This is a genomic window from Thermus sp. (assembly GCF_037444525.1).
GTDB lineage: Bacteria > Deinococcota > Deinococci > Deinococcales > Thermaceae > Thermus.
In genome coordinates, this window is the sequence record NZ_JBBIMD010000006.1 from 1 (window position 1) to 52,140 (window position 52,140).

55 protein-coding genes and 2 tRNA genes are annotated in these 52,140 nt (G+C 68.2%); 17 read left to right on the forward strand and 40 right to left on the reverse strand.

The annotated features are described in order from the left end of the window. Positions 1-207: 207 nt before the first annotated feature. Positions 208-561, forward strand: a complete 354-nt coding sequence (locus WKI94_RS01490; RefSeq protein WP_337844005.1) for a hypothetical protein — start codon at positions 208-210, stop codon at positions 559-561. Positions 562-575: 14 nt separating this feature from the next. On the opposite strand, the gene merA is transcribed toward WKI94_RS01490, so the two are convergent. After that, complete coding sequence (gene merA, locus WKI94_RS01495) at positions 576-1,946, reverse strand: mercury(II) reductase (RefSeq protein ID WP_337844006.1); 1,371 nt, start codon at positions 1,944-1,946, stop codon at positions 576-578. 9 nt (positions 1,947-1,955) lie between these two features. Then, the gene (locus WKI94_RS01500; protein WP_337844007.1) at positions 1,956-2,381 is read right to left on the reverse strand and encodes a heavy metal-responsive transcriptional regulator; all 426 of its coding nucleotides are present in this window, start codon (positions 2,379-2,381) and stop codon (positions 1,956-1,958) included. A gap of 27 nt (positions 2,382-2,408) precedes the next feature. Between WKI94_RS01500 and uvrC the strand changes: the two genes are divergently transcribed. Continuing rightward, positions 2,409-4,187 (forward strand): excinuclease ABC subunit UvrC, encoded by a 1,779-nt coding sequence (gene uvrC, locus WKI94_RS01505; RefSeq protein WP_337844008.1) that lies wholly within the window; start codon positions 2,409-2,411, stop codon positions 4,185-4,187. Here uvrC and WKI94_RS01510 read toward each other — a convergent pair. Further along, the gene (locus WKI94_RS01510; protein ID WP_337844009.1) at positions 4,159-5,193 is read right to left on the reverse strand and encodes a chromosome condensation regulator RCC1; all 1,035 of its coding nucleotides are present in this window, start codon (positions 5,191-5,193) and stop codon (positions 4,159-4,161) included. The two genes, uvrC and WKI94_RS01510, sit on opposite strands and share 29 nt — an antisense overlap. 53 nt (positions 5,194-5,246) lie before the next feature. On the opposite strand from WKI94_RS01510, the gene WKI94_RS01515 reads away from it, so the two are divergent. The 5 genes from WKI94_RS01515 to murE are packed head-to-tail and all read left to right on the forward strand — an operon-like array spanning position 5,247 to position 10,744. Beyond that, positions 5,247-7,025, forward strand: coding sequence for an arginine--tRNA ligase (locus tag WKI94_RS01515; protein WP_337844061.1), 1,779 nt, complete (start codon positions 5,247-5,249; stop codon positions 7,023-7,025). Positions 7,026-7,033: 8 nt separating this feature from the next. Continuing rightward, a complete protein-coding gene (locus WKI94_RS01520) occupies positions 7,034-8,080 on the forward strand; it encodes a S1C family serine protease (RefSeq protein WP_337844010.1) in 1,047 nt (348 codons plus the stop codon). A gap of 3 nt (positions 8,081-8,083) precedes the next feature. After that, a complete protein-coding gene (locus tag WKI94_RS01525) occupies positions 8,084-8,677 on the forward strand; it encodes a deoxynucleoside kinase (RefSeq protein WP_337844011.1) in 594 nt (197 codons plus the stop codon). A gap of 10 nt (positions 8,678-8,687) precedes the next feature. After that, entirely contained in the window at positions 8,688-9,287 is a 600-nt protein-coding gene (locus WKI94_RS01530) for a deoxynucleoside kinase (RefSeq protein ID WP_337844013.1), read from the forward strand. Beyond that, entirely contained in the window at positions 9,284-10,744 is a 1,461-nt protein-coding gene (murE, locus tag WKI94_RS01535) for a UDP-N-acetylmuramyl-tripeptide synthetase (protein WP_337844014.1), read from the forward strand. The genes WKI94_RS01530 and murE overlap by 4 nt, the downstream gene beginning before the upstream one ends. Here murE and WKI94_RS01540 read toward each other — a convergent pair. The 4 genes from WKI94_RS01540 to WKI94_RS01555 are packed head-to-tail and all read right to left on the reverse strand — an operon-like array spanning position 10,706 to position 14,413. After that, the gene (locus tag WKI94_RS01540; RefSeq protein WP_337844015.1) at positions 10,706-11,302 is read right to left on the reverse strand and encodes a helix-turn-helix domain-containing protein; all 597 of its coding nucleotides are present in this window, start codon (positions 11,300-11,302) and stop codon (positions 10,706-10,708) included. The genes murE and WKI94_RS01540 overlap by 39 nt on opposite strands. 25 nt (positions 11,303-11,327) lie before the next feature. Then, positions 11,328-11,822, reverse strand: coding sequence for a hypothetical protein (locus WKI94_RS01545; RefSeq protein ID WP_337844016.1), 495 nt, complete (start codon positions 11,820-11,822; stop codon positions 11,328-11,330). A 10-nt stretch (positions 11,823-11,832) separates the two neighbouring features. Beyond that, positions 11,833-13,548, reverse strand: coding sequence for an FAD-dependent oxidoreductase (locus WKI94_RS01550; protein ID WP_337844017.1), 1,716 nt, complete (start codon positions 13,546-13,548; stop codon positions 11,833-11,835). 10 nt (positions 13,549-13,558) lie between these two features. After that, positions 13,559-14,413 (reverse strand): nitronate monooxygenase, encoded by an 855-nt coding sequence (locus WKI94_RS01555; protein WP_337844018.1) that lies wholly within the window; start codon positions 14,411-14,413, stop codon positions 13,559-13,561. A 36-nt stretch (positions 14,414-14,449) separates the two neighbouring features. On the opposite strand from WKI94_RS01555, the gene WKI94_RS01560 reads away from it, so the two are divergent. Next, entirely contained in the window at positions 14,450-15,619 is a 1,170-nt protein-coding gene (locus tag WKI94_RS01560) for an MFS transporter (protein WP_337844019.1), read from the forward strand. On the opposite strand, the gene WKI94_RS01565 is transcribed toward WKI94_RS01560, so the two are convergent. From WKI94_RS01565 to WKI94_RS01575, 3 genes are read right to left on the reverse strand one after another with little or no spacing between them, the layout of a single operon-like run. Then, a complete protein-coding gene (locus WKI94_RS01565) occupies positions 15,581-17,008 on the reverse strand; it encodes a glycosyltransferase (RefSeq protein ID WP_337844020.1) in 1,428 nt (475 codons plus the stop codon). The two genes, WKI94_RS01560 and WKI94_RS01565, sit on opposite strands and share 39 nt — an antisense overlap. Beyond that, a complete protein-coding gene (locus tag WKI94_RS01570; protein WP_337844021.1) occupies positions 16,996-18,141 on the reverse strand; it encodes a HEAT repeat domain-containing protein in 1,146 nt (381 codons plus the stop codon). Before WKI94_RS01570 ends, WKI94_RS01565 begins: the two co-directional genes overlap by 13 nt. Then, positions 18,125-18,487 carry a response regulator transcription factor gene (locus WKI94_RS01575; protein ID WP_337844022.1) on the reverse strand — a complete coding sequence of 121 codons (363 nt, stop codon included), beginning with the start codon at positions 18,485-18,487 and terminating at the stop codon, positions 18,125-18,127. The genes WKI94_RS01570 and WKI94_RS01575 overlap by 17 nt, the downstream gene beginning before the upstream one ends. Before the next feature lie 150 nt (positions 18,488-18,637). Here WKI94_RS01575 and WKI94_RS01580 point away from each other — a divergent pair, with 150 nt between their 5' ends. Continuing rightward, a complete protein-coding gene (locus tag WKI94_RS01580) occupies positions 18,638-20,923 on the forward strand; it encodes a tetratricopeptide repeat protein (protein ID WP_337844023.1) in 2,286 nt (761 codons plus the stop codon). On the opposite strand, the gene WKI94_RS01585 is transcribed toward WKI94_RS01580, so the two are convergent. Next, positions 20,895-23,060 (reverse strand): ATP-binding protein, encoded by a 2,166-nt coding sequence (locus WKI94_RS01585; RefSeq protein ID WP_337844024.1) that lies wholly within the window; start codon positions 23,058-23,060, stop codon positions 20,895-20,897. The two genes, WKI94_RS01580 and WKI94_RS01585, sit on opposite strands and share 29 nt — an antisense overlap. A 45-nt stretch (positions 23,061-23,105) precedes the next feature. Then, entirely contained in the window at positions 23,106-23,423 is a 318-nt protein-coding gene (locus WKI94_RS01590) for a cupin domain-containing protein (RefSeq protein WP_337844025.1), read from the reverse strand. Positions 23,424-23,478: 55 nt separating this feature from the next. Between WKI94_RS01590 and WKI94_RS01595 the strand changes: the two genes are divergently transcribed. Both WKI94_RS01595 and WKI94_RS01600 read left to right on the forward strand, forming a co-directional pair. Further along, positions 23,479-23,555, forward strand: a tRNA-Pro gene (locus tag WKI94_RS01595). Between the two features lie 18 nt (positions 23,556-23,573). Next, complete coding sequence (locus tag WKI94_RS01600; protein WP_337844026.1) at positions 23,574-24,110, forward strand: aquaporin; 537 nt, start codon at positions 23,574-23,576, stop codon at positions 24,108-24,110. On the opposite strand, the gene fba is transcribed toward WKI94_RS01600, so the two are convergent. Genes fba through glpX form a run of 7 tightly spaced genes read right to left on the reverse strand, consistent with a single transcriptional unit; the run spans position 24,050 to position 30,392 of the window. Next, positions 24,050-24,973: a class II fructose-1,6-bisphosphate aldolase gene (gene fba / locus WKI94_RS01605; protein ID WP_337844027.1), complete on the reverse strand. Its 924-nt coding sequence runs from the start codon at positions 24,971-24,973 to the stop codon at positions 24,050-24,052. The two genes, WKI94_RS01600 and fba, sit on opposite strands and share 61 nt — an antisense overlap. After that, positions 24,954-25,622 carry a ribulose-phosphate 3-epimerase gene (rpe, locus tag WKI94_RS01610; RefSeq protein WP_337844028.1) on the reverse strand — a complete coding sequence of 223 codons (669 nt, stop codon included), beginning with the start codon at positions 25,620-25,622 and terminating at the stop codon, positions 24,954-24,956. The genes fba and rpe overlap by 20 nt, the downstream gene beginning before the upstream one ends. A 9-nt stretch (positions 25,623-25,631) precedes the next feature. Then, entirely contained in the window at positions 25,632-26,597 is a 966-nt protein-coding gene (locus WKI94_RS01615) for a phosphoribulokinase (RefSeq protein ID WP_337844029.1), read from the reverse strand. Further along, complete coding sequence (locus WKI94_RS01620) at positions 26,587-27,468, reverse strand: AAA family ATPase (protein ID WP_337844030.1); 882 nt, start codon at positions 27,466-27,468, stop codon at positions 26,587-26,589. The genes WKI94_RS01615 and WKI94_RS01620 overlap by 11 nt, the downstream gene beginning before the upstream one ends. A 58-nt stretch (positions 27,469-27,526) precedes the next feature. Then, on the reverse strand, positions 27,527-27,955 hold the full coding sequence (locus tag WKI94_RS01625) for a ribulose bisphosphate carboxylase small subunit (RefSeq protein ID WP_337844031.1): 429 nt from the start codon (positions 27,953-27,955) through the stop codon (positions 27,527-27,529). Positions 27,956-27,967: 12 nt separating this feature from the next. Next, positions 27,968-29,404 carry a form I ribulose bisphosphate carboxylase large subunit gene (locus WKI94_RS01630; protein ID WP_337844032.1) on the reverse strand — a complete coding sequence of 479 codons (1,437 nt, stop codon included), beginning with the start codon at positions 29,402-29,404 and terminating at the stop codon, positions 27,968-27,970. 13 nt (positions 29,405-29,417) lie between these two features. Then, on the reverse strand, positions 29,418-30,392 hold the full coding sequence (glpX, locus tag WKI94_RS01635) for a class II fructose-bisphosphatase (RefSeq protein WP_337844033.1): 975 nt from the start codon (positions 30,390-30,392) through the stop codon (positions 29,418-29,420). A 70-nt stretch (positions 30,393-30,462) separates the two neighbouring features. Between glpX and WKI94_RS01640 the strand changes: the two genes are divergently transcribed. After that, complete coding sequence (locus tag WKI94_RS01640; protein ID WP_337844034.1) at positions 30,463-31,368, forward strand: LysR family transcriptional regulator; 906 nt, start codon at positions 30,463-30,465, stop codon at positions 31,366-31,368. Here WKI94_RS01640 and WKI94_RS01645 read toward each other — a convergent pair. Genes WKI94_RS01645 through tkt form a run of 8 tightly spaced genes read right to left on the reverse strand, consistent with a single transcriptional unit; the run spans position 31,346 to position 36,813 of the window. Then, positions 31,346-31,786 carry a phosphate-starvation-inducible PsiE family protein gene (locus WKI94_RS01645; RefSeq protein ID WP_337844035.1) on the reverse strand — a complete coding sequence of 147 codons (441 nt, stop codon included), beginning with the start codon at positions 31,784-31,786 and terminating at the stop codon, positions 31,346-31,348. The genes WKI94_RS01640 and WKI94_RS01645 overlap by 23 nt on opposite strands. 4 nt (positions 31,787-31,790) lie before the next feature. Further along, positions 31,791-32,060, reverse strand: coding sequence for a hypothetical protein (locus WKI94_RS01650; protein WP_337844036.1), 270 nt, complete (start codon positions 32,058-32,060; stop codon positions 31,791-31,793). Positions 32,061-32,069: 9 nt separating this feature from the next. Further along, complete coding sequence (locus tag WKI94_RS01655; RefSeq protein ID WP_337844037.1) at positions 32,070-32,342, reverse strand: annexin VII; 273 nt, start codon at positions 32,340-32,342, stop codon at positions 32,070-32,072. Continuing rightward, positions 32,330-32,635 carry a Dabb family protein gene (locus tag WKI94_RS01660; protein WP_337844038.1) on the reverse strand — a complete coding sequence of 102 codons (306 nt, stop codon included), beginning with the start codon at positions 32,633-32,635 and terminating at the stop codon, positions 32,330-32,332. Before WKI94_RS01660 ends, WKI94_RS01655 begins: the two co-directional genes overlap by 13 nt. Beyond that, complete coding sequence (locus WKI94_RS01665; RefSeq protein WP_337844039.1) at positions 32,620-33,372, reverse strand: HAD-IA family hydrolase; 753 nt, start codon at positions 33,370-33,372, stop codon at positions 32,620-32,622. The genes WKI94_RS01660 and WKI94_RS01665 overlap by 16 nt, the downstream gene beginning before the upstream one ends. After that, complete coding sequence (locus tag WKI94_RS01670; protein WP_337844040.1) at positions 33,360-34,169, reverse strand: class II fructose-bisphosphate aldolase; 810 nt, start codon at positions 34,167-34,169, stop codon at positions 33,360-33,362. The genes WKI94_RS01665 and WKI94_RS01670 overlap by 13 nt, the downstream gene beginning before the upstream one ends. Further along, entirely contained in the window at positions 34,169-34,861 is a 693-nt protein-coding gene (locus tag WKI94_RS01675; RefSeq protein ID WP_337844041.1) for a 2-phosphosulfolactate phosphatase, read from the reverse strand. The genes WKI94_RS01670 and WKI94_RS01675 overlap by 1 nt, the downstream gene beginning before the upstream one ends. Continuing rightward, on the reverse strand, positions 34,858-36,813 hold the full coding sequence (gene tkt, locus WKI94_RS01680) for a transketolase (RefSeq protein WP_337844042.1): 1,956 nt from the start codon (positions 36,811-36,813) through the stop codon (positions 34,858-34,860). Before tkt ends, WKI94_RS01675 begins: the two co-directional genes overlap by 4 nt. A 153-nt stretch (positions 36,814-36,966) precedes the next feature. On the opposite strand from tkt, the gene WKI94_RS01685 reads away from it, so the two are divergent. Beyond that, positions 36,967-37,043 (forward strand) — tRNA-Arg (locus tag WKI94_RS01685). 34 nt (positions 37,044-37,077) lie between these two features. Here WKI94_RS01685 and WKI94_RS01690 read toward each other — a convergent pair. The 5 genes from WKI94_RS01690 to proS all read right to left on the reverse strand — a co-directional run bounded on the left by WKI94_RS01690 (position 37,078) and on the right by proS (position 43,304). Continuing rightward, complete coding sequence (locus WKI94_RS01690) at positions 37,078-38,610, reverse strand: DEAD/DEAH box helicase (protein ID WP_337844043.1); 1,533 nt, start codon at positions 38,608-38,610, stop codon at positions 37,078-37,080. A gap of 83 nt (positions 38,611-38,693) precedes the next feature. Beyond that, positions 38,694-39,908, reverse strand: coding sequence for a gephyrin-like molybdotransferase Glp (gene glp / locus WKI94_RS01695; protein WP_337844044.1), 1,215 nt, complete (start codon positions 39,906-39,908; stop codon positions 38,694-38,696). A 10-nt stretch (positions 39,909-39,918) separates the two neighbouring features. Further along, on the reverse strand, positions 39,919-41,022 hold the full coding sequence (locus WKI94_RS01700) for an MFS transporter (protein ID WP_337844045.1): 1,104 nt from the start codon (positions 41,020-41,022) through the stop codon (positions 39,919-39,921). Further along, positions 41,019-41,672, reverse strand: coding sequence for an endonuclease III (nth, locus tag WKI94_RS01705; RefSeq protein WP_337844046.1), 654 nt, complete (start codon positions 41,670-41,672; stop codon positions 41,019-41,021). Before nth ends, WKI94_RS01700 begins: the two co-directional genes overlap by 4 nt. A gap of 198 nt (positions 41,673-41,870) precedes the next feature. After that, positions 41,871-43,304 carry a proline--tRNA ligase gene (proS, locus tag WKI94_RS01710; protein WP_337844047.1) on the reverse strand — a complete coding sequence of 478 codons (1,434 nt, stop codon included), beginning with the start codon at positions 43,302-43,304 and terminating at the stop codon, positions 41,871-41,873. Between the two features lie 53 nt (positions 43,305-43,357). Between proS and WKI94_RS01715 the strand changes: the two genes are divergently transcribed. From WKI94_RS01715 to WKI94_RS01730, 4 genes are all read left to right on the forward strand, one after another. After that, positions 43,358-44,881 carry a S8 family serine peptidase gene (locus WKI94_RS01715; protein ID WP_337844048.1) on the forward strand — a complete coding sequence of 508 codons (1,524 nt, stop codon included), beginning with the start codon at positions 43,358-43,360 and terminating at the stop codon, positions 44,879-44,881. Between the two features lie 52 nt (positions 44,882-44,933). Then, a complete protein-coding gene (locus tag WKI94_RS01720; protein WP_337844049.1) occupies positions 44,934-46,154 on the forward strand; it encodes a 2,3-bisphosphoglycerate-independent phosphoglycerate mutase in 1,221 nt (406 codons plus the stop codon). A gap of 9 nt (positions 46,155-46,163) precedes the next feature. After that, positions 46,164-46,307, forward strand: coding sequence for a hypothetical protein (locus WKI94_RS01725; RefSeq protein ID WP_337844050.1), 144 nt, complete (start codon positions 46,164-46,166; stop codon positions 46,305-46,307). Between the two features lie 63 nt (positions 46,308-46,370). Then, complete coding sequence (locus WKI94_RS01730; protein WP_337844051.1) at positions 46,371-46,625, forward strand: hypothetical protein; 255 nt, start codon at positions 46,371-46,373, stop codon at positions 46,623-46,625. Here the strand turns inward: WKI94_RS01730 and WKI94_RS01735 are convergent. The 8 genes from WKI94_RS01735 to WKI94_RS01770 form a co-directional block, all read right to left on the reverse strand. Beyond that, entirely contained in the window at positions 46,603-47,541 is a 939-nt protein-coding gene (locus WKI94_RS01735) for a bifunctional oligoribonuclease/PAP phosphatase NrnA (RefSeq protein ID WP_337844062.1), read from the reverse strand. The genes WKI94_RS01730 and WKI94_RS01735 overlap by 23 nt on opposite strands. Positions 47,542-47,582: 41 nt before the next feature. After that, complete coding sequence (locus WKI94_RS01740; protein WP_337844052.1) at positions 47,583-47,903, reverse strand: hypothetical protein; 321 nt, start codon at positions 47,901-47,903, stop codon at positions 47,583-47,585. Between the two features lie 185 nt (positions 47,904-48,088). Then, positions 48,089-48,793 (reverse strand): bifunctional dihydropteridine reductase/dihydrofolate reductase TmpR, encoded by a 705-nt coding sequence (gene tmpR, locus WKI94_RS01745; protein WP_337844054.1) that lies wholly within the window; start codon positions 48,791-48,793, stop codon positions 48,089-48,091. Further along, a complete protein-coding gene (locus tag WKI94_RS01750) occupies positions 48,790-49,200 on the reverse strand; it encodes an NUDIX domain-containing protein (protein ID WP_337844055.1) in 411 nt (136 codons plus the stop codon). Before WKI94_RS01750 ends, tmpR begins: the two co-directional genes overlap by 4 nt. Then, positions 49,164-49,937 carry a CDP-alcohol phosphatidyltransferase family protein gene (locus tag WKI94_RS01755; protein ID WP_337844057.1) on the reverse strand — a complete coding sequence of 258 codons (774 nt, stop codon included), beginning with the start codon at positions 49,935-49,937 and terminating at the stop codon, positions 49,164-49,166. The genes WKI94_RS01750 and WKI94_RS01755 overlap by 37 nt, the downstream gene beginning before the upstream one ends. 49 nt (positions 49,938-49,986) lie before the next feature. Continuing rightward, positions 49,987-50,613 (reverse strand): (d)CMP kinase, encoded by a 627-nt coding sequence (gene cmk / locus WKI94_RS01760; RefSeq protein WP_337844058.1) that lies wholly within the window; start codon positions 50,611-50,613, stop codon positions 49,987-49,989. Beyond that, complete coding sequence (aroA, locus tag WKI94_RS01765; RefSeq protein WP_337844059.1) at positions 50,598-51,887, reverse strand: 3-phosphoshikimate 1-carboxyvinyltransferase; 1,290 nt, start codon at positions 51,885-51,887, stop codon at positions 50,598-50,600. Before aroA ends, cmk begins: the two co-directional genes overlap by 16 nt. A 21-nt stretch (positions 51,888-51,908) precedes the next feature. Further along, positions 51,909-52,140, reverse strand: a 232-nt coding sequence (locus WKI94_RS01770) for an aminotransferase class V-fold PLP-dependent enzyme (RefSeq protein ID WP_337844060.1), incomplete at its 5' end; no start/stop codon positions are given.

Here is a 52,140-nt window from a genome sequence, read left to right on the forward strand (position 1 = left end):
CACCCCCGCCATGACCTCCGGGTCCAGGCGGCGGGTCCAGCCCGCCTCGGGCAGGAAGAAGGGCATGGGGCTACCGCCTCGAGGCCTCCCCCAGGGAGGGCGCAAAAGGGCCCGCAACCAGTCCATGTCCTTTCAGTCTAACCGGTGTTAAGGGCTTTACAGCCCCCCAGGGGGACCGCCCTTACCCTGGCAGGTGGAGGTGTGAAGATGAAGGTAGCGGTCTTGGTTCTGGCGGGCACAGAAACCCACGAAGGCCTGGGTCGGCTGGTCAACGCCCTGATGCTGGCCCAGGAGCTCAAGGGTGCGGGCGACGAGGTGCGCCTGGTCTTTGACGGGGCGGGGACGGAGGGCCTGGCCGCCCTCGCCGACCCCAGCCACAAGGCCCACGCCCTCTTCCTGGCCACACGGGACCGGATCCAAGGGGCTTGCGCCTACTGCGCCCGTGCTTTTGGGGTCAAGGAAAAGCTTGAAAGCGCAGGAATCCCCTTCCTGGCAGACTACAAGGACCACCCTAGCCTGCGGGGGCTTCTGGCGGAAGGGTATACCCTGGTCACGTTCTGAGGGGGGTTTCCGCCCTAGGCGCAGCACGAAAGCCTCCCCACGTCCGTGTCCAGGGCCTGAGCCACCAGCCTCACCCCCTCGGCCAGGGTGAGATAGGGGTGGAAGGTGTCCACCAGATCCCGGTAGGAGAGGCCATACTTCACCGCCAGAATCCCCTCCTGCAAGGCATCCCCGGCTTCGGGGGCCAGGATGTGGAGGCCGAGCACCCTTCCCTCCCCGTCCACCACGATCTTGAAAGCCCCCCGGGTGTCCTGGGCCACCAGGGCCTTGGGCACCGCCCTAAGGGGCAGGGTGGCCGCCCGAACCCCCTGGCCGTACCCCTTGCGGGCCTCCTCCTCCTTGAGCCCCACCGCGGCCAGGGCGGGGTCGGTGAAGGTCACCCGGGGCAGGGCAAAGAGGTCCAGGGGTGTGGGGTGGCCTAGGGCGTTCCGGGCGGCGATGCGGCCCGAGAGGGCGGCCACGTAGACGAACTGGGGCAGGCCGGCCGCGTCGCCGGCGGCGAAGACCCGGGGGTTGGTGGTCTTAAGATGCTCGTCCACCCGGATGAACCCCTTTTCGTCCCGCCCCACCTGGGCTCTTTCCAAGGAAAGCCCCTCGGTGCGCGCCTTTCGGCCTGTAGCCACCAGAAGCCTTTCGGCCATGAAGGCGCCTTGGTCCGTCTCCACCCGGTAGCCCTCCCCGCGCTCCACCTTAAGCACCCGCACCCCGGTGCGGATCTCCAGGCCTTCGGCCTCGAGGTAGCCCCTAAGGAGACGACTAAGCTCCGGCTCCTCCTGGGGTAGGATCTCCGGCAAGGCCTCCAGCACGGTTACCTCTGTCCCCAGGCGGGCGTAGGCCTGGGCGAGCTCAAGCCCTATAGGCCCGCCGCCGAGGACCAGGAGGCTTTTGGGGTGGACGCCTGGGGAGAGGGCCTCGAGGTAGGTCCAGGGCCGGCTCTCAGCCAGGCCGGGGATGGGGGGCAAGGCGGGCTGGGCCCCGGTGGCGAGGAGGTAGCGGCCCGCCCTCAGGGGCCTTCCCCCCACCTCCAGGGTCTCCTCGTCCAGGAAGCGGGCCTCGCCCTTAAGGACCGGAACCCCCACCCCCTCTAGGACCTCCTGGTACTTCTCCCGGCGTAGGGCCTCCACCAGGGCGTCCTTCTGGCGGATGACCGCCTTAAGGTCCACCCCCAGGGCCTGGGTTGCGATCCCCACGAAGCCGTGGTGGCCCGCCCGGTGGTAGGCCTCCGCCGCCCGGAGGAGGGCCTTGGAGGGGACGCAGCCCACATTGACACAGGTCCCTCCCAAAACCCCCTTCTCCACCACGGCCACCTTAGCCCCAAGGCTGGCGGCCTCCAACGCCGCGGCCACCCCCGCAGAACCCGAGCCCACAATGAGGAGGTCGTACATGCCCCCACCCTAAACCCTGGAGCTTGCTCCAGGGTCAAGGGGGTCCAGGTAGACGCAGCGGTCCCGACCGTCGCACGCCACGTCGGGATGGGCCTCGGCCCACGCCAGCCGGGAGGCCAAGGCCTGGCGCAGGGCAGTAAGCTCGGCGATGCGCCGGTCCAGGAGGGCCACCTTTTCCTTGAGGACCTGGCGCACCTCGGCGCAAGGGGGGTGGCCCTCCTCCATGGCCTCCACCAGGGCCCGGATCTCCTTGAGGCTCAGGCCTAGGGCCTGGGCCTGGCGGATAAAGCGGAGGCGGTCCAGGGCCTCTTCCCCATAGAGGCGGTAGCCCCCCGGGCTCCGGGCCAAAGGCCTTAGGAGGCCCAGGCGCTCGTAGTAGCGGACCCCGTCCGGGGAAAGCCCCGCTGCCTTCGCCAACACCCCCACGGTGCGCATGCCTCCATTCTCCTACAATCGGGGAGGATGAGGCCGGAAGCGCTCCCCTCTCTTCCCGAAACCCCCGGGGTCTACCTCTGGAAACGGGGGGAGGAGGTCCTCTATGTGGGGAAGGCCAAGAACCTAAAGGCGCGGGTGCGGAGCTACTTCCACGCGGAGGGCAAGGCCCGGCGCATCGCCGAGGAGGCCACGGACCTAGAGCTCATCGCCACCCGGGACGAGGTGGAGGCGCTCCTCCTCGAGGCCAACCTTATCAAGGCCCACCGCCCCCCCTTCAACGTCCTCCTCAAAGACGACAAGCACTACCCCTTCCTGAAACTCACCCAGGAGCCCTTCCCCACCCTGCTCGTGGTGCGGCGGGTGGAGCCCGATGGGGCCAAGTACTTTGGGCCCTTCCCCGAGGCCGGCGCCCTCAGGCGGATCAAGGCCCTCATTGACCGCCTCTTCCCCTTGCGGAAAAACTCCGGCTACCCCATGAAGCGGCGCCGCCACCCCTGCCTGAACTACAGCATGGGCCGCTGCCTGGCCCCTTGCGCGGGGCTTGCGGACCCCCAGGCCTACCGGGAGGTGGTGCGCCAGGTGGAGGCGGTCCTGGAAGGGCGGGTGGAGTGGGTGCTGGAAGCGCTGGAGGCCAAGATGCGCGAGGCCGCACGGGCCCTCCACTTTGAGCGGGCGGCGGAGATCCGGGACCAGATGGAGGCCCTTAAGGCCTTCTTCTCCACGAGCCAGCAAGCCTTTGACCCTGAACTGAGGGACCTGGACTTTTTGGGCTTTGCCCGGGCCGGGGCCTTGGCGGTGGTCCAGCTCTACCAGGTGCGCTCGGGGCGGATCCTAGGGCGCATCAGCCGGGTGGTGGAGATGGAGGAGGCCTCGGACGAGGAGATCCTTTGGGCCTTCCTCCGGGGCCACTACCTCGAGGCCTCTCCTCTCCCCCCCCTGGTCCTCCTCCCCTTCCCCGTGGAGGAGGAGGAAGCCCTGGAGGCCCTCCTCCGGCGGCGGGCCGGGCGGAAGGTGGAGGTCCGGGTGCCCCAAAGGGGGGAGAAGAAGCGCCTTCTGGAGCTTGCGGAGAAAAACGCCCGCCTAGCTCTGGAAACGGAGCTCAAAGCCCTGGAGAAGCGGGGGGACCACCCCGCGCTAAAGGCCCTCCAAGAGATCCTAGGCCTGGCCCAAAGGCCCTTCCGCATAGAGGGGTACGACATCAGCCACCTCCAGGGCCAGGCCCGGGTGGCCTCCCTGGTGGTCTTTGAGGGGGGAAGGCCCAAGAAGGCGGAGTACCGAAGAATGCGCCTAAGGGCGGGAAACGACGACTACGAGGCCTTGGAGGAGGCGGTCCATCGCCGCTTCACGGGAAGCCTAAAGGAGATGCCCCTCCCAGACCTCCTCCTCATAGATGGGGGCTTGGGCCAGGTCAGGGCGGCAAGGAAGGGGCTGGAGCGGGCGAGGCTAGACCTCCCCCTGGTGGGCCTCGCTAAGCGGGAGGAGGCCCTGGTCCTGGAGGACGGGCGCACCCTCCGTCTCCCCCTCACCCACCCCGCCCTGGCCCTCCTCATCCACATCCGGGACGAGGCCCACCAAAACGGCCTCCGCTACCACCAGAAGAAACGGGAGGAGGCGGCCTTCCGCTTCCTGGAGGGGATCCCAGGCCTTGGACCTACGCGGAAGAAGCTCCTCCTGGAGCGCTACGGGGGGCTTTCCGCCCTAAGGGAAGCCCCCCTGGAGGAGCTGGCCCGCCTTCCGGGGATGAACCTCAAGGTGGCCCTGGCCATAAAGGAAGCCCTTAGGGGAGACGAACCCGCACGGGCCTAAGGCGGTTCTCCCGCGTGCCATCCCCAAGCTGGCCAAAGCTGTTGTCTCCCCATGCCAGGATGGCACCGTCCCTGAGCAGGGCCAGGCTATGCCCATCCCCGGCCCCCACGGCCACCACCCCCTCCAAACCTTCCACGGGCCTGGGTTCCAAGCGGCCATCCCGGGTCCCATCCCCCAGCTGGCCCTCCTCGTTCTCCCCTAGGGCGTAGACCCGGCCGTCCTCCCCAAGAAGGAGGAGGTGGGCCCGGCCCGCGGCCAGGGCCACCACCTTGGGCAGGCCCTCTAAGGGGCGGAAGGTGGCGCTGTCCAGCCCCGAGACCAAGACCCGTCCGTCCTTCAGAAGCACGGCGCTGAAAGCGCCCGCGCCCACGGCGGCCTCCACCCCCGAAAGGACCTTGAGGGGCCTTAAGAGGGACTCCACGGTGCCCGTGCCCAGCTGGCCCGAGAGGTTGCTCCCCCAGACATAGAGGTCCCCATTCTCCGCCACTGCCAGGCTATGGAAGTATCCCGCGGCCACCTGCCGGATGGGAGGAAGGCCTTCCACCGGGGCCAGGATGTTCCTCCGTTGGCGGGTACCGTCCCCGAGCTGGCCCTCCTCGTTGCTCCCTGCGGCGTACACCCGGCCGTCTGGGGCTAGGAGAAGGGTATGGGTGTAGCCCGCGGCCAGGCCCTTGGCCCTTAGGGGAAGCTCCACCGGCCGGCCCTTGAAATCGAAGGTGCCATCCCCAAGCTGCCCAGCCTCCCCTGCCCCAAAGGCCAGCACCCGCCCATCGGAGAGGAGGGCCAGGCTGTGGAGGTTGCCCGCGGCCACCCCCAAGGCGCCCTCCAAGATCCTGACCGGCCGGGTGCGGCTCAGGAAAGAGCCGTCCCCCACCTGTCCATGGTAGTTCCGGCCCCAAGCCCAAAGGACCCCCTGGACCACCGCCAGGCTATGGCCCTGCCCGCCCGCCAGAAGACCCTGGGCTAGGGCAGGTCCCATCAGGAGGAGGAAAAGCCACCGCTTCATAGGGCCCCATCCTACCTTCTAAAAGGGGCCAAGGGGCGGGTATGATGACCGAGATGGTGCGCCGCGCCCTGGAAGACGCCGTACAGACCGCCCTAAAGACCCTAGGCCTGGACCTCAGGCTCAAGGTGGCCAAGGCCCCCAAGGACAAGCCTGGGGACTATGGGGTCCCTCTCTTCGCCCTGGCCAAGGAGCTCAAGAAACCCCCCCAGGCCATCGCCGAGGAGCTTAAGGCCAGGATGGACCTTCCCCCCTTCGTGGAGGAGGCCATCCCCGTGGGGGGGTACCTGAACTTCAAGATCCGCACGGAGGCCCTTCTGGAAGAAGCCCTAAGGCCCAAAACGCCCCTGCCCAAGCAGGAAGGGCTCGTCCTCGTGGAGCACACCTCCGTAAACCCCAACAAGGAGCTCCACGTGGGGCACCTGAGGAACATCGTGCTGGGGGACAGCCTGGCCCGGATCCTGCGCTTTGCGGGCCGGGAGGTCCTGGTCCTCAACTACATTGACGACACCGGCCGCCAGGCGGCGGAGACCCTCTTCGCCCTCAGGCACTACGGCCTCAGCTGGGACGGCAAGGAGAAGTACGACCACTTCGCGGGCCGGGCCTACGTGCGCCTCCACCAGGACCCGGAATACCCTAGCCTCCAAGGGGCCATAGAGGAGGTCCTACACGCCCTGGAGCGGGGAGAGCTCAGGGAGGAGGTGAACCGTATCCTCCTGGCCCAGCTGGCCACCATGCACGCCCTGAACGCCCACTACGACCTTCTGGTGTGGGAGAGCGACATCGTCCAAGCCGGCCTCCTGGAAAAAGCCCTGGGGCTTTTGGAGCAAAGCCCCTATGTCTTCCGGCCAAAAGAGGGGAGGTACGCGGGGGCCCTGGTCATGGACGCGAGCCCCTTCATCCCGGGCCTCGAGGACCCCTACTTCGTCCTGGTGCGCTCGGGCGGGGCCGCCACCTACTACGCCAAGGACATCGCCTTCCAGTTCTGGAAGATGGGCCTCTTGGAGGGCCTCCGCTTCCGCTCCTACCCCAACCCCTTCTACCCCACCCTAAGGACCAGCGCCCCCGAGGGGGAGCCCTACACCCCTAGGGCCCAGGAGACCATCAACGTCATTGACGTGCGCCAAAGCCACCCCCAGGCCCTGGTGCGGGCGGCCTTGGCCCTGGTGGGACGGGAGGACCTGGCCAGGGGGGCTTTCCACCTGGCCTACGAGACCGTCCTTCTGGAGGGGCGGCAGATGTCGGGGCGGAAAGGCCTGGCGGTGAGCGTGGACGAGGTCCTGGAGGAGGCCAGGAAGCGGGCCCTTGGGGTGATAGAGGAGAAAAACCCCGAGCACCCGGAAAAGGAAAAGGCAGCGGGGGAAGTGGCCCTGGGAGCCATCCGCTTCGCCATGGCCAAGACGGAGCCCAGGAAGCAGATCGACTTCCGCCTGAACGAGGCCCTCGCCTTTGACGGGGACACGGGGCCCTACGTGCAGTACGCCCACGCCCGGGCCCACGCCATCCTCAGGAAGGCGGGAAGCTGGGGCCAGCCCCAGCTCGCCAAGGCCACCCCCTACGAGCGGGCCCTGGCCCTGGCCCTCCTGGACTTTGAGGAGGCCGTCCTGGAAAGCGCCGAGGAGAAGACCCCCCATATCCTCGCCCAGTACCTCCTGGACCTCTCCGCGGCCTGGAACGCCTACTACAACGCCAAGGAGGGGAGCAGGCCCGCCACCCCGGTGCTCACCGCGGAGGAGGGCCTAAGGGAACTCCGCCTGGCCCTGGTGGAAGGCCTGCAGAAGACCCTGTCCACGGGGCTTGGGCTCCTCGGCATCCCCGCCCCGGAGGTGATGTGAGGAACGCCATGCGCCTTCTAACCCTGGCCCTTAGCCTCCTCCTCCTGGCCCTGGCCCAGCGCCTGGTGGCCCCCGAGGAGGTGGCGAGAAGCGGGGTCATCGGGAAGGCCCTCCCCGCGGTGGTCCGGGTCCAGGGCACGCCCCTTGCCCCCGGGGAGGAAGGGGTGGTGGGGACAGGGTTCTTCGTGAGCCCCATCCGGGTGGTGACCAACTACCACGTGGTCCGGGACCTGGTAGGCCTCACCGTAAGGCTTTCCGACGGGCGCACCTTCAGCGCGGAACGCTTCGCCGTGGACCCAGGGATAGACATCGCCCTCCTCACCGTGCAGGGGGTGCAGGCCCCGAAGGTTCTCACCCTTAGCAAGACCCCGGCCCACCAGCTCCCCTTGGGCATGGGGGTGGTGCTGGTGGGCCTCCCCTACGGCCAGGGGCCTTTGGCCTCCTACGGCATCCTCTCCGGGGTGGGGCCCCTGGAGGTGCCTACCCCCGACCCCACAGTGGGGGCGGAGGTGGGGGAGTACCTGTACACCGATGCCCCCCTCACCGTGGGGAACTCGGGAAGCCCCCTCCTAAGCCTCCAGGGGGAGGTCATCGGGGTGGTGACGGACGTGATCGGGGGGCCCGCGGGGGTGGGGGGAATCGGGGTGGCCGTTCCGGGGGAGCTGGTGGCCCAAAGCATCCAGGACCTGGAGCGCTTCGGGATCCCCCAAAGGGGGTGGCTTGGGGCCAGCCTGGTCTCCCTGGACGAGCTGCCCCCGGTGCTCCTAAGGGCGGTGGGCCTCACCACCCTGCAAGGGGCCATGGTGGACAAGGTGGAGCCCGGCTCCCCCGCGGCCCGGGCCGGGGTTAGGGGCGCGCAGCGGGACGCCCAAGGGCGGCTTTTGGCCCTAGGGGATGTGATCCTCGCGGTGCAGGGCCAGGCGGTGAAGGACAAGGCCGACGTGGTGCGCCTCATCGCCCGCCACCGCCCGGGGGACCGGGTGCGCCTCGAGCTTTGGCGGGAGGGCCGGAGGCTGGAGGTCACCCTTACCATGGTGGCCCGGCCCAGGAGGTGAGGGGTGTACCTGGCGGTGGAAGGCCCCATCGGGGTGGGCAAGACCACCCTGGCCACGGCCCTAGCGGAGGCGCTGGGCTTGGAACCCCTTCTGGAGGTGGTGGAGGAGAACCCTTTCCTCCCCCTCTTCTATCAGGACCGGGCCCGCTACGCCTTCAAGACCCAGGTCTTCTTCCTCCTCTCCCGCTATCGGCAGCTCCTACCCCTGGCCCAGCGGCGGCTCTTTGGGGGGGTGGTGGCGGACTACCTCTTTGACAAGGACGCCCTCTTCGCCAGCCTGAACCTGGAAGGCCCGGAATGGGACCTGTATCAGGACCTCTACCGGGAGCTCTCCTTGAGGCTCCCCCCGCCCGACCTCACCCTCTACCTCCGGGCCCCGGTGCCCGTCCTCTTGGAACGGATCGCCCGGCGAGGGCGGCCCTTTGAACGGGGCATGGACCCCACCTACCTGAAAGCCCTCCTCGAGGCCTACGACCGCCACTTCGCCCGCTACCCCCATCCGCTTCTGGTCCTGGAGGCGGAGGGACTGGACTACCGCCCCGGGGGCAGGGACCTGGGGCGGGTGGTGGCGCTGGTACGGGAGAGGCTCGCCCTTTAGGAGGTGAGGGATGTACTTGGCGGTGGCCGGCAACATCGGCAGCGGCAAGACCTCCCTCACCGCCCTCCTGGCGGAGGCCTTGGGCCTGAGGGCGGTCTACGAGGCGGTGAGCGAAAACCCCTACCTGGAGGACTTCTACCGGGATATGGACCGCTACGCCTTCCACTCCCAGATCTTCTTCCTGGCCCATCGCTTGCGCCAGCACCAAAAGGAAGTGGGAGGAGGGCGGGTGGTGCAGGACCGCACCGTCCACGAGGACGCCCTGGTCTTCGCCCAGCACCTTCACCGCCTGGGCCACCTTTCGGAGCGGGACTGGCGGACCTACCTGGAGCTTTACCGGAGCGTGGCCCAAACCCTCCGCCCCCCCGACCTCCTGATCTACATTCGGGCAAGCCTCCCCACCCTAAAGCACCGCATCGCCAAACGGGGCCGACCCTTTGAAAAGGCCCTGCCCGAGGCCTACCTCCAGGGGCTAAACGCGCTTTACGAGGAGTTCGTCGCCTCCTGGCGGCTTTCCCCCGTGTACGTGGTGGAGGGGGACCACCTGGACTTCGTGGAGGACCAGGCGGCCCGAAGTAGGATTCTGGACGAGATCCGGAGGCGGCTATGACCCTGAAGGAGCTCTTCGCCCCCTTTGGTCTAAAGGCCCCCCCTCTCCCCGTGCGGGGCCTCACCCTGGACTCGAGGCGGGTGGAGGAGGGCTACATCTTCGTGGCCGTCCCCGGGGTGCCTCTGCCCCACCGGAAGCCCCTGGACGGGCACGACTTCATAGGGGAGGCCCTGCGCCGGGGGGCCATCGCGGTGGTGGGGGAAAGGCCCCTTGCCCTCCCCGTCCCCTACCTCCGGGTGGAGGATAGCCGCAAGGCCCTGGCGGAGCTTTCCGCCCACTTCTTCGGCCATCCGGAAGCGGCCCTCCCCCTCCTTGGGGTCACGGGCTCCAAGGGGAAGAGCACCACCGCGGCCCTCCTCCACCACCTCCTGGAGGTGGAGGGTGTGCCGGCTGCCCTCCTCTCCACTGTGGGCCTCCGCCTGGGAAGGGCAAAGAGGCCCCCCATCGGCCACTTCACCACCCCCGAGGCCCCCGAGGTCTACGGCTTCCTGCGGGAGGCCTTGGACCTGGGCCTGAAGGCCGCGGTCCTGGAGGTCTCCAGCCACGCCCTGGCCTTGAAGCGGGTGGAGGGGCTTTCCTACCAGGTGGGGGTCTTCGTGAGCCTCTACCCTGACGACCACCTGGACCTCCACGGCACCCCGGAGGCCTACTTCCAGGCCAAGGCCCTCCTGGTGGAGCGCTCAGGGCTTGCCGTCCTGAGCACCAAGCTCCCCCACCTAGAGGCCCTCAAGGCCAGGCCCCACCTCCTCTTCGGCGAGGGGGGGGAGGTCTGGGGGGAGGGGCTAAGGGAAACCCCGGAAGGGCTCCGCTTCCGCCTAAGGACCCCCTGGGGCGGGGGGGAGGCCTTCCTCCCCCTCCTTGGGGCCTACAATCTGGAAAATGCCCTGGCGGCCTCCGCCGCCGCCTTGGCGTTTGGGGTGGGGCTGGAAGCGGTTTTGGAGGGCCTTGCCACCTTCCCTGGGCTAAGGGGGCGGATGGAGGTGGTCCAGGCCGCCCCCTTCCGGGTGGTGATAGACTTCGCCCACACGGGAAAAAGCCTGGAGGAGGCCCTGAAAACCCTGCGCAGGACCACGGAGGGCCGCCTCCTCCTGGTGGTGGGGGCCGCGGGGGAGAGGGACCCGAGAAGACGGGAGGACATCGGGCGGGTGGCGGCGAGGCTTGCGGACAAGACCTTCTTCACCGAGGAGGACCACCGCACAGAGCCCCTGGAGGCCATCCTCGAGGCCCTGGCCCAGGCGGCCCGGGAGGAGGGCGGGGCTTTTGAGCTGGTGCCGGACCGGAAGGAGGCCATCTTCCGGGCCATCCGGGAGGCCCGGCCTGGGGACACGGTGCTCCTTGCCGGCAAGGGGCATGAAAGGACGCTGGAGAGGGGCCATGTGGCCCTCCCTTGGGACGAGCGCAAGGTGGCCCTGGAGGCCCTAGGGGCGGACCAGGATGCCCTCGAGGGCAATCCTTAGGGAGCGCTCAATCTCCTGGTCCAGGTCCCGGTGAGGGGTGTAGGCGGCCCAGCGCAGGGCGGAGAGGAAGTAGAGGTCCGCCAGGGTGCGCCCCATGCGCTCCAGGGAAAGGTCTTGCCGCACCTGCCCCTTTTCCCGGAGGGGCTTCAGCAACTCCGCCAAAAGGTCCCCCAGGGGCAGGGCCTCAAAGGCGGCCTTGGCCCTTAGGGGATCGGGGTTCAGGAGTTCGTAAAGAAGGGGCAGGAGGAGGTCTTTTTCCCGGCGGACGGCCTCGTTGAGGCGGGCAAAAACCAGGTGGAGCAGGGCCAAAGGCTCCTCCCTCGCAGCCAAACGCTTCCGCACCTCCTCCCGGAGACCAGAAAGAAGGAGGCTCCCGTAGTCCAAAAGCACGGCCTCTTTATAGGGGAAGTAGTTAAAGAAGGTCCCCCGGGAAACGTGGGCCGCCTTGGCGATGTCCGTGGCGGTGGTCCCGTGGAAGCCCCGGCTGCGGAAAAGCTCCATGGCCGCGCGGAAGATCCGCTCCCGCCGGCGCCTTTTTTGATGCTCCCGTACGCCCATGGGGAAAGTGTACCTAAGTTCAAACTCAAAGGGCAACCTTTTTCCCAACCCAGTCCGCAAAGGCGGAGAGGAGGGCAAGCCCTCCGGCGGTGCCGTAGACCTTTCCCGTGCGGGCAAAGGGGCGGGCAAGGAGAGCGTAGCCCTGGGCCCTCAGGGCCTCCCCCACCTCAGCCCCCGCGGCCACGGGGGAGGGAAGCCGCCCCGCCTCCGCCAAGAAAAGGTGGGCGTTGTAGCCCAGGAAGACCGCCTCGAGCCCCTCCCAGTGGGCGGCGAGGAAGTCCAGATAGGTGGGGTCTTGGGCCATGCGCGCAGGCCGCCGAGCCCCGGGGATGAGGAGGGCCCTCGGGGGGGGTGCGGCGGGGAAGGCGTAGGTGGGGGTCCAGACAGAGCCCGCCAGGGCCGGGGTGCCCTTCCGCCCCTTGGCCACGGTGTAGGCGGAAAGGCCGAGCCTGCGGGCGGCCTCCAGGAGGAGGGCGGCCTCGAGCTCGCTGAACTCCGGAAGGAGCAAAACAGCCAGCACCCTCCCGCCATTATGGCAAAAGCCGGGAAAGGAGGACCGCGGCCTCCCCGCGGGGGATGGGGCCCTCGGGGCCGGGTAGGGTGGGCTCGCCCAGGGCCCGGAGGAGGCCATTGAGGAGGGCCCGCCCCAGGGGGCGGTGCAGCCCTCCCGCATGGAGTTCCCGCGCCTTCAAGACCACCCTGAGGGGCTCCTCCAGTCCCCGGGCCCGGTAGTAGTGCTCCAGGTCCGCCAGGAAGTCCCCGAGGAGGATGGGCTCCCCCAAGCCCAGGCGCCCCCTAAGGCTATAGGGCCCGGCGAAAAGCCCCCGGCGGAGGAGGGCCAGGGCCTCCTTGTACCCCCTCTTCCCCTCCTCCAAGGCCTGGGGCTTCTCCGCCGGGGAAAGCCGGCCCCCCCGGGCAAGAAGCCCCTCCTGGAGCCTGCGGATGGCCCCAGGGCTTTCCGAGAAGGCGGGGAAGTCGGGCAGGGGGGCGGGCTGGAGCCCGGTCCAAAAGGTGCGGCGGAGGAGGGCTGAGGCCACCCCTGCGGCCTCCCCCAGGGCCACCTGCAGGGGCACCACCCGGGTGGAGAAGGCAGCCACGCTGTCAAAACCCGCGGCCTGGGAGACCACGAGGAGGTTTTTGAGGCCCTGGGGCACCAGGCTGCGGAAGGGGACCCCGTAGGGGACAGGGGTTCCCAGGAGGTAGGGGGTCTCCCCGGGGAAGTAAGCCTGGCCGTCCAGGGGATAGCCTCCGAGGGCCACGGCATCGGGAAAGGCCTTGCCTAGGAGGACCTCCTCGGCCCTTAGGCGGTAGAGGGCCTCGAGGTGGCGGGTCTCCCGCAGGTAGAGGTCGGGGGCGGTGCCCGCCAGGCGGGCGGTGCCGAAGACCAGGGGGTCTTTGGCCTTCAGGTACTCCACCACCCGCTCGGCCTCCTTGGCCGCCTGGGCCCGGGCCTCCTCCACGGAAAGGGGATCGGTGCCGTCCACCCCGAAGACCAAAAGGGCGTTCACCAGGAGGCTCCCATCCCCCCGGCGGGCCAGGTTCAGGCCCCGGAGGTGGAAGCGGAGGGGGTCGCCTGGGGTGTAGCCCCGGGCCAGGTCGGCAAAGCCCCAGCCGCTCCGGCCCCAAGCCCCCGCCCCCGTACGCCGCACCTGACCCTCAAAGTTCAGGGCCAGGAAGACCGCCCCCCAGGGGACGCCTTCCAGGCGGAAGACCAAGGTGGCGGCCATCTGCCTCTGGTCCAGGCCCGTGTCCTCCCGCCCCAAGGTGAAGGTCGCCCCCGCGCGGTGGGCGAGCTCGGCAGTGTCGCTGGCGTCCACAAAGAGGGGGGCCTCCAGGGAGCCTGAGGGGATCCTCAGGGCGAGGATGCGCCCCTCCCTGGCCTCGAGGCCAAGGAGGGGCTCCCCTAGGCGCACCTCCACCCCCGCCGCCTCAGTCATGGCCTTTAGGGCCCCTTCCGCGGCGCGCACGTCAAAGGAGGCGTCGCCCCCCAGGCGCCGGTAAAGCTTCCCGAAAAGCCCCCCTTGGAGAAGGCCTTCCTCGTCCCGGGCCAGGTCCCAGGTGGCGAGCCACCCCCGGGTGAGGACCCCCCCCAGGCGGTCCGAGGGCTCCAGGAGGAGGACCTTTAGGCCCTCCTCCGCCGCGGCCACGGCCGCCGCCACCCCTTGCGGGGTGCCGCCGTAGACCACCAGGTCGTACTGGGCCCAGGCCAGGCCTAGCCCTACGAGGAAAGGGAGCAGGCGCCGCATGCTGTGGCCATCAGGGAAGCTGAGCCTTAGCCCTCTCGTACTCCTCCACCAGCCGGGCCACCACCTCCTTGGCCGAGGGGATCTCCCGGATGAAGGCCACCCCGTGCCCCGCGGAGTAGACCTCCTTCCAGGCCTTGCCCCCACCCTGGCGGAAGCGCTCCAGGGAGTCCCGGAGGAAGTTGGCGTGCACCCCCGTCACCTCGGGGGTGTAGACGATGTCCTCCGGCTGGGCCCGGAGGAGGGCCTCCTTGTACTCCAGGGGGGCCGCGGACTCTAGGGTGGCGATGAAGCGGGTGCCGATGTAGGCCCCGTCCCCCAGAGCCAAGGCCGCCAGGACCTGGGCCCCCGTGGCGATTCCCCCGGCGATGAGGACCGGCACCCCCAGCTCCTCCCTAAGCCAGGGCCCCAGGACAAAGGGGCTCACCTGGCCGGCATGCCCCCCCGCCCCGCAGGCCACAGCCACCAGGGCATCGGCCCCAGCCTCCACCGCCTTCTTCCCGTGACGGAGGCCCACCACGTCGCACCAGACCACGCCCCCGTAACCCTTCACCGCCTCCACCACCCGGGTGGGGTCCCCCAAGGAGGTGACCACCAGGGGGACCTTCCTTTCCACCACTGCCCTTAGGTCCTCCTCGAGGCGGGGGTTGTCCTTCAAGACAAGGTTCACCCCAAACTTTAACCCTTCAGGGAAGGCCTCCAGAAATTCCCGGAAGGCCTGGTGGGTGCGGAAGTTGAGGCTGGGGATGACCCCGATGGCCCCCGCCTCAGCCACCGCCTGGAGAAGGGGGGCGTTGGAGACCAGAAACATGGGGGCGGCCACGAGGGGATAGCGGATGTCCAGCATCCTGGTGATGGCAGTTTCCATGGGGGAGATTTTACCGGGTTCAAGCATAATCGGGAGGTGGAGCCCCATCGGTCCCTAAGACTCTCCCTCTGGGAAGGCCTCCTGGCCATCCTCTTCATCCAGTTCAGCACCGGGGTCATCGCCACAGGCTACGCCCTCCACTTAGGGGCAGGCCCCCAGGCGCTGGCGGTGCTGGGGGCCCTTCCCTTCCTAGCCCAGCTCCTCGCCCCCCTGGCCCTCTTCCTCCGGGGAAGCCGGAAAACCCTGGCCGTGCGACTGAACCTCCTGGCCCGGGGGCTTTTTACCCTAGCCCTCCTCCTCCCCCTGTGGCCGGGGGAAGGACGGGTGGCGGCCTTCCTGGTCATCGCCGGGGCCAGCCAGCTCCTCGCAGCACCTGTAGGGGTCCTTTGGCTCAGCTGGATGGCCGACCTGGTGCCCGAGGAACAGCGGGGGCGGTACTTCGGATTGCGCAATGCCCTCATGGGCCTGGTGGGCACCCTGGGAAACCTGGCGGGGGGGTACCTGGTGGACGCCCTGGGGGGGCTGGGCTACCCCCTGGTTCTGGGGGTAGGGGTGGGGGCGGGGCTCCTCTCCGTGTGGCTCTTAAGCCTCCAGCACGAGCCCAAGGTCTCACCCCCCGAAGCCCCCTGGCCCCAGGTCCTGCGGGCGGTGCGGGATGCGGGCTTCCGGCGCTACCTCCTTCTGGTCTTCGGCTGGTTTGCCGCGGTCATGGTAGGAGGGCCTTACGTCATCCCCTATTTCCTCAAGTGGGGCGGGCTCTCCCTAGGCCAGGTGGGGCTTTGGACGGTGCTATCCGCCCTCTCCGGCCTGGCCTTTGGACCCCTATGGGGGCGGGTGGCGGACCGGCTTGGGCACGGCCGGGTCCTCCTCCTCACGGGTGGCGTGGCCGCGGTCATGCCCCTCCTCTGGCTCCTGGCCAGGCCCGGCTTCCCCTGGCCCATCTGGGCCTCGGCCCTCCTTGACGCCTTGGCGTGGAGCGGGCTCAACCCCGCCCTCACCAACCTGGCCCTAGGCCATAGCCCCAAGGAAGCCCGAAACGGGTACCTGGCCCTCTTCTGGCTGGCCCTGGGGCTTGGGGGCCTTTTGGGTAGCCTTCTCGCGGGGAAGCTCGCCACCCTAAGCCTAGGCCCCACCCCCTATCACCTCCCCATCCTGGCCTCCATGGGGCTACGCCTCCTCATACTCCTGGGCTTCCGGCGCCTCTAGGCCCTGGCGGCGCATCTCCCCCCATTCCCCCCGCTTCCTCAGGACCTGGAAGGTGGCCAAGAAGCGTTCCAAGGCCAACAGCTGCCGGTAGCCCATGCCCTCCAAAAAGGAGAGGAAAAGCAGGGCCAACCGGTCTCTTAGGCGCGGGTAGCGCTTGAGGAGGAGGGCCTCCACCCCCACGGAAAGCTGGGAGAGGAGGACCCCATAGCCCACGGCCAGAAGGAGGAAAAGGAGGGCAAAAGGAAGGTTGAAAAGGCCTAGGAGGACATAGACCGGAAGGAGGGCATACCCCAAAACCTCCACCACCGGCCCCAGGGCCTCAAAGAGGAGGAAGTAGGGCATGGCCACCAGGCCCAGCCGGCCGTAGCGGGGGTTGAAGAGCATGCCCCGGTGGGCCAGGAGGACCTCCCAAAGCCCCCGGTGCCAGCGGTTCCGCTGCCGCCTCAAGGTGGCCCAGTCCGAGGGCACCTCGGTGTAGCAGATGGGGTCTGGGGTGTAGAGGATGCGGTAGTCCTGGCCCGCCTCCCGCGCCTTCCGGTGGAGCCGGACCACCAGCTCCATATCCTCCCCCACGGTGTCTGTGCGGTACCCCCCCACCCTCAAGACCTCCCTTCGCCGGAAGATGCCAAAGGCCCCGGAGATGATGAGGAGAGCACCCATGGCGCTCCAACCCGCCCGGCCTAGGAAGAAGGCCCGGGCGTACTCAATGATCTGCATTTTCTCCAGAAAACCCCGGGGCAGACGGAGCGCCTCCACCACCCCTCCCCGCACCCGCGCCCCGTTCAGGGGGCGGATGGTCCCCCCCACCGCCAGGGCGCGATCGTCCTCCAGGAAAAGGCGGCTCGCCCGGAGGAGGGCCTCGGGGTCCAGGAGGCTGTCCGCGTCCACGGCGCAGAAAAGGGGGTAGCGGGCGAAGTTGAGCCCGGCGTTTAAGGCGTCGGCCTTGCCGCCGTTCTCTTTGTCCACCACCAGGAGGTTGGGGTGGGTTAGGGAGCGGTAGACGGCGCGGATGGGCTTGGTGGGGAGGGCCCGGCGGTAGACCCAGTCCACCTCCACCAGGGCGAAGGCCTCCTTCAGGACCTCCAGGGTCCGGTCCTTGGGCCCGTCCGCCACCACCACCTCAAACTCCGGGTAGCGCAGGGCCAGAAAGGAGCGCACGGAAGCGGCGATGGTCTTTTCCTCGTTGTAGGTGGGCACCAGGATGGAGACGGGGAGGTAGGCCTCCCGCTCCAGGAGGTCTTTCAGGGAAAGCTCGGAAAGCTCGCGGGCGTAGCGGGCCACCATGCGCAGACCAAAGAAGGTAAAAGTGGTATAAAGAAAGTTGAGCACCGCGAAATAGTAGAGGATGAGAACCTGGTAGGCGAAAAGGAGCCACCCTAAGGCCTCCATACCTCCTCCCGCAGGACCTGGGCGGCCATGGCCCTCCCGTAGGGGTCAGGGTGGGCCTCCGCCGCCTCCCGCAGCGCCCCTAGACTCAGGCTCTTGAGGGCCTCCGCCGCCGCCCGGCGCACGTAGAAGGAGGGGTCCCTTAGGGCCTCCCACAGGGCCCTTCTTACCAGGGCGGAAGGCAAGAGCCCCAGGAGGCGGGCAGCCTGGACGCGCAAGAACTCCTCGTCGGCCTTCAAAAGCCCGAGGAGAACCCCCTCGTAGCCCAAAGGGGGATAGCCCAACCGGTAAAGGGCCCTCATGGCCGCAGCCTGGAGCTCGGGATCCTCCGCCTCCAAAAAGGGAAGAACCTTCTCCAAAAGGCTGTGGAGGTGGAGGCGGCCTATAGCCTCCAAGGCAGCCCAGACCTCCTCCCTTCCCCCCCTCTCCAGGAGGAGGGCCAAGGCGGGCTCCGCCCGCTCCTCCAGAAGTAGAAGCGTTTCCAAAAGTCCCCCCTTGGAAAGCCCCGAGGCGAGCAGGGCCTCCGCCAGGCGCAAAGCCCCTTCCCCCTTCGCGGCCCTGGCCCCAGCCCGGGCCGCGGCCAAGCGGAGGATGGGGTCAGGGTGGCGCAGGTAAGGCAGGACGGCCTCCAGGGTCTCAGGGAGGCGGGCGAGGCCTAAGGCCTCCAGGGCCTCGAGGCGCCGGGGGCGGGAGGTCCAAGAACGCCCAAGCCAGCGAACCCAGGGGGGGCGGGCCTGGCGGAGCCAGTCCGCCACCTTTTCCCCCATCTCCCCCTGGAGCATCTCCCGAAGGTGCAAAAGAGCCTGGAGAGCGGCGGGGGGCCAGGGTGGAGGCGGGGGACTTTTTCCGGTAAAGAGGGCCTCGGCGAAGAGGTCCAAAAAGCGCTGGAAGGCCTCCCGGTCGCGCCTCTCCTTCTCCGCGGTGTAGGCGTGGTAAAGGAGGACAAAGGCGGAAAGGACCAAAAGGGCCACGCCCGTGAGGACAAGGGCCTGGAGGAGCGCCTTCCAGGCCAGGCTGGCCCCTAGGCGGATGAGCTGGGCGGAAAAGGCCATCACCAAAAGGGCCAAGGCGTAGGCCTCCAAGGCCACCACCAGGAAGACCAAAAGGGCGTAGAGGCGCTCACCCTTGCGCCACATGTCGCTCCAAGCGGAGGAGGAGCTCTTGGGGGCTAAAGGGCTTGGTGAGGTAGTCCTGGGCTCCCAGGCGCATGGCCTCGAGGACCGTCCGCTCCTGCTTGAGCCCCGAGAGGACCAGGACAGGGGTCTTGCGACGGAGGCCCTCCCTTAGGTGGCGGAGGAGATCCAGCCCGAAACCCCCGGGCAGGTTCAGGTCCAGGACCACGGCATCCCAGTCCTCTTCCAGGAGCTTCTTGGCAGAGGGAAAGTCCGGGGCCAGGTGAACCGTATGCCCCGCCCGCTTGAGGGCGATCTCCAACACCCGGGCCACCACGGGGTCGTCCTCCACCACCAGGACCCTCGCCACATGTGGTATTATCCCACGGCGCGAAGGGTGAGGTGCAAAGGGCCTTTTCTGGCATTGATGGTCGGGGTTTTTAGCTTGGGAGCATCAAGCCCCTTGGAGGAAGGGTGGGCGGCGTACCGAGGGGGAGACCTCCAAGGGGCCCTGGCCCAGGTGAAGCCTCTGCTCCAGGGGTACGATCCCCCCGCGGAAGCCCTCCTCCTTTGGGGGTTTGCCCATTACCGCTTGGGGCAGATGGAAGAGGCGCTTTTCACCTTCAGCCGTCTGGTGGGCACCCTCCAGGGCGGAGGGGAGGCGGCCTACGGCCTAGGGCTTGCCCTCCGGGCCTTGGGGGACTTGGAGGGAGCCCGGGCCGCCCTGGACTGCGCCCTGAGGCTGGGCTACGCCCCGGCGGGGGAAACCCTAAGGGGCCTGCCCCCGCCCCCACCCCCCTCCCCCAAAGGGCGCCGGCACCCCTTGGAAGCCCCCTTTCGGGCGGAGAAGGGGCGGTTTTGGGTCCGGGGGGAACCCCTCACGGTCAGGGGGGTCAACCTGGGGGTGGCCCTGCCCGGGCGCTTTCCCGCGGAGTTTCCGGAAGAGGAAGCCCTTTACCGGGCCTGGCTGGAGCTCCTTTGGGCCATGGGGGCCAATGCGGTGCGGGTCTACACCCTTCTTCCCCCGGCCTTCTACCGAGCCCTCCAGGGGCTCAACCGCACCCACAGGAGGCCCCTCTACCTTTTCCAGGGGGTCTGGACGGAGCTCCCCGAGGAGCTGGGCCACCCCTCTTACGAGGGGGCGTTCCTGAAAGAGTTCCTCCGGGAAGGGCGGGACGTATTGGATGCCCTCCACGGCAACCTCCTCCGCCCCCAACGCCCAGGGCACGCCGGGGGCACTTACACGGCGGACGTTTCCCCCTGGACCCTGGGCCTCATGGTGGGCCGGGAGTTTGAACCCTTTTCCGTGGCCCGCTACAACCGGGAACACCCCGAACGAAGCTATCGGGGGCGCTTTCTGGAGGCCGCCCCGGAGGCCAACCCCTTTGAGGCCTGGATGGCCGAGGTCCTAGACCGCCTCCTCACCTATGAGGCCGAAGCCTACGGGACCGTGCGCCCCGTGGGCTTCAGCAACTGGCCCACCCTGGACCCCCTCCACCACCCCACGGAAAGCACCGGGGAAGAGGAAAGGGCCCTGCGCAGGGCCCGGGGGGAACGGGTGGAAAAGGGCACCATCCGGGAGTACAACAACGATGAGGTCAGCCTGGACGCCCGGAACATCCGTCCCCTTCCCGCAAGCCCAGCCACGGTCTTCGCCAACTACCACGCCTACCCCTACTATCCGGACTTCATGAACCTGGACCCCGGCTACGGCCAGGCGGTGGGGCCCCTGGGGCGGTCCAACTACTTCGGCTACCTATTGGACCTCAAACGGCACCACGGCGACCAGCCCGTGCTCATCGGGGAGTACGGGGTGCCGAGCAGCCGGGGCATCGCCCACTTCCAGCCCCAGGGCTTCCACCATGGGGGCCATTCCGAGGAGGGGCAGGCGGAGCGCAACCTCAGGCTCTGGCGAGAAATAGAGGCCGCGGGGCTTGCCGGGAGCCTCCTTTTCAGCTTCCTGGACGAGTGGTTCAAGCGGAACTGGCTTTTCATGGAGTGGGAGGACCCCGAGCGGGACCCTCTTTGGCACAACCTCCTGGACCCCGAGGAGAACTATGGCCTCCTGGCGGCCACCGCCCCTCGAGGCCCCCGCCTGGACGGGAAAGGAGACGAGTGGGAGGAGGTCCCCTTTCTCCTCCGGGAAGAGGGGGTTTTCCTAAAGGCCCAGTCCGACCCCGAGTACCTCTGGCTCCTCTACCGGGGCCCCCTACCCCTCCGGCTCCACCTGGACACCGTGCCGGGCGGGGTGGAGGTGGCCCCTGGCTTTGGGGCGGAGTTCGCCCTGGAAGTGGGGGCGGAGGGGAGGCGGCTTTTGGTGGAGGCGGGCTACTACCCCTTCCGGGAGGTACGCCCAGGAGGCGCGGGGACGGAAGCCCTTATCTTCCTGGGGCCCACCCGGCCCACGGGGGGGCCCTTTGTGCCCTTCCTTTTGGAGCCCAACCGGCGGCGCACGGGGCGCGACGGCACAGACTACCCCCGGCAGGTCTACGAGCTGGGCCTCCTCAGGCGGGGGGTGGACCCGGAAGGGGCCCGGGACCCCACGGCGGACTACGCCCTAGGGGACTACCTAGAGCTCCGCCTGCCCTGGGGGATGCTCCTTATGGCCGACCCCTCGAGGCCCAGGGCCTGGTACGCCCCCGACCCCCTCCCCATCCCCAGCCTGGGCCTGTGGGTGGAGGGGCTAGGGGGAGCCCGGTTTACCTTAGCGGGGTGGGAGGCCCCGGCCTTCGCCCTGAGGCTCAAGCCCGCCTACTTCCGCTTCCGGGAGGCCTGGGCTAGGGAAGCCGCTTCAGAAGGGCCTTGACCTCGGGGTCGGGGTTCTGCCTGAGCTCTTCCAAAAGGAGCCTTCGGGCCTCCTCCGTCTTCCCCTTCTCCAAAAGGGCCTTGGCCAGGGTGAAGCGGGCCAGGGGGTAGTCGGGCTTGAGGGTGAGGACCTGACGGGCGAGAAGCTCGGCCTCCCCTACCCGGCCCAAGGCCAGGAGAACCTCCGTCAGGCCCCAGCGAGCGTCCAGGTTCCCAGGGTCTTGGAGGAGGACCTGGCGGTAGGCCGCCTCCGCCTCGCCGTAGCGGCCCATGTGGTAGAGGAGGCGGGCGTAGCGCACCCGGATGTCCGGGGCGTCCAGAAGGGCCAGGGCCTTCTCGTAAAGGGGCTTGGCCTCGGCGTGGCGGCCCTGGAGGTAGAGGGCAAAGGCCAGGGCTCCCAAGGCCTCGGCGTCGTCGGGGAAGGCAGCCACCGCCCGCCTTAAGAAGGCCTCGGCCCCCCCGGGGTCCTTTGGCAGGCGCTTCTGCCCCTCGTAAAAGCTAAGCCGCTCCCGGAAGGGGATGGGGTCCGAGGGGTAGCCCTCGAGGCCCACCTCGTCCAGGGCGAGGGCGCGCACCTGGCTCACCCGGTCCGCCTGGGGACTGTAGGTGAAGGTTACGCCCTTCACCAGGGCCGAGAGGAGGACCCGGTCCCCGCTTGCCACCTCCACCCGGAAGCCCTTGGCCCCCTCTGGCCCAAGGAGGCGGAAGACCACCTCCCCCTCGGGGCCGGGCACCGCGCGCACCAGGGGGGCAGGGAGGAGCTTCCGCCGCACCCCCTGGCCCAGGAGGGCCCCCTCCCCCGCGGGCAAGGCCTCCTTTCCCAAGGCCACCCGCCCCCGGTAGAGGGAAACCCGCCCCTCCCCTTCCCGGTAGAGGCGCAGGTGGGTGCCCAGAGGCCGCACCTCCCCCTCGGGGGTGGACAGGGCCAGGGGCACGGGGGCCTCCCGCACCGCCTCCACCCCGCCGGCCTCGAGGCGCAGGCGCACCCGCTCCCCCCCGCCCCAAAGGCTCCGCCAGCGCCGGGCCTCCCCTTGGGCCTCGGGGCTGAAGGCGAGCTCCAGCCCCTTTAGGCGCACCACCTCCCCCGCGGGCACCTGCCCAAAGGCCTTGGAGCCCAAGGGGGCAGGGTAGATGGGGAGCCGGGTGAGGGCAAGGAGGGCCAGGGCCAGGAGGAGAAGCCGCCCCACGGGGGCCCTGCGGCCAGGCTTGGGCCGGGGAAGGAGGAGGAGGAAGGTGGAGCCCCGCCCCAGGCGGCTTTTCAGGCGGACCTCCCCCCCGTGGGCCTCCAAGACCCGCTTCACCAGGGCCAGCCCAAGCCCCGTCCCCTCCACCTCCCCCCGGGTGGAGGCCCGGTAGAAGGGCTCAAAGACCCTGGCCTGCTCCGCCTCGGGGATGCCGGGGCCGGTGTCGGAGACGGCGATGCCGTAGCGGTCCACCCCCTTCAGAAAGCGGACCCGGACCCTTCCTCCTTCTGGGGTGTACTTCACCGCGTTGTTGAGGACGTTGAGAAAGGCCTGATAAAGCCAGTCCCGGTCCCCATAGACCCAAGCCCCCTCCCGAGGGAGGCGCACCTCGAGGCGCACCCCCTTCCTGCGGGCGAGAGGCCGGAGCTCCTCCACCCCCTGGAGGATGAGCTCCTTTAGGTCCACCCGCTCGCTCTTGAGGCGCACCCCCTCCCCCAGGCGCAGGTAGTCCTGGGCCTTTTCCAAAAGGGTGCGGATGCGCTCCGCGGAGCGCCGGGCGATCTCCAGGAGCTCCTTCAGCTCAGGGGTGAGGGCGGGGTCCTCGAGGGCAAGCTCCAGGGCCCCCAAAACGCTCATCAGGGGGTTCTTGACCTCGTGAAGGAGGAGCCTAAAAAGCCGCCCCGCCTCCCCTTGGGCCTTAAGGAGGGCAAGCTCCCGCTCCCTCAGGCGCCAGACCTCCAAGAAAGCCTGGAAGGAGAGGAGCAAGGCCTCCCGCACCTCGGGCCTTGGGGGCGGGCCTTCCCAGTAGAGGGCCACCTCTCCCTCCTCCCAAAGCTTCTCTCCCCTTAAGGGCCCCTCGGGGAGAACCTCCCCCTGGAAGGCCACCCGCACGGGGTAACGGCGGAGAAGCTCCGCCAGGAAAGCCAGGTCGGTGGGGGGCGCGGTCTTGAGCACCTCCCCCTTAGGTTAGCCCAGGGATGTGCAAGGGCGATGAAAACCCTAGGGCCTAGGGGCCATGACCACCAGGAGAAGGGCGGGGCTTGCCGACTCGTTCCGCACCCCGTGGGGCTCCCCCGCCCGGGCCAACACGGCCATGCCGGGGGCGAGGAGGGCCTCCTCCTCCCCCACGCGCACCACCACCTCCCCCTCCAGGACGTAGTAGACCTTGTCGGAGCCCTCGTGGGCATGGACCTTCTGGGCCTGGCCGGGAAGGAGGGCGTAGAGGTCAAAGAACATGCGCTCGGACTGGAAAATGGGGATCTTGGCCAGCCTCTCCGGGTCAAAGCGGGCCAGGCGCTTGAGGTCGGCGATCTCCATAGCCCAAGTCTACTTGACGAAGGCCGTGGACCAGGCTAGACTAGGCTTTGCGCGCCGGGGAGTAGCGCAGCCTGGTAGCGCACACGCTTGGGGTGCGTGTGGTCGTCGGTTCAAATCCGGCCTCCCCGACCAAGGGCCCTCCGCCAAGAGGTGGGGGGCTTTTCTACGACCCTCATCGGTCTAAATGGCCCTCTGGAACCCAAGGGACGGGAGGCCCTGGGGGAGGCCTTGGGCACTTTCCTCCTCGTCCTCCTCACCGTGGGAAGCGCCGCCAACGCCGCCCTTTCCCCCCGGCTCGGCCCCCAGGCCTTCGGGTACGATGCCCTGGCCCTGGGCTCGGGCCTAGGGGTGCTGGTGGGGGTGCTCTGCGCGAGGCCCCTTTCCGAAGCTCACCTCAACCCCGCGGTCACCCTGGCCTTGGCCCTTAGGGGGCTCTTCCCTTGGGGCAAGGTGTTCCCCTACCTCCTCGGCCAGTTCCTGGGGGGGTTCTTGGGGGCCTTGGGGACCTACCTGGCCTACCGGGAGGGCCTCCTCCAGGGGGTGCCCAACGCTTCTCCCGGCCCCGACTTGCTCCCCGGAGGCGGGGCCTCCCCCTGGGTGGGGGGAGGCCCTGGCCGCCTTTCTCCTCAGGCCCGGTCCACGGTCCCCATGAGCTCAAACTTCTCCCGGATGACCATCTTCAGGTAGTCCCGCCCCCGGCCGATGATCTTCCGGGGGTCAAACTCCTTGGGATTCTGGGTGACCACCTCCCGGATGCCCAAGGTCATGGCCAGGCGCAGGTCGGTGTCAATGTTGATCTTGGCGATGCCGTTGGGGATAGCCTTGCGGATGTCCTCGTCGTGGATCCCCGTGGCCTCCTTGAGCTCGGCCCCCGTGGCGAGGAGCTTTTCCTTCAGCCAAGCGGGGACCCCGCTGGCCCCGTGGAGGACCAGGGGGATGGAAACCCGCTTGGCGATCTCCTCGAGGCGCTTGTGGTCAATGTAGGGCCGGCCCTTCCCCTTGTAGGCCCCGTGGCTGGTGCCGATGGCGATGGCCAAGTAGTCTATCCCTGTTTCCGCCACAAAGCGCTCGGCCTCCTCTGGGTCCGTCAGGAAGGCCTCGGCCTCGGAGACCTGGACGTTGTCCTCAATGCCCTGGAGACGGCCCAGCTCCGCCTCCACGCTCACCCCCACCGCGTGGGCGGCCTCCACCACCTTCTTGGTCTCGGCCACGTTCTCGTGGAAGGGGTGGTGGCTGGCGTCAATCATCACGCTGGTAAAGCCCGCCCGCAGGGCCTGCATGACCATCTTGAAATCCGCCCCGTGGTCCAGGTGGAGGACCACGGGCACCCGCACGCGGCCCGCCATATCCCGCACCAGGTTGGCCAGGTTCTCCATACCCGCGTACTTGCGGGCCCCGTCGGAAACCTGGATGAAGACCGGGGCCCTAAGCTCCTCGGCCACCTCGAGGATGGCCTGGGTGATCTCCAGGTTGTTGGTGTTGAAGCTGGGCACCGCGTAACCTTCCCGCCGCGCCTTATCCAAAACCTCTTTACCGACCACCAAGGGCATACAGAACCTCCTTCAGCGCATTGAGGTTTTCCACCACAGGCCTTGCGTTGAAAAGCGCGCTCCCCACCACCGCCACGTCGGCCCCCGCCCGGTAGACCTCGGCCACGGTGGAAACGTTCACCCCCCCGTCCACCTCTATGAGGCAGGCAGGGTTTAGGGCATCCCGCAGAGTCTTGAGCCTCTTCAGCCTTTCCGTGGAGCGAGGAATGTACTTCTGCCCCCCAAACCCCGGGTTCACGCTCATGAGGAGGGCCAGGTCCAGCTCGGGGAGGAGGGGCTCAAAGGCCTCCAGGGGGGTGGCCGGGTTGATGGCCAGACCGGCCTTCTTCCCCAACTCCTTGATCTTCTGCACCGCCCGGTGGGCGTGGGGGGTGGCCTCGTAGTGGACGGTGATGAGGTCGGCCCCCGCACGGGCGAAGTCCTCCAGGTAGCGCTCCGGGTGGACGATCATGAGGTGGACATCCAGGGGCAGGGCCGTCACCCGGCGCACCGCCTCCACCAGGAGGGGGCCGAAGGTGAGGTTGGGGACGAAAACCCCATCCATCACGTCCAGGTGGATCCAGTCCACCCCCGCCGCCTCCGCTTCCCGGATGGCCTCGGCCAACCGAGCAAGGTCCGCCGTGAGGATGGAGGGCGCGAACTTCAGCATCCTTGCCTCCTAGGCCACCCGCAGGTGCCCCCGCTCGATGGCCAGCTCCCGCATCTTAACCAGGTAGTAGGCGATGATGAGCTGGGTCAAGGCCAGGGGGTAGCTCTGCCCCGCCCGGTCCCAGAAGGTGCCCACCAGGCTGGGGTCAAAGTGCTCCGTGTGGTGGCCCAGGTGGTCCCAAATAATGCGCTCAAAGGTCTGGGCCTGCTCTGGGCTCACGTCGCCGGTGATGTCCAGGATGTCGGCATCTTTGCGGGTCTCAAGCCGGATGAGGGCCTGGTCCTCGTAGGCGGAGTGGAGGACCTCGGAGAGGTCCAGCCGGGGCAGGGTGTGCTTTAGGGTGATGCGGACGTTGAGGGTGCCGGGGTTTTCCGGGTCGTACCCAGGAGGGCGGTAGAAGCGGACGATGATGTCCGCGTGGGCCTTTTGGGGCCAGATGAAGGCCCGGGAGTCGGGCATGCGCCGCTCTATGTCCGCCAGGACCTCCTCGGGGGTGTAGCCCCGCTTGGCCACATCCCGCTTCACCTTCCACTCCCGCCTAAGCTCCTCCTCGGGGTCCAGGTAGACCGTGAGGTGGTAGCGGCCCCGCATCTCGGGGGAGAAGAGGGTGAGCAGCCCCTCCAGGATCACCACCCGGGGGATGAGCCGCCCCTCTTCCTCCACCGCCCTAGGGGCAGGCACGTAGACCGGGGGGTCAAAGGTGCCTGTGGAGTGGTTGTAGACGGGCTTCAGAATGGGCTCCCCCTCGGCGAGGAGCCGGACGTGCTGCTCCATGATGTCCATGTAGTTGCACTCCGGGTTCAAGGGGGTGATGCCCAGTTCCTTCCGCTGCTTGCGGTCGTACTTGTGGTAGTCGTCCACGCAGATGGTGGTGGTCCGCTCCACGCCGAGAAGCCGGGCCACGCCGCTGGACAGGGTGGTCTTCCCCGCCCCGGAGTCCCCGGCGATGCCAAGCATAAAGGGCCTATGGGGCATGCTCCTCCTCCTTGAAGAGGGAGCTGGCGTAGATGTCGTCCGCGGTGATGGTCACCAGCTCCTCTGGGGTCACGGGGCCCGCCTTCTGGTACAGGCGGTAGGCTTGGCGGAGCTTGAACCGGTCTATGGCGTTGCGCACACTCCGGGCATAGGCGAAGTTGGGACGCTCCATCCTGCGCCGGAGGTAGTCCTTGAAGGCCGACTCCGCCTCAGGGGTAAGGCGGTACCCCTGCTTCTCCAACATGATTAGGCCGATCTGGTAGAGCTCTTCCAGGTCGTAGGGGGGGAACTCAATGTGATGGGCAATGCGGGAGCGCATCCCGGGGTTTAGGGCGAAAAACTCCTCCATGCGGTCCTTGTACCCGGCCAGGATGACCACCAGGTCCTCCCGCTGGTTTTCCATCACCTGGAGGAGGATCTCTATGGTTTCCTGGCCGTAGTCCCGCTCGTTCTCCGCCCGGTAGAGGCTGTAGGCCTCGTCAATGAAGAGCACCCCCCCCATGGCCCGCTTCAGGACCTCCTTGGTCTTGGGGGCGGTGTGGCCGATGTACTGGCCCACCAGGTCGTCCCGGCTGGCCACCACCAGGTGGTCGCGGCGGATGTAGCCCAGGCGGTGGAGGATGGTGGCCATGCGCAGGGCTACCGTGGTCTTGCCCGTGCCCGGGGGGCCCACAAAGGCCATGTGCAGGGTGGGGCGGTCGGCCACCAGGCCCAGCTCGCGGCGGAGCTTGTCCACGGAGAGGTAGGCGGCGATCTCCCGAATGCGCCGCTTCACCGGGGCCAGGCCCACCAGCTCCCCCTCCAGGGCCTCCAAGACCCCTTCCACCTCGGGGTTCTTCACCAGGACCATGGCCTTTTCCGTCTCCTGCATGCCGCCTCCCTCAGGGTAGAGATGGGGGGGAGGGCTCGAGGCCTCCCCCGGGATCCCCCTACTCCTGGTAGCGCTGGCCCTCGGGCTTCATGGTGGCGTAGGCCTCGAGGGTGTACTTAAGCCGCCTCCCGTCGGAGTAAAGCTGCCGGTGCAGGCGGAAGCCCGGCTCCTCCACCTTGGGCCGGTGGGCGATGAAGGACACCCGCTGGGCCTGCCACATGGGGGAGGGGTCGTAACCGTTGATCTTGATGTAGTGGTTGGGGAAGGCCTCCCGGCACTTCTGGAACTCGTAGAAGGCGGGGGCGGGGTCCTCCAGGTCAAACATGGGCAGACCCCACATGTTCCAGTAGACGTTGTAGGGGTGGGGGTCGTCGGTGTACTCGATGGAGACCGCCCAGCCGTTCTTGATGATGTACTCAATCTGAAGCCGGATTTCCTCGTCCGTCAGGTCAGGCAGGTAAGAAAAGGTCCCTTGAGTGATCCGCATGGCTTCCTCCTTTTAGCTCGGGGTGGGCAGGACGTCGGGGGTGTCGGTGGAGGCGAAGTCAAAGGTCACGCTGCCCCAGGTCTCCAGGGCCGCGGCCAGGGCCTTGGAGTGCTGGGCGGCCTTCTTGAGGATCTCGGGGCCTTCGGCCAGGATGTCCCGGCCCTCGTTGCGGGCCTTGACCATGGCCTCCAGGGCCACCCGGTTGGCCGTGGCCCCCGCCTGGATGCCCATGGGGTGGCCGATGGTGCCCCCCCCAAACTGCAAGATCACATCGTCCCCAAAGAGGGAAAGGAGGAGGTGCATCTGCCCCGCGTGGATGCCCCCCGAGGCCACGGGCATGACCGAGGGCAGGGAGGCCCAGTCCTGGTCAAAGTAGATGCCCTTTACGGGGTCAGCCTTCACGTACTGCTCCCGCAGAATGTCGTAGTAGCCCCGGACCAGGTTGGGGTCCCCCTCCAGCTTACCCACCGCGGTGCCGGCGTGGATGTGGTCCACCCCCAGCATGCGCATCCACTTGGCCAGCACCCGGAAGTTGATGCCGTGGTTCTTCTGGCGGGTGAAGGTGGCGTGGCTGGCCCGGTGGAGGTGGAGGATCATGCCGTTTTTGTGGCACCAGTTGGAGACGGACTGCAAGGCGGTGTAGCCCATGGTGAGGTCCACCATGACGATGATGGAGCCGATCTCCTTGGCGAACTCCAGCCTTTCGTACACGTCCTCCATGGTGGCCGCGGTGACGTTCATGTAGTGGCCCTTGCGCTCCCCCGTGACCTCTTCTGCCTTCATCACCGCCTCCTGGGCGTAAAGGAAGCGGTCCCGCCAGCGCATGAAGGGCTGGGAGTTGATGTTCTCGTCGTCCTTGGTGAAGTCCAACCCCCCAGCTAGGGCCTCATAGACCACCCGGCCGTAGTTGCGCCCGGAAAGGCCCAGTTTGGGCTTCACCGTGGCCCCGAGAAGGGGCCGGCCGTACTTGTTCAACATGTCCCGCTCCACAGGGATGCCGTGGGGGGCGCCCTTGAAGGTCTTGAGGTAGGCCACGGGGATGCGGAGGTCCTCCAGTCTCAAGGCCCTTAGGGCCTTGAAGCCGAAGACGTTTCCGATGATGCTAGAGGTCATGTTGGCGATGGAGCCTTCCTCAAAGAGGGCGAGATCGTAGGCAATCCAGGCAAAGTACTGCTCGGGGTTGCCGGGCACCGGCTCCACCCGGAAGGCCTTGGCCTGGTAACGCTCTAGAGAAGTAAGGCGATCCGTCCAGACCACGGTCCAGGTGGCGGTGGAGGACTCTCCCGCCACCGCCGCCGCCGCCTCCTCGGGCTCAATCCCGGGCTGCGGGGTGATGCGGAAGAGGGCGATGGTATCGGTGTCCTTGGGCTCGTAATCGGGTTGCCAGTAGCCCATCTCCTTGTATTCCACCACCCCGCCTTTTTTGTAGATGGCCTTTTTGTCCGTCATCCCAAACCTCCTTTCAGTAGGCCACGGAGCTGATGCCCCGAAGCTTCTCAAGCCGGTGCCGGGCCTCTACCTTGCGCAAGGTGCCGGTGGTTCCGCGGATGACCAGGCTCTCCGTCCAAGCCTCCTGTTCCCCGTAGCGCACGCCCCGAAGGAAGGGGCCATCGGTGATGCCCGTGGCGGCGAAATGGGTGTCCTCGGCCCGGCAAAGCTCCTCCAGGGTGTAGACCTTCTCCAGGTCAAACCCGGCGTGGATCAGGTTCCAGCGCTCCTCCTCGCTCTGAGGGTCCAGGCGCATCTGCATCCCACCCCCTAGGGCGCGCACGGCCACCGCGGCCAAAACCCCCTCAGGGGTCCCCCCGGTGCCCATGAGAACATCCACCCCTGTCCCCGGAAGCACGGCGGCCAGGGCCCCCGCCACGTCCCCGTCCGTCTGAAGGGTGATGCGGGCCCCCGCGTAGCGGATCTCCTCTATGAGGCGGGTGTGCCGGGGCTTGTCCAGGACAAAGACGGTAAGCTCCCGCACGGAACGCTTGAGGGCGCGGGCGATCTCCTTGAGGTTGTCCGCCACCGAGGCCCTGAGGTCTATGGCCTCCTTGGCCTCGGGGCCCACCACCAGCTTGGCGGCGTAGAACCCGGGCCCCGGGTTGAAGAGCGCACCCTCGGGAGCCGCGGCCAGGACGCTAATGGCCCCGGAGCGCCCTAGGGCAAGAAGGCGGGTGCCCTCCACAGGGTCCACCGCCAGGTCCCAAAGGGGGCCTTCCCCCCGGCCCAGCTCCTCCCCGTTGTAGAGCATGGGGGCTTTATCCTTTTCCCCCTCGCCGATGACCACCCGGCCGCGGAAGTCCAGGCTGGAAAGGACCAGACGCATGGCCTCCACCGCGGCCCGGTCCCCTTCCTCCTTGTTCCCCAGGCCCACCCAGCGGGCGGAGGCCAGGGCGGCGGCCTCCGTGGCCCGCATGAGGTCCAGACCCAGGTTGCGCGTGGGCATAGCCATGCGCTTACCTTAGAGGGGGGGTTTTATTATTGCAATCATATGTTTTGGCCAATACCATAAGCCTATGCTCATATCTAAAAACGCTAAACTGCCGAACCCCGCGGCGCTAAGGGTCTTCGTCGCGGTGGTGGAGGAGGGGGGGGTGGGCCGGGCCGCCCTGGCCCTGGGCATCACCCAACCCGCGGTGAGCCAGTACCTGAAAAACCTCGAGGAGCATGTGGGCCACCCCCTCTTTGAGCGCAAGGGGCGGCACCTGGTCCTCTCCCGGGTGGGAGAGGCCCTCCTGCCCGAGGCCCGGCGGGTGGTGCAGGCCCTGGAGGGGTTCCAGCGGGTCTCCCAGGCCATGGGCCGGCTGGAATTAGGGGAGGTCACCTTCGGGGCCTCCACCACCATGGCCACCTACGTGGTGCCCCCTTTCCTCAGCCGCTTCCACCGGGAGCACCCAGGCGTGCGGGTACACCTGGAAAGCGGCAGCTCCGAGCGCCTGGCGGAACGGCTTAGGATGGGGGAGCTGGAGTTCGCTGTCCTCGAGGGCGTGGAGGGCTGGGAAGGGTATGACCGAAAGCTTTTCTACGAGGACGAGCTGGTCCTCATCGTCCCCCCCGAGCACCCCTGGGCCAATCGGGAGACCGTTCCCCCCATTTGGCTATCCCAGGAAAGCCTGGTGGTGCGCAAGCCGGGCTCCATGACCTGGCGGGTTCTGGAGAGGGCCTTTGAGCAGGCAGGCCTGGAACTCAAGCCCACCTTCTACACGGACAACAACGAGGTGACCAAACGCCTGGTCATGGCCGGAGTGGGGGTGGGCATCGTGAGCCGGGTGGTGGTTCAGCCCAACCTCAAGGTGGGAAACCTCAGGGCCCTCAGGCTGGAGGAGCCCGTGGGGGAGCTCAGGCGGGTCTTCTGGCTGGTCTACCCCAAGAGCGTGGCCAATCCCGCGGCCCAAGCCCTCATCGCGCTTCTAAGCTCCTGACCAGACGGATGGCCAGGGCGAAGGCCACCACCAAAAGGGCCAGGAGGCCGAGTTCCGCCAGGACCGCCAAAAAGGCCGGGTCGGCCAGGTCAAACTTCTCCACCGCCTCCGCGGTGAGGACCAAAACCCGGCGCACCGCGGCGATGATGCCGATGATGAGGAAGGGGGTGGCCTCGAGGCTCCCCTCCCGGGCGAAGCGCACCAGGGTGTAGAGGATCTCCGCCAGCATCAGGGCCAGGAGGACCCGGTCCAGGAGGGTAAGGGCCACCTCGTGGTAACGGCCCATGAGGAGGCTTTCCAACCCCTCCTTCAGGGTGGTGAGAAGGAGGATGGCCGCCCCAGCAGCGATGAGGAAGCCCGCGAAGAGGTAGATAACCACCTCCGTGGCCTGGAGGATGCGGTAAGCGTCCCGCCGCACGGGCTCAGTCTACATCGTTGAGGAAGTCCGGCTCCCCCATCTCCTCCAGGAACTTCTTCATCTCGTATGGGGAGCGCACCGCCCCCAGTTCCGCCACGGGGCCCTCCATCCAGTGGGGGAGGGCCGAGGGGGGCGGGGTCTGGGCCCAGTAGAAGTAGTAGAGGGCCCAGTAGCCGTGCCCGTCCTTCAGGACCACCGCGTCCCCGTAGCCGTCCTCCAGCACCTTAACCGCCTGCCGCCTAGCCTCCTGGTAGGGCATTTCCGCGTAGTCCATCCTCGCCCCCTACTTGGACTCGTTGATGAAGAGCATGTACCCGTTGTCCTCCAGCCACTTGGCCTGGTCGTAGGGGTCCAGGAAGCCGTGGGGGTCGGGCCTGGGGCCTTCCACCCAGTCCGGGGTCTCCTCGGGGTCGGGGGCTTTCCGCCCATAGAGGCCGAAGAAATAGTAAAGGGCGTAATAGCCTCCCTCCCCCAGAAGGACGAGCCCCTCCCCTACGCCGTCCACCAGGATCCTTAGGGCCTTGAGCTCGGCCTCCCGGTAGGTTAAGGTGCGCATGGCCCCTCCAGGACCAGGTAGTCGGTGGTAATCCGGTCCTTGGCCATGGGGCGGAAGACCCGGTTGGCGAAGTCCACGTGCAAGGGGTGGTCCCGGTAGACCTCCACCACCTCCGGCCCCGCAAAGACCACGGAAAGCCAGTACCGGTAACGGGCCTCCAGGCTCAAAGCCTCACCGTAGCGCACCCCCAAGACCCCGGGGATCTGGGTGAGGACCGCCTTGGCCTCGGCCACCATGCGGCGCACCTCCTCCGGGCTCGCCTCCGCGTTGAAGACGATCAGGTGCTCCACCATGCCACCACCTCCTCCAGGTAGTCCAGGTCCACCATCCCCAAGCGCCCAGCCCGCGGCCCCCGGAGGAAGCGCGCCAGATGGCCGGGTTCGCCCAGGTGCTCCACCACGGCCAGGGCCTCGGAAAAGTCCTGGTCCGCCGTGTAAAGCCCCGGCGTGACGAGGACGGGAAGGCCCGCCCCCCGGGCGGAGAGGAGGCCGTTTCGGGAATCCTCCACCGTCACCCCCTCGCCCTCCCTAAGGCCCAGCTCCGCCCGGGCCAGGCGGTAGATGGCGGGGTCCGGCTTCTTCCGGGGGACAACGTCCCCGGCTAGGACCAGATCAAAGACCCCTTCAAGCCCACTAGCCTCCAGAAAGGCGCGGACGTTTTCCGGGCTGGTGGTGGTGACCAGGGCCAGGGCAAGCCCCGCCCCCTTGGCCTCCAAAAGAAGCCGCCTCACCCCGGGGCGCAGGGGCACCCCTTCTTCGCGGAGAAGGGCCGCGTAGAGGGCGTTCTTCCGCCGGTGAAGGCGAAGGAGCTCCTCCTGGGAAAGCCTTGGGCAACCCGGGCAGGTGTGCAGGAAGTGGGCGATGCGCTCCTTGCCCCCGGCGACCTGGAGGAGGGCCTTGTAGAGGGACCGGTCCCAAAGGAAGGGGAGGCCCGCCTCCCGGAAGGCGCGGTTAAAGGCCTCCCGGTGGAGCTCCTCCGTCTCCGCCAGCGTGCCGTCCAGGTCAAAGAGGAGGGCCTTTAGCCCCACCATAACCGCATCCGGGCCATGGCTAGCCCCTTCAGGGCCTCCTTCATCCCCGCCATGAGGTCCAGGTAGCTCTCCCCTGGGACCCCCCGCAAGGCCCGGGCCGCCTCCAGGGCCAGGTCCGCGTAGAGGTTGATCTTGCGAACCCCCCCTTGGACCAGGGCCCGGTAGTCCTCCGGGCCCAGCCCCGAGGCCCCGTGGAGCACCAGAGGCACAGGGAGGAGGGAAAGGCGCCCCAGAAGGGGGAGGTTGAGGCGGATGGGTCCCTTGTAGAGCCCGTGCCGGGTGCCCACGCTCACCGCCAGGGCATCCACCCCGGTCTCGGCCAGGTAGCGCTCGGCCTCGAGGGGGTCGGTGTAGAGGGGGGCCTCCCCCCCATCCTCCCCGGGGCCGTAGTGGCCGGGCACCACCCCCACCTCCCCCTCCACCCCGGCCCCGAAGACCCGGGCCACCACCACCGCCATGCGGCTTAGGCGGATGTTCTCCTCCAAGGGCAGGTGGCTTCCGTCCAGCATTACCCCGGTAAACCCCAAGCGCAGGGCCTCCACCACCTCCTCGAGGGTCCTTCCGTGGTCCAGGTGTAGGGCCACAGGAACCCGGGCCGCCTGGGCCAGGTGGCGGAGCCCAGGGGCCAGGGCGGGAAGGGGGGGGCCCCCCAGGTGGGGGGCCACGCTGAGGATGACGGGAAGGCCCAGGGCCTCCGCCCCCTCCAACACCGCCTCCGCCCACTCCAGGCCCACCACGTCAAAGGCCCCCACCGCCCGGCCCTTCTCGGGGAGAACCTCCTTAAGGCTTACCAGCATCAGCCCCTCCCAAAGACCATCCCCTCCCCCCGGAAGCCCTGGAAAAGGGGCACCGTGGAGTGACGGTCCACCTGGGCGCAAAAGGGCACGTCCGCCCCCAGGCCCACCCGTTCCAGGGCCAAGGCCGCCTCGGAAACCCCGAGGACCTCCAGGGGAGGGCTTTGGGCGAGGAAGAGGGCCAGGTGGGCCATCTCCCCCTCCGGCCGGAACCCCAGGGCGCAAAGCCGCGCCCCGATAACCCCCGCGGCGTACAGGTCGTCCAGGGCCATCCGGCCCTCCTTGCCAGCGGCCACCAAGACCACCTCGTCCCCCAGCTCCGAAGCCTTTTGGGCCACGCTGGAGGCGTTCTGCAAAGTCCCCAAGAGGACGGCCCGGGCCCCCCAGGCCGCATGGGCGGCCCGGGTGCCGTTGGTGGTGGCCATGACCACCGTCCGGCCCCGCACCCCCGCCACCTCCCTGGGGGAGTTCCCCAGGTCAAACCCCTCGGGCCTAAGCCCTCCCACCTCCCCCGCCAGGACCTCCCCAGGCCGCCTCAGGGCCCGGGCGGCCTCCATGGAGGGGGCCAGGACCAGGGCCTCCGCCCCCGCCTCCAGGTAGGCCGCGGCGGTGGTGGTGGCCCGGATCACGTCCACCACAATGGCCACCTCCCGGTAGGCCCCAGGCTGGGGCAGGGGGTCCACCCAAAACCTCATAAGAGCTCTTCCAGGGCCTCCGCCACCCCTTCCGGGGTAAAGCCCAGCCGCTCGTAGACCTCGGGGTAGGGGGCGCTGGCCCCGAAACGGTCCAGGCCCACCACCTTCTGGGCGTACCGCTCCCAGCCCAAGCTGGCCCCCGCCTCCACCGCCACCGTGGGAAGCCCCTTGGGGAGGACCTGTTCCCGGTACTCCGCGGGCTGGGCTTCAAAGAGCTCCATAGAGGGGAGGCTCACCACCCGCACCCGCCGGCCTTTGCTGTTCAGGAAGGCCTTGGCCTTGAGGGCCAGGTGGACCTCGCTCCCCGTGGCCAGGAGGATGCCTTCGGGGTCCTCGTCCTCCTCCAGGACGTACCCCCCCTTGAGGAGCCCCTGGGCCTTCTCTGGGGGGAGGAGGGGCACCGCCTGACGGGTGAGGATGAGGGCGGTGGGGCCTTCCTTGCGGTTAAGGGCCACCTGCCAGGCGTAAAAGGTCTCGTGGGCGTCCGCGGGGCGGATCACCCAGAGGTTCGGCATGGCCCTTAGGGACATGAGGTGCTCCACGGGCTGGTGGGTGGGGCCGTCCTCCCCGAGAGCGATGGAATCGTGGGTGAAGACGAACACCGTGGGGGTGCCCATGAGGGCGGAAAGGCGGATGGCGGGGCGCATGTAGTCGGAGAAGACCAGGAAAGTCCCCCCATAGGCCCTGTACCCCCCGTGGAGGTTAAGCCCGTTCAGGATGGCCCCCATGGCGTGCTCCCGCACCCCGAAGTGGAGGTAGCGGCCCGAGGGGTTTTCCCGGGAAAAGTCCTCCATCCCCTTGGCCTGGGTGTTGTTGGAGGGGGTGAGGTCGGCGCTGCCCCCAATGAGTTCGGGCATCCTTTGGGCCATCTCGTCCAGGGTGCGGCCGCTCGCCGCCCGGGTGGCCACGGGCTTGTCAAAGGGGGGAGGGGTTTGGGGCAAGGGGGGGAGCTCCCCCTTTAGGCGGCGGAGAAGCTCCCCGTAGAGGTCGGGGTAGGCCCGGGCGTAGGCCTCGAGGCGCCTTTCCCACTCCTCCTTTAAGGCCCGGCCCCGGGGGCGCATGTCCATGTGGCGGTAGACCTCCTCCGGCACTTCAAATGGGGGGTAAGGCCAGCCTAGGTTCCTGCGGGTGGCCTCCACCGCCTCCGGACCCAAGGGCTCCCCGTGGGCCTTGTGGGAGTCCTGCTTGGGGGAACCGTAGCCGATGTGGCTCCGCACGGCGATGAGGGTGGGCCGCTCGTCCAGCTGGGCCAGGCGTATGGCGTGGCGCAGGGCGGAAAGGTCGTTGGCGTCCTCCACCCTGAGGGTCTGCCAGCCGTAGGCCCGGTAGCGGGCGAGGACATCCTCGGTGAAGGCCAGGTCGGTGGGGCCATCAATGGAGATGCGGTTGTCGTCCCAGAAGACGATAAGCTTGGAAAGCCCCCAGGCGCCCGCAAGGGCGCTCGCCTCCCCTGAAACCCCCTCCATGAGGTCCCCGTCCGAGGCCAGAACATAGGTCCAGTGATCCGCCACCGTGTGCCCGGGGCGGTTGAATTCTAAGGCCAGCTTCTTCTCCGCCAAGGCCAGGCCCACGGCGGTGGAGATCCCCTGGCCCAGGGGCCCCGTGGTCACCTCCACCCCGGGGGTGTGGCCCCGTTCAGGGTGGCCCGGGGTTTTAGAGCCCCACTGGCGGAAGCGCATGAGCTCCTCCAGGGGAAGCTCGTAGCCCGTGAGGTGGAGGACCGCATAAAGGAGCATGGAACCGTGCCCCGCGGAGAGGACAAAGCGGTCACGGTCGGGCCAATGGGGGTCTTCGGGGTGGTGGCGGAGGACCTCCCGGAAGAGGAGGTAGGCCAGGGGGGCCATGGCCATGGGCATACCGGGGTGGCCGCTTCTCGCCTTTTCCACGGCATCTATGGCCAAAAAGCGGATGGCGTTCACCGAAAGGGTGGTCAGGTCTCGGGTTTCGGTCATCTTCCCTCCAGGCTAAGGGCGCGTGAAGCCGAGCACAAGCCGGCCCCGGGTAAACAACGCATAAAAGGCCCCTTATGGAAGAGGCCCTTAGCCCGGGAAAAACTATACGCCTTGCCTTCGCCCCTCCCGGGTGCTACAATCCCAAGGGTGTGGGCGCCCGTAGCTCAGCAGGATAGAGCGGGGGCTTCCTAAGCCCTAGGCCGGGGGTTCGAATCCCTCCGGGCGCACCAAAAGGCCCGCCCCTCCGGGCGGGCCTTTTCCTTCCTAAGCGCGCGCCAGGCGGCGGGAGCGAGGGGGGGCCTCCAAGACCCCTTCCACCCCCCGGGCCCGCTCCAGCCTAACCCCGGCCACCTCGGGCAGGCGGTCCTGGGGGCGGAGGTCCACGTAAAAGCCCTCCTCGGCCTCGAGGACCTTCCCCACCTCGAGGCCCCGCTCCTTGAGAAGGGCCACCAGGCGGGGTAGGGTAAGCCGGGCCCCCGTGGCCTTATAGGTGCGCCAACCCTCCTCCCCGGTGAGGAGGCTCTTCTCCTTAGGGGCCCCGCCCAGGAGAAGGGCCATAAGGGCCGCCACCACCTCCACCCGCCCCTCGGCGAAAAGGCGCTGGGCGAAGTCCAGGTAGAGCTTGTAGTCCCGCTCCGGGACCCGGGCCAGGCGGGCCAGGAGGTGTTGCCACTTGGCCTCCAAGACCTCCTCGGGCGTGGGGGGGTTCACCCGGCGGAAGGTGCGGCCCACGGCCTTTTCCAGGCTCTGGAGCTCCCGCTTTTCCCGGGGACCGTAAAAGATCACCACCTCACCCCCCCGCCCAGCCCGGCCCGTACGCCCGGAACGATGCTGGTAGGCCTCAGGGCTTTGGGGCAGGCGGTAGTGAACCACCAAATCCACCTCGGGGATGTCCAGGCCCCGGGCAGCCACGTCCGTGGCCACCAAAACCCGCACCTCCCCCTCCCGGAAGGCCTTTAGGACTCGCTCCCGGTCCGACTGGGAAAGGTCGCCATGGATGGCCCGGGCCGAAAGGCCCGCCTGGAGGAGCCCTGTGGCCACCTCCTCCGTTTCCTTTTTGGTGGAGGTGAAGACAATGGCCCGCTTGGGGGCCTTCACGTACAGGAGGTCGGAAAGGAGGCCCAGGCGGTCCTGGGGGGCCAGGATGGCCTCCTCCTGGTAGGTCACCCCTTCCTCCTTGACCACGTTGATGAGCACGGGGGCGCGCATGTAGCGCTCGGAAAGCCGCCGGGCCCAGGAGGGCAGGGTGGCGGAGAAGAGGAGGGTCTGGCGCGCCTGGGGGGTGGCGGAGAGGAGCCTTTCCACCTCCTCCTCAAACCCCATGGAGAGCATCTCGTCCGCCTCATCCAAAACGGCGATCTCTACCCGGGAGAGGTCCAAGACCCCCTGGTCCAGGTAGTCCAGGGCTCGGCCCGGGGTGGCCACCACCACGTCGGCCCCCCGGGCCAGGGCCTCCTTCTGCTTGGCGTAGCCCGTGCCCCCGTACACGGCCACCACCTTGAGGTGGGGGGCCACAGAGGCCACCTCCTCCGCCACCTGCAAGGCCAGCTCCCGGGTGGGGGTGAGGACCAGGGCCCTTGGCGGACGGCCCCGCTCGGAGGAAGGGGCCAGGCGCTCCGCGATGGGCAGGGCGAAGGCCAGGGTCTTACCCGTGCCCGTGCGGGCCTGGCCGATGAGGTCCCGCCCATCCAGGGCGATGGGCAGTGCGGCGGCCTGAATGGGGGTAGGGGTGGAAATGCCCTTGGCCTTAAGGGCCTCCAGGATCTCCGGCTTCAAGGGAAAGTTGGCAAACTCCATCCTCTTCGGTTCCTTTCCGGGCCTCACCCGCACGCCCTTAGGAGGAAGAGGGGGATGCCCGTAAACCTTATCAGGTTAGTGATTCAAGGAACGAAAGTCAAGGGGATGACCGTGGCCTCCTCCCCGGCCTCGAGGTCCTGGTCCGGGGGAAGGACCACCAAGGCGTTGCCGAAGGCCATGGAGCGCAGGACCCCGCTGGACTGGTTCCCGGTGGTGCGCACCACCGGCCCCTCCTCAAAGGAAAGCACCCCCCGACGGAAGACCTTCTTCCCCTTGGCCCCCTTGAAGGGGGTGAGGGCCCGGGCCTTAAGCGTCCCGTAAGGGGCCTCGGTGCGCCGGAGAAGGCGGAAGAGAAAAGGGCGGCCATAGAGGAAGAAGGTTACCAGGCTGGAAACGGGGTTTCCGGGAAGGCCCAAAACCGGCACCCCCTTAAGCCGCGCCAGGAGGAGGGGCCCACCCGGTTGCTGGCGCACCTTCCAGAAGACCACCTCCCCCTCCTCCTCCAAAACCCGGCGCACCACATCGTAGGCCCCCATGGACACCCCCCCGGAGGTGAGGAGGAGGTCCAGGGGCAAAGCGGCCTGCAGGGTAGAAAGGAGGCGCTTGGGATCGTCGGGGACCTTCCCCAGGAGGACGGGCTCCCCCCCCGCCTCCCGCACCAGGCCAAGGAGCCCATAGGCGTTGGAGTTATAGACCCCCCCAAAGGGCAGGGGCTCACCCGGCTCCACCACCTCGTCTCCTGTGGAGAGGACGCCCACCCGGGGCCTCCGGAACACCGGGAGGCGGGGGTGGCCCATGGCCGCGGCCAGGGCCAGGCGGCCCGGGGTGAGGAGGTCCCCGTGGCGGAGGTAGACCTGGCCCTTCTTTAGGTCATCCCCCTTGGGCCTAATGTCCTTAGGGCTTGCGGGGGTAAAGAGCAACACCCATTCCCCTTCCCTCCGGGTGTCCTCCACCCGCACCACCGCGTCCGCCCCCCTAGGGATGGGCGCCCCGGTGTAGACCGCCACCGCCTCCCCCGGCCCCACCTCCCCCAAAAAGGGCTTCCCCGCAGGGGCTTCCCCCACCACCCTTAGGCGCGCGGGGGCCTCGTGGGAGGCCAGGCGGGTGTCCGCCTCCCGGCAGGCGTAGCCGTCCACGGCGGTGTCGTCTTGGTCGGGGTGATCCACCAAGGAGGGGAGGTCTTCCGCCAGGACGCGGCCTAAGGCCTCGGGTAGGGGAAGGACCTCCTTCCCAAGCTCAAAGCGGGCCTCCTGCAAGACCAGCTCCAAGGCCTCTTCCACGCTGACGTTCGTCCGCATAGGCCCTAGTTTAGCGCCGGAAAGCCCAGGGCCAGAGGGCGATGCCTAGGGCGTAGAGGGTAAGGGTGGTGGCGAAGAGGTAGTGGAAGGCTACAGGGCCCAAGGCTCCCTGGACCACCCCGGAAAGGGCGCTTCCCAGGGCGAAGAGGAGGCTCCAAAGCGCCCCCTCCATGAGGAAAAAGCCGGGGCGCTCCCCCTCCTTAAGCCGCTCCGTCACCAAGGCGGCGTACACGGGCCCCGCAGCGTTCATCAGGGCCCCCCGCACCAGGAGGGCCAGGGTCACCACGGGAAGCCACGGGGCCCAGGCCAAGGCGGCCAGGAAGGGCAGGGAAAGAGCCTGGACGAAGACCACCGCCCCCACCCCCCCCACCCGGCGCACCAAGAGGGGCTGGAGGAGCATGGCGGCCCCCGTGGCCAAGGAGGAAAGGGCAAAGATCAAGCCGGTGGCGCTATAGCTTAGCCCGAACTTCTCCTTCAGGTAGAGGTTGAGGAAGGGGATGACGAGGCCTGCCCCAAAGGCGATGACCGCGTTGGGGAGGAAGAGCTTTAGCCAAAGGGCGAACCGCCCCCCAAACCGGGGAAGCGCCCCCTGCCCCTCCGCAAGCCCCCGGATGAGGGGGAGGGCCAGGAGGAAAAAGGGTAGGGCGAAGGGGAGGACAGCACGGGCCCCCAAGCGGTCGGAAAGGAGGCCCGCAAGGAGGGTGGAGAGGAAGCCGGTGGCGGTGGTAAGGGCCGCCTGGAGGCTAAAGACCCGGACCCTCTCCCCCTCGGGCACCACCCGGGCGAGGAGGGCAGGCATGGCCCCCTGAAGCACGGCCCCCGAGAGGCCGTAAAGGGCCACGCCCAAAAGGGGGAAGAGGCCCAGGGAGAGAAGCCCTCCGCCCAGAAGGGCAAGCCCCAAGGCCAGATGGAAACTCCTCAGGTACCCCAGCCTGGGGATGAGCCAGGCCAGGGGCAAGGCGAAGGCCACCCCCACCCCCACAAATAGGGCCTGGGCTAGGCCGATGGCCTCGCGGCCAAAACCCAAGGCCTCGAGGTGGAAGTTCAGGAAGAAGTAGACCAGATTGGCCCCCAAGGACCAGAGGAAGCTGGCCAAAAGGAGGTTTCGGATCACGCCTTCCCCCGGCTTGGGCAGTGGGGGGCGAGGGGGCAGGCGGGGCAGTTGGGCTTCCTAGCGGTGCAGACGTAGCGGCCGTGGAGGACCAGGGCGTGGTGGACGAAGACCCAGTCCTCCTTGGGGAAGAGGGCCTCGAGGTCCTGGCCGATCCCTTCGGGACGCCTAGCCTCCGAGAGGCATAACCTCCGGGCCAATCGGGCCACATGGGTGTCCACCGCGATCCCCGGCACCCCCAAAACCCCAAGCACCACGGTGGCCGTCTTCCACCCTACCCCGGGGAGGCGCATCAGGGCCTCCTTGTCCCGGGGAACCTCCCCCCCGTGTTCCTCCACCAGCCGCCTCGCCAAGGCCACCAGGTTCCTGGCCTTGGTGCGGTAAAGCCCGATGCGCCTTATGTAGGGCTCCACCTCCTCCGGGCTCACCTCCGCCAGGGCCTTTGGGGTGGGGAAGCGGGCGAAGAGGGATGGGGTGGCCTGGTTCACGCTCTTGTCCGTGGCCTGAGCGGAGAGGACCGTGGCCACAAGGAGCTGGAAGGGGCTCCCGTGCCTAAGCTCGGTGCGGGCCCCGGGGTAGGCCGCCTTCAGGGCCTTCAGGATGGCCTGGGCCCGGGTCTTCTTCTCCTCGAGGCGTTCCCTAGGGCAACCCACGCCCCCAACTCTACAATGGAAAGGTGGAAGGGCCCAAACTGGGGCCCATCGTGCGGGGCCCTACGCCGAGCACTGCGCCGAAGCCCTCCTAGGCAGGGCCCCCAAAAGGAGGGCCCTGCCGCGCTCCCCTTAAGCGCCAGAACCTTTGCTGGGGTCCCCACCGAAGCGCAAGCTTCGGTGGGGCACTCAGCAAGCGCATCAGTAGGCCTTGGCGAAGACCACCCGCTGGCCGTAGGCCGAAGGCCTACCGCAGCGCACGCAAAGGCCCTCTTCCCTTTCCCCCTCAAAGGGCACGCAGCGGGTGGTGGCGGTGGTCTCCTCCTGGATGAGCCGCTCGCAGGCTTTGTCCCCGCAGTGGAAGGCCAGGGCGAACCCCTCCTGCACCGCCTCCTTGAAGGCCTCGTAGTCGTCCACCTTGCGGGTGTGGGCCTCCCGAAAGGCCAAAGCCCTTTGGTAAAGGGCCTCGTGAAACTGGGCGAGCTTTTCCGGAAGGAGGGTGGGGAGGGCGGCGAGGGGAAGGCGCTCCTTCCCCCCCAAGCGGCTTGCCAGGACCGCCTCGCCCGCCTCGAGGTCCTTGGGGCCGAGCTCTAACCGATAGGGCACCCCTTTAAGCTCCCACTCGTGGAACTTGTAGCCCGGGGTGTACTGGTCCCGGTCGTCCACCTCCACCCGGACCCCCGCCTGGAGGAGGGCGGCCCTGAGGCTATGGGCGGCCTCCAGGACCCTTTCCCGGGTCTCCTCCTTGTAGATGGGCACGACCACCACCTGGATGGGGGCGAGCCTTGGGGGGAGGATGAGGCCCTGGTCGTCCCCGTGGGTCATGATGATGGCCCCGATGAAGCGCCAGGAAAGGCCCCAGCTGGTGGTGTGCACGTACTTCACCTGGAGGTCCTTGTCCTGGAACTTGATGTCAAAGGCCCGGGCGAAGTTCTCCCCCAGGTAGTGGCTGGTGCCCGCCTGGAGGGCCTTGCCGTCTTTCATCATGGCCTCAATGGTGGTGGTGTAGACCGCCCCCGCGAACTTCTCCTTCTCCGTCTTTAAGCCCTCCAGGACGGGGATGGCCGCGTACTCCCGGGCGAGCCTGGCGTAGATGCCCAGCATCCGGCGCACCTCCTCCTCGGCTTCCTCCCGGCTGGCGTGGGCGGTGTGCCCCTCCTGCCAAAGGAACTCGCTGGTGCGGAGGAAAGGCCTGGTGCGGAGCTCCCAGCGCACCACGTTCCCCCACTGGTTTAGAAGCTGGGGCAGGTCGCGCCAGCTCCGGATCCACCGGGACCACATGTAGCCGATGACCGTCTCCGAGGTGGGCCGGACCGCGAGGGGCTCCTCCAGCTCCTCCCCCCCGGCGTGGGTGACCACGGCCAGCTCGGGGGAGAAGCCCTCCACGTGCTCCGCCTCCTTCTTCAGGAAGCTCATGGGAATGAAGAGGGGGAAGTAGGCGTTTTGGTGGCCCGTCCCCTTGAACATGCGGTCCAGTTCCCGCTGGATGTTTTCCCAGATGGCGTACCCGTAGGGCCGAACCACAATGGTGCCCCGCACGGGGCCGTAATCGGCCAGCTCGGCCTTTTGGATGACCTCGAGGTACCACTGGCTGAAGTCCTGGCTTTGGGGAGTAAGGCCCTTCTCCTTCGCCATACCCGCCCATCATACCTGGTGTAAGATGGACCTACCCCTTTAGGAGGTGGCTCATGAAGATTCGTTGGGCGTTTATTGGCCTTCTCGGTTTACTCGGCATGGGGCTTTGGGCCTGCAACCAGCCGGCCGCGGAAGGGCCGGGGCTTAACCCCTTGGGGATGAGCTCCAAGGCCCAGCGCTACCTGGTGGTTTTCCGCTCGGAAACCCTCCCTCCGGGGGCCAAGGCCTGGGCGGAAGGCCAGGGGGCACGGGTGCTTAAGGCCCTAGAGCCCATCGGCACCCTGGTGGTCCAAGCAAACCCCCAGGTGGCCCAGCGTATGGCCCGGGATTCGCGGGTGCTTGGCGTAGGGACGGAGCACCGCTATAGCCTACCGAAGAGGGAAACGGTCCTGGAAACCGAGGAAACCTACGGGGCCCCCACCCCCGCGGACAGCCTCTACCGCTGGCAGTGGGACATCCGCCGCATCAAGGCTCCAGAGGTCTGGGCCCGGATTCCCCTGGAGGTCCAGGCCCGGGCCACGGTGGCCATCCTGGACACCGGGGTCATGGACAACCACCCGGACCTCCAGGGCCAGATCGCGGACTTCAAGGCCACCAACTATTGCCAGGAGGTGGGCGGCCCCAACGCCACCCCCAGCTACCCCAAGTACAGTCTTTGGATAGATTTTGACCAGCCCATAGACCCTGAAAACCCCTGCACCCTCGCCCCCACGGTGATGTACGAGGCCCACGGCACCCACTTGGCCGGAACGGTGGCCGCCCGCTTTGGGGGCGGCCGGGTGGTGGGGGTGGCCCCGGGCCTGCGCCTTGCGGCCTACAAGGTCTTTGACCGCCTCCACTACACTGAAGGGAACGAGGAGGTGGACGATGTAGGGGCCTTTGACGGGCCCATCTTTGAGGCCATCCTGGATGCCGCCCAGAAGGGGTACCAGGTGATCAACATGAGCCTGGGGGGCACCCTGGACACCCGCAACCGGGAGGACGTGGCCGCCATGGTGGCCTGGGACCGGGTGATGAAGTACGCCAACCGCATGGGCACCGTCATCGTGGCCTCCGCGGGGAACTCTGCCGAGAACGCCAACGGCACCCTCGTCCACATCCCCTCCGATCTCCCCACGGTGATCTCCGTTTCCGCCACCGGCACCGCCACCCCCTTGTGGCAGTACCCTTACCCCACCTCCGAAATCTTGAACGCCGAACCTGGCCAAGACGTGCTGGCCTTCTACTCCAACTACGGCGCGGCGGTGGACCTCTCGGCCCCCGGCGGGGACTGCGGACTGGACGAAAACGGGGTCACCTGGTGCGCCAAGCCCAGGAGCGAGCGGCCTGTGGGCTGGCGCTACCACCTCATCCTCTCCACCATCATCGTGGACGAGACCACCCCGGCCTACGCCTGGTACGCGGGCACCTCCATGGCAAGCCCCCATGTGGCTGCGGTGGCGGGCCTGGTGAAGGCCCTCCACCCCACCTGGACCCCCGGGGAGGTACGGGCCCATCTGAAGGCCACTGCGGAGAATCTGGGCCAGCGCCAGCTCTTCGGCCACGGGCTGGTGGACGCAGACCACGCGACCCGCTAAGCCCATGGGCCTCCTGCCCCGCCGCTAGAAGCGGCGGGGTTAAAATCGCGCCATGGACCTCTTCCCCATCTTCCAGGAACTGAAACAGGCCTCGGAGAGCAAGATCCTCCTGGTGGTGCTGGACGGCGTGGGGGGGTTACCCTTGGAACCCGGCGGCCCCACGGAGCTCGAGGCCGCCAAGACCCCCAACCTAGACCGCCTGGCGGAGGAAAGCGCCCTGGGCCTCCTCACCCCCGTCCACCCGGGCCTCGCCCCGGGCTCGGGCCCGGGCCACCTGGCCCTTTTCGGCTACGACCCCTTCCGCTTCCTGGTGGGCCGGGGGGCCCTAAGCGCCTTGGGGCTAGGGGCGGACTTCCGGGAGGGGGATGTGGCCCTAAGGGGGAACTTCGCCACCTTGGCCCAGGATGGCACCGTCCTAGACCGCCGGGCGGGCCGGCCCAGCACGGAGGAGAACCAAAGGGTGGTGGCCCGCCTCCGGGAGGCCATCCCACGGCTGGAGGATGCAGAGGTCCACTTCTACACGGAAAGCGAGCACCGCTTCTTGGTCATCCTCCGGGGGGAAGGGCTTTCCGATGGGGTGACGGACACCGACCCCCAGAAGGCGGGCCTGAAGCCCCTCCCCGCCCGGGCCCTTAAACCGGAGGCCGAGCGCACCGCCCGCCTCCTCAACCTCCTTTCCGAAAGGATCCGGGAAGCGCTGAAGGACGAGCCCAAGCTGAACGGGGCCCTCTTCCGCGGGGCCTCCAAGCGCCCGAGCTTCCCCAAGATGGCGGAGGTCTACGGCCTCCGGGCGGCGGCCATCGCCAGTTACCCCATGTACAAGGGCCTGGCAAGCCTGGTGGGCATGGAGGTGCTCCCCGTGGAGGGGGAGGGGGACGCCCACAAGGGGAAGCTTAAGGCCATCCGGGAAAACTGGGACCGCTACGATTTCTTTTACCTCCACTTCAAGAAGACGGACGCCAAGGGGGAAGACGGGGACTTCTTCGGAAAGGTGGGGGAGATTGAGCGCTTTGACGCCCTCCTGCCCGAACTCCTGGCCCTAAGGCCCACGGTCCTCGCCCTCACCGGGGACCACTCCACCCCCGCCCTCCTCAAGGCCCACTCCTGGCACCCCGTACCCCTCCTCCTCAAGGCCCCCTACCTGCGGAAGGACGAGGCGAGGCGCTTCACGGAAGGGGAGGCCCTAAGGGGGAGCCTCGGGCACCTTCGGGGGGTGGAGCTCATGCCCCTCCTCCTGGCCCACGCGGGGCGGCTCGCCAAGTACGGAGCATAGAATGGGCTTATGCTCCGGCACCGGCTAAGCCTCAGGGAGTTCCAGGCTCTCCTGGAAAGGGCCTCCGAGGGGTTCGGCTGGAGCTACTGGACGGGGAGGTACACGAGATGGCCCCTGGGGGAAGCGGGCACGCCGGGCTGGTCACCTACCTGACCAAGCGGCTGGAAGGCCTCTACGGCGACCGAGCCCTGGTCTCCGTGCAAAACCCCCTCCGCCATGCCCCAGCCGGACCTGGCCTTCCTCAGACCCCGGGGGGCAGACGTGCTCCTGGAGGTGGCCCACTTCAGCCTGGCCAAGGACCGGGAGGTGAGGCTCCCCCTCTACGCCCTGGCGGGCATCCCTGAGGTCTGGCCCTTCAGGGAGGAAGGGGCCATGGGGGTCTACCGGGAGCCCGGGGAGGAGACCGCCCCCCTGGCCCTGGGGGCTCCTCCCTTCCGCTGGGAGTCCCCTACAGGTACCCCGCCCGCCTAAGCTCCTCCGCCACCGCCTCCAGGACCCGCTCGTAGGCCTCCTCCAGGTCCACGCCCTCGAGGGTGGCCCCCGCCGCGGGCACGTGCCCCCCGCCCCCCAGCTTGAGGGCGATGTTCTGGGCGGAAACCCCACCCCGGGAGCGGATGGAAAGCTTGATCCCCTCCCCCTTGCGCCTGAGGTAGACGGCCACCAGGCTCCCCTCCACGTAGCGGATGACCCCCACGAAGCCGTCGGAGTCCTCCTCGGGGATGTCCACATTCTCCGGAAGGTGGGCGGTGACCAAAAGCCCCCCGAAGTGGAGGCGCAGGGTGGAGAGCACGGCCCCAAGCCCCTGGTAGTACACGGGCGGGCGGTACTGGAGCCGGTCGGTGATCTCGGAAAGCTTCACCCCGTAGGAGAGGAGCTCCGCCGCCACCCTTAGGACCTCGGGGGTGGTGTTGGCGAAGCGGAAGTTGCCGGTGTCGGTGAGGATACCGGTGAGCACCGGGGTGGCCAGCTCCTCCGTCCAGGGCACGCCCAGGAGGTCTATGAGCTCCTTCACCATCTGGGCGGTGGCCGCCTTGCTGGGCTCCACCACGGCGATCTGGCCAAAGCGGGGGTTGGTGCCGTGGTGGTCAATGTTGATCACAAACCCCTCCACCGGCACCCCCACCACCCGGCTGGGGTCGGCGGCGTCCAGGGCCACCAGGGTGGCCCCGGGGGGGAGCTTCTCCACGGGGTCGGCGTACTCCTCCTCCTTGGCCAAGAACCGGAGGAAGCGGGGGGGCTCCGCCACCCAGTAGGCTTCCTTGCCCAAAGCCTTCAGGGCCCTATAAAGTCCCAATGAGCTTCCGATGGCGTCCCCATCGGGGTCCACATGGGTGGCGATGTAGATGGGGCCCTCGAGGGCCTTCAGGACCTCGGCCACCAGGCGCATCTTCTCCCAGTACTGGGGGTCGGTGGGTGTCTCCACGTAGGCTAGGCTATCACGCGAAGGAGTTCTCCACCCGTACGCCCCCGTAGTCCTGGGGGTTCAGGTCCTCGCTCCAGACCACCCGCGCCCCCAAGGCCCGCGCTGTGCAGGACCATGGCATCCCAGAAGGAAAGGCGGTGCCGCTCGGAAAGCTCCGCAACCTGGAGCACATCCTCCAGGGACGGGAGGTGGAGCCGCGCCCCGCCCAGGTCCAGAAGCACCTGCCGGGCCACCCTAGGGGGCATGGGCTCGGGGAGCTTCCGCGTGGCCACCACGTAGAACTCCTGGAGCACCTGGAGGGAAAGAGCAAGCCTCCTCCCCCGCATGAGGCGCTCCCAAAGGGCGATGGCTCGCTCCCGCTTGGGGGGAGAGGATCGTAGGCGCAGACCAGAACGTTGGTGTCCACGAACTCAAGCGTCCCGGGCATGCCGCTCCTCGCGGGAAGGCAGGGCGCCCCCCTGGAGAGGAGGCCTTGGCGCATCGTGGGGTACTTGGCACATCACGACGTGCCTCAGAGGTTCCACCCCCCCGCCACCTCCAGGACCTGGCCGGTGAGGTAAGGCTCCTTCACCAGGAAAACCACCGTGCGGGCAATCTCCTCCAGGAGGGCGAGCCGCCCCATGGGGATCTCGTGCAGGGGTTTGGAAACGGAGTTCTCCGCCACCCCCGGGGCCACCACGTTGGCGGTGATCCCACTGGCGGCGAAGCGCTTGGCGATGGCCTTGGTGTAGAGGACCACCCCCGTCTTGGCGATGGCGTAGGGGGTGATGTGGGGCCGGGCCAGGAGGTGGGTGGCCCCCGCGTAGCCCAGGTTGACGATGCGGCCAAACCCCTGGGCCACCATGAGGGGCAAAACCCTTTGGGTGAGGAGGAAGGTGGCCGTGAGGTTGGTGTCCAGGATCCAGCGCCACTCCTCCAGGGTCACCTCCTCAATGGGCTTGTAGAGATAGTCCCCCACGTTGTTCACCAGGACCCCTATCCCCCCCAGGTGGTAGCGCACCTCCTCCACCAAAAGGGCCACCTCCTCCTCCTGGGTGAGGTCGGCCCGCACCTTGATGGCCTTGACCCCCAAGGCCTCCGCCTCGGCCCGGGTGGCCTCGGCCAGGGCCTCGGAGGTGCGGTAGTGCACGCAAACGTGGTACCCCTCCCGGGCCAGGGCCAGGAGGATGGCCCGGCCAATGCCCTTGGCGCTTCCCGTGACCAGGGCCACCCTCATGCGCCCTCCAGGTACCGTTCTAAGAGGGTGCGTGTGAAGCGGTTTAAAGGGTAGGACAGGGCCTTTTCCGGCTCCAGCCAGGCCCACTCCAGGATCTCCTGGTTGGGACGCACCTCCCCTTCCCCTTGGGCGAAGTAGTTGATGAGGAGCATGTGGGTGGGCTTGTAGAACTCCTCGCTGAAACGGGCCTCCTGGAGGAGGGCAAAACGGATACCGGAAAGGGTTAGGCCCACCTCCTCCCAGATCTCCCGCCTAAGGGCCTCTTCCAAGCCCTCCCCCCACTCCACCTTCCCCCCGGGAACCCCCCAAAGCCCCCGCCACTTGGCCGTGCGCACCAGGAGGACCAGGCCCCCCTTCTCCACCAAGGCCCCTACCGTGGGGATGGGATACTCCGGACGATCCGCCATAGGTACCAGACCCCAAGATACAAGGCCTGCAACAGGGCAAAGGTAAGGTAGGCCCTAGGCGGCCCCAGGGCTAGGAAAAGCCCCAGGAAGAAGAGCTGGGTGGAAAGCCCCAGGTTCACCACCCCCGCCAAGGCGGCCTCGTCCCAGAAACGCAAGGGGTTTAGGCCCAGGCGCCCCTGAAGGAAGCGCTCCAGGGCCCGCACCGCCCGGTCTTGGGGGGCAAAGAGGAGGGCATAGAGGCCCCGGAGGAGGAGGAGAAGGGGGGTCTTGGAACCCAATGGCGGCTCCTTCCGGGCCTCCCCCCGGGCCTCCCAGTAGAGCCTTTCCAGGTTGAAGTCAAAGGACTGGGCGAGGGTAAAGGCGAGGAAGGCGAGGAGGGCAAGGCCCACCTCCCCCGTCCTCGCGCCCAAGGAAAGGAAGAGGGCCAGGTTTCCCAGGAAATCCATCTCGGTGTCCAAATAGCGGCCCACCTCGGAAACCTCTCCCCTTAACCGGGCAAGCTGGCCGTCGGCGTTGTCCAGAACGGTCTTGAGCTGGAGGAGGAGGGCGGCCATGAGGTCCTCCCCCCTCAGGACCAGCCCCGCCGAAAGGAGGACCAGGGCGGTGTGGAAGAGGACCAGGTGGTGGGGCTTCACCGGCGTGGGGAGGAGGAGGCGGACCACAAGGTGGGCCAAGGGGCGGTAGAGGAGGGCGTTCAGGAACTCCTGCACCGGCCTGGCCTTGGCCCCAGGCACCATGGCTTAATACCCCACCGCGGCTTTGCCCATGCCGTGGACTCCCATACGCCTAGTCCCTGAGGTGGCCCAGGATGCGGGCCACCACCTCCTCAAGGCCCAGCTCGCTGGTGTCGATGACCAGGGCGTCGGGGGCGGGGGCGCTTTGGCGCCGGTCCTTCTCGTCCCGCGCCAGGAGTTCCCGGAGCACCTCCTCAAAGGCCTGCGGCCTTTCTTTGGCCCGCCTCCAGGCGCGCACCTCGGGGCGGGCGGTGAGGTAGAACTTGTGGGGGGCCTCGGGGAAGACGGCGGTGCCCATGTCCCGCCCCTCAGCCACGAAGGGCGGGGGGACCTCCCTAAGCCTCGCGTTCACCCAGGCCCGAACCGCCGCATGGCGGGCTACTTGGGAGACAATGCGGTCCACCTCCGGGGTGTGGAGGAAGGGGGTGAGGTCCTCCCCGTCCTGGAGGACCCGGTTGGCCTTGGGGCCCGCCTCGAGGCGCACCCTCTTCCCCTGCAAAAGGGCGAGAAGGGCCCCCTCCTCTTCCGGGTCCACCCCGTGGCGGAGGGCCAGGTAGGCCGCGGCCCGGTAGAGGAGGCCGCTGGAGAGGTAGGGCACCCCCAAGGCCTCCGCCACCCTCCTCGCCACCGTGCTCTTCCCCGAGGCCGAGGGGCCGTCAATGGTCACGATGCCGCGCATAGCCCCTTCAGGTCCTCAAAAAAGCCCGGATAGGAGATCTCCGCCCAGTGGGGTTCGTAAACCCTTACCCCCACGGGCAGCCCCGCCACGGCGAAGGCCATGGCGATGCGGTGGTCGTGATAGGGCTCCACCGCCCCAGGCCGCACCCCACCCCCCCGGATCCTAAGCCAGTCCGGCCCCTCCTCCACCTCCACCCCCAGGGCGCGGAGGTTGGCCGCGATGGCCGAGACCCGGTCCGACTCCTTCACCCGAAGCTCGGAGAGGCCCGGGATGTAGGTCTCCCCTTCCGCCCAGGCCGCGGCCGCAGCCAGGATGGGCACCTCGTCCACCATGAGGGGGATAAGCCCTGGGTCCACGGAAACCCCCTTCAGGGGGCTATGCCGGGCCCGCACCCAGCCCACGGGCTCCCCCCCTTCCCCCTCCTCCACCCGCCAGGTAAGGTCCGCCCCCATGGCCCTTAGGACCTGGAGGAGGCCGGTGCGGGTGGGGTTCAGGCCCACCCCCTCGAGGGTCACCTCCGAGCCCGGCACCACCAAGGCCGCCACCAGGAAAAAGGCCGCGCTGGAAAAGTCCCCGGGCACGACGAGGTCCCGCGCCGGAAAGGGCTCGGCCCTTCGGGTGCGCACCCAGGGGCCCTCCTTCTCCAAAGGGAGGTCGAAGTGGCGGAAGAGCCTTTCCGTGTGGTCCCGGGTGGGGATGGGCTCTTCCACCTCCGTCACCCCGTCCGCAAAGAGGCCCGCAAGGAGGAGGGCGCTCTTCACCTGGGCGCTGGGCACGGGGAGGGTGTAGCGGAGGCCCTTAAGGGGCGCCCCCTGCACGGCCAAGGGGGCCCTCCTCCCCCCCTCCCGCCCCTCAATCCTAGCCCCCATGGCCCTTAAGGGCTCCACCACCCGGCCCATGGGCCTACGCCTCAAGGAGGCGTCCCCGGTGAGGACGGCAAAAAGCCCCCCCTGCCCCGCGAGGAGGCCTAGGAGAAGGCGCATCAGGGTCCCCGCGTTCCCGCAGTCCAGAACGTCTTCGGGCTCCCTCAGGCGAAGCCCCACCCCCCGGACGCGGAAGTGGGGGCCCTCCTCCACCACCCCCGCCCCCAAGGCGGCCACCGCCCGGGCGGTGGAGAGGGTGTCCCCCGCCTTCAAGGGGTAAAGAAGCCTTCCCTCTCCCTCGCTTAAGGCCAGGAGCAGGAGGCCCCGGTGGGTCACGGACTTGTCCCCCGGAACCCGCAACACCCCCCTTAGAGGGCCCTCGGCCTTCAGGTCCAAAAAGGGCCGGTCCATGCCCTAAAGTCTACCAGCCACCTAAGCGCGGGCCCTTTCCACCGCCTCCCGGAAGGCGCGGATGGCCTCCTCCACCTCCTCCTCCGTGGTAAAGCGGCCCAGGGAGAAGCGTAAAGAAGCCCGGGCCTCCTTGGGGGTGCGGCCCATGGCCAGGAGGACGTGGGAGGGCTCGAGGCTCCCCGCGCTGCAGGCCGACCCCGAGGAGACCGCCACCCCCAGGAAGTCCATGGCCAGGAGGAGGGTCTCCCCGTCC

What these genes read in the sequence shown, in the direction of transcription:
- WKI94_RS01655 (WP_337844037.1), bottom strand. Translation starts at nt 32,342, where the DNA reads ATGCGCACCTTAACCTACCGGGAGGCCGAGCTCAAGGCCCTAAGGATC.
- WKI94_RS01590 (WP_337844025.1), bottom strand. Translation starts at nt 23,423, where the DNA reads ATGGAGATCGCCGACCTCAAGCGCCTGGCCCGCTTTGACCCGGAGAGG.
- cmk (WP_337844058.1), bottom strand. Translation starts at nt 50,613, where the DNA reads ATGCGCGGCATCGTGACCATTGACGGCCCCTCGGCCTCGGGGAAGAGC.
- WKI94_RS01540 (WP_337844015.1), bottom strand. Translation starts at nt 11,302, where the DNA reads ATGGGCGTACGGGAGCATCAAAAAAGGCGCCGGCGGGAGCGGATCTTC.
- WKI94_RS01500 (WP_337844007.1), bottom strand. Translation starts at nt 2,381, where the DNA reads ATGCGCACCGTGGGGGTGTTGGCGAAGGCAGCGGGGCTTTCCCCGGAC.
- WKI94_RS01510 (WP_337844009.1), bottom strand. Translation starts at nt 5,193, where the DNA reads ATGAAGCGGTGGCTTTTCCTCCTCCTGATGGGACCTGCCCTAGCCCAG.
- WKI94_RS01660 (WP_337844038.1), bottom strand. Translation starts at nt 32,635, where the DNA reads ATGGTGGAGCACCTGATCGTCTTCAACGCGGAGGCGAGCCCGGAGGAG.
- WKI94_RS01570 (WP_337844021.1), bottom strand. Translation starts at nt 18,141, where the DNA reads ATGTGGCGCAAGGGTGAGCGCCTCTACGCCCTTTTGGTCTTCCTGGTG.
- WKI94_RS01750 (WP_337844055.1), bottom strand. Translation starts at nt 49,200, where the DNA reads ATGGCGGATCGTCCGGAGTATCCCATCCCCACGGTAGGGGCCTTGGTG.
- WKI94_RS01725 (WP_337844050.1), top strand. Translation starts at nt 46,164, where the DNA reads ATGCTCCGGCACCGGCTAAGCCTCAGGGAGTTCCAGGCTCTCCTGGAA.
- WKI94_RS01720 (WP_337844049.1), top strand. Translation starts at nt 44,934, where the DNA reads ATGGACCTCTTCCCCATCTTCCAGGAACTGAAACAGGCCTCGGAGAGC.
- WKI94_RS01670 (WP_337844040.1), bottom strand. Translation starts at nt 34,169, where the DNA reads ATGCTGGTAAGCCTTAAGGAGGTTCTCCCCGAGAAGGGCCGGGCGGTG.
- WKI94_RS01515 (WP_337844061.1), top strand. Translation starts at nt 5,247, where the DNA reads ATGGTGCGCCGCGCCCTGGAAGACGCCGTACAGACCGCCCTAAAGACC.
- murE (WP_337844014.1), top strand. Translation starts at nt 9,284, where the DNA reads ATGACCCTGAAGGAGCTCTTCGCCCCCTTTGGTCTAAAGGCCCCCCCT.
- uvrC (WP_337844008.1), top strand. Translation starts at nt 2,409, where the DNA reads ATGAGGCCGGAAGCGCTCCCCTCTCTTCCCGAAACCCCCGGGGTCTAC.
- WKI94_RS01555 (WP_337844018.1), bottom strand. Translation starts at nt 14,413, where the DNA reads ATGGAAACTGCCATCACCAGGATGCTGGACATCCGCTATCCCCTCGTG.
- WKI94_RS01490 (WP_337844005.1), top strand. Translation starts at nt 208, where the DNA reads ATGAAGGTAGCGGTCTTGGTTCTGGCGGGCACAGAAACCCACGAAGGC.
- WKI94_RS01550 (WP_337844017.1), bottom strand. Translation starts at nt 13,548, where the DNA reads ATGCGGCGCCTGCTCCCTTTCCTCGTAGGGCTAGGCCTGGCCTGGGCC.
- fba (WP_337844027.1), bottom strand. Translation starts at nt 24,973, where the DNA reads ATGCCCTTGGTGGTCGGTAAAGAGGTTTTGGATAAGGCGCGGCGGGAA.
- tkt (WP_337844042.1), bottom strand. Translation starts at nt 36,813, where the DNA reads ATGACCGAAACCCGAGACCTGACCACCCTTTCGGTGAACGCCATCCGC.
- WKI94_RS01735 (WP_337844062.1), bottom strand. Translation starts at nt 47,541, where the DNA reads ATGCGCCTGGTGGCCGAGGTCCTGAAGGCCCTCGAGGGCCCCATCTAC.
- WKI94_RS01715 (WP_337844048.1), top strand. Translation starts at nt 43,358, where the DNA reads ATGAAGATTCGTTGGGCGTTTATTGGCCTTCTCGGTTTACTCGGCATG.
- WKI94_RS01650 (WP_337844036.1), bottom strand. Translation starts at nt 32,060, where the DNA reads ATGGACTACGCGGAAATGCCCTACCAGGAGGCTAGGCGGCAGGCGGTT.
- WKI94_RS01690 (WP_337844043.1), bottom strand. Translation starts at nt 38,610, where the DNA reads ATGGAGTTTGCCAACTTTCCCTTGAAGCCGGAGATCCTGGAGGCCCTT.
- WKI94_RS01620 (WP_337844030.1), bottom strand. Translation starts at nt 27,468, where the DNA reads ATGCAGGAGACGGAAAAGGCCATGGTCCTGGTGAAGAACCCCGAGGTG.
- WKI94_RS01625 (WP_337844031.1), bottom strand. Translation starts at nt 27,955, where the DNA reads ATGCGGATCACTCAAGGGACCTTTTCTTACCTGCCTGACCTGACGGAC.
- WKI94_RS01740 (WP_337844052.1), bottom strand. Translation starts at nt 47,903, where the DNA reads ATGCGGGGGAGGAGGCTTGCTCTTTCCCTCCAGGTGCTCCAGGAGTTC.
- aroA (WP_337844059.1), bottom strand. Translation starts at nt 51,887, where the DNA reads ATGGACCGGCCCTTTTTGGACCTGAAGGCCGAGGGCCCTCTAAGGGGG.
- merA (WP_337844006.1), bottom strand. Translation starts at nt 1,946, where the DNA reads ATGTACGACCTCCTCATTGTGGGCTCGGGTTCTGCGGGGGTGGCCGCG.
- proS (WP_337844047.1), bottom strand. Translation starts at nt 43,304, where the DNA reads ATGGCGAAGGAGAAGGGCCTTACTCCCCAAAGCCAGGACTTCAGCCAG.
- glpX (WP_337844033.1), bottom strand. Translation starts at nt 30,392, where the DNA reads ATGCCCACGCGCAACCTGGGTCTGGACCTCATGCGGGCCACGGAGGCC.
- glp (WP_337844044.1), bottom strand. Translation starts at nt 39,908, where the DNA reads ATGCGGACGAACGTCAGCGTGGAAGAGGCCTTGGAGCTGGTCTTGCAG.
- WKI94_RS01615 (WP_337844029.1), bottom strand. Translation starts at nt 26,597, where the DNA reads ATGCCCCATAGGCCCTTTATGCTTGGCATCGCCGGGGACTCCGGGGCG.
- WKI94_RS01530 (WP_337844013.1), top strand. Translation starts at nt 8,688, where the DNA reads ATGTACTTGGCGGTGGCCGGCAACATCGGCAGCGGCAAGACCTCCCTC.
- WKI94_RS01665 (WP_337844039.1), bottom strand. Translation starts at nt 33,372, where the DNA reads ATGGTGGGGCTAAAGGCCCTCCTCTTTGACCTGGACGGCACGCTGGCG.
- WKI94_RS01630 (WP_337844032.1), bottom strand. Translation starts at nt 29,404, where the DNA reads ATGACGGACAAAAAGGCCATCTACAAAAAAGGCGGGGTGGTGGAATAC.
- WKI94_RS01730 (WP_337844051.1), top strand. Translation starts at nt 46,371, where the DNA reads ATGCCCCAGCCGGACCTGGCCTTCCTCAGACCCCGGGGGGCAGACGTG.
- WKI94_RS01640 (WP_337844034.1), top strand. Translation starts at nt 30,463, where the DNA reads ATGCTCATATCTAAAAACGCTAAACTGCCGAACCCCGCGGCGCTAAGG.
- WKI94_RS01520 (WP_337844010.1), top strand. Translation starts at nt 7,034, where the DNA reads ATGCGCCTTCTAACCCTGGCCCTTAGCCTCCTCCTCCTGGCCCTGGCC.
- rpe (WP_337844028.1), bottom strand. Translation starts at nt 25,622, where the DNA reads ATGCTGAAGTTCGCGCCCTCCATCCTCACGGCGGACCTTGCTCGGTTG.
- WKI94_RS01755 (WP_337844057.1), bottom strand. Translation starts at nt 49,937, where the DNA reads ATGGTGCCTGGGGCCAAGGCCAGGCCGGTGCAGGAGTTCCTGAACGCC.
- WKI94_RS01675 (WP_337844041.1), bottom strand. Translation starts at nt 34,861, where the DNA reads ATGAGGTTTTGGGTGGACCCCCTGCCCCAGCCTGGGGCCTACCGGGAG.
- WKI94_RS01565 (WP_337844020.1), bottom strand. Translation starts at nt 17,008, where the DNA reads ATGGAGGCCTTAGGGTGGCTCCTTTTCGCCTACCAGGTTCTCATCCTC.
- tmpR (WP_337844054.1), bottom strand. Translation starts at nt 48,793, where the DNA reads ATGAGGGTGGCCCTGGTCACGGGAAGCGCCAAGGGCATTGGCCGGGCC.